Annotated in this window: 42 protein-coding genes, 7 tRNA genes and 1 other RNA gene (1 of these 50 running past the window's edge); 40 read left to right on the top strand and 10 right to left on the bottom strand. The window is 40.4% G+C overall.

All coding sequences use genetic code 11. The annotated features are described in order from the left end of the window. From alaS to L2735_RS12515, 16 genes are all read left to right on the top strand, one after another. Positions 1-2,211, top strand: the 3' portion of a protein-coding gene (gene alaS, locus L2735_RS12590; RefSeq protein ID WP_248985039.1) for an alanine--tRNA ligase. It extends 414 nt beyond the left edge of the window; 2,211 of the gene's 2,625 nt are visible here — the last part of the coding sequence; its start codon lies off the left edge, out of view; it ends in the stop codon at positions 2,209-2,211. A gap of 553 nt (positions 2,212-2,764) precedes the next feature. Beyond that, complete coding sequence (gene csrA / locus L2735_RS12585) at positions 2,765-2,965, top strand: carbon storage regulator CsrA (protein WP_055023781.1); 201 nt, start codon at positions 2,765-2,767, stop codon at positions 2,963-2,965. A 626-nt stretch (positions 2,966-3,591) separates the two neighbouring features. Beyond that, positions 3,592-3,683, top strand: a tRNA-Ser gene (locus tag L2735_RS12580). 22 nt (positions 3,684-3,705) lie between these two features. Continuing rightward, a tRNA-Arg gene (locus L2735_RS12575) sits at positions 3,706-3,782 on the top strand. Between the two features lie 29 nt (positions 3,783-3,811). Further along, positions 3,812-3,888: transfer RNA gene (locus tag L2735_RS12570), tRNA-Arg, on the top strand. A gap of 34 nt (positions 3,889-3,922) precedes the next feature. Next, a tRNA-Arg gene (locus tag L2735_RS12565) sits at positions 3,923-3,999 on the top strand. 22 nt (positions 4,000-4,021) lie between these two features. Further along, a tRNA-Arg gene (locus L2735_RS12560) sits at positions 4,022-4,098 on the top strand. A 6-nt stretch (positions 4,099-4,104) separates the two neighbouring features. Further along, positions 4,105-4,196 (top strand) — tRNA-Ser (locus L2735_RS12555). Positions 4,197-4,259: 63 nt separating this feature from the next. Continuing rightward, positions 4,260-4,336, top strand: a tRNA-Arg gene (locus tag L2735_RS12550). Positions 4,337-5,129: 793 nt separating this feature from the next. Beyond that, the gene (locus L2735_RS12545; RefSeq protein WP_248985038.1) at positions 5,130-5,375 is read left to right on the top strand and encodes an OadG family transporter subunit; all 246 of its coding nucleotides are present in this window, start codon (positions 5,130-5,132) and stop codon (positions 5,373-5,375) included. A 15-nt stretch (positions 5,376-5,390) separates the two neighbouring features. After that, positions 5,391-7,184 (top strand): sodium-extruding oxaloacetate decarboxylase subunit alpha, encoded by a 1,794-nt coding sequence (gene oadA, locus L2735_RS12540; RefSeq protein ID WP_248985037.1) that lies wholly within the window; start codon positions 5,391-5,393, stop codon positions 7,182-7,184. Positions 7,185-7,192: 8 nt separating this feature from the next. Further along, on the top strand, positions 7,193-8,323 hold the full coding sequence (locus L2735_RS12535; protein ID WP_248985036.1) for a sodium ion-translocating decarboxylase subunit beta: 1,131 nt from the start codon (positions 7,193-7,195) through the stop codon (positions 8,321-8,323). Positions 8,324-8,985: 662 nt separating this feature from the next. Then, entirely contained in the window at positions 8,986-10,284 is a 1,299-nt protein-coding gene (locus L2735_RS12530; protein ID WP_248985087.1) for a CmpA/NrtA family ABC transporter substrate-binding protein, read from the top strand. A 153-nt stretch (positions 10,285-10,437) separates the two neighbouring features. Then, the gene (locus L2735_RS12525; RefSeq protein ID WP_248985086.1) at positions 10,438-11,355 is read left to right on the top strand and encodes an ABC transporter permease; all 918 of its coding nucleotides are present in this window, start codon (positions 10,438-10,440) and stop codon (positions 11,353-11,355) included. 70 nt (positions 11,356-11,425) lie between these two features. Further along, positions 11,426-12,268, top strand: coding sequence for an ABC transporter ATP-binding protein (locus tag L2735_RS12520; protein WP_248985035.1), 843 nt, complete (start codon positions 11,426-11,428; stop codon positions 12,266-12,268). A gap of 42 nt (positions 12,269-12,310) precedes the next feature. Further along, the gene (locus tag L2735_RS12515; protein WP_248985034.1) at positions 12,311-13,564 is read left to right on the top strand and encodes an alginate export family protein; all 1,254 of its coding nucleotides are present in this window, start codon (positions 12,311-12,313) and stop codon (positions 13,562-13,564) included. Between the two features lie 77 nt (positions 13,565-13,641). Here L2735_RS12515 and L2735_RS12510 read toward each other — a convergent pair whose 3' ends face one another. Next, complete coding sequence (locus L2735_RS12510; RefSeq protein ID WP_248985033.1) at positions 13,642-14,889, bottom strand: dicarboxylate/amino acid:cation symporter; 1,248 nt, start codon at positions 14,887-14,889, stop codon at positions 13,642-13,644. 365 nt (positions 14,890-15,254) lie between these two features. Between L2735_RS12510 and L2735_RS12505 the strand changes: the two genes are divergently transcribed. The 6 genes from L2735_RS12505 to L2735_RS12480 all read left to right on the top strand — a co-directional run bounded on the left by L2735_RS12505 (position 15,255) and on the right by L2735_RS12480 (position 23,316). Continuing rightward, positions 15,255-15,677 (top strand): YqaA family protein, encoded by a 423-nt coding sequence (locus L2735_RS12505; RefSeq protein WP_248985032.1) that lies wholly within the window; start codon positions 15,255-15,257, stop codon positions 15,675-15,677. Positions 15,678-15,851: 174 nt separating this feature from the next. After that, positions 15,852-18,683, top strand: coding sequence for a M16 family metallopeptidase (locus tag L2735_RS12500; protein WP_248985031.1), 2,832 nt, complete (start codon positions 15,852-15,854; stop codon positions 18,681-18,683). A gap of 296 nt (positions 18,684-18,979) precedes the next feature. After that, positions 18,980-20,569 (top strand): glutamate--cysteine ligase, encoded by a 1,590-nt coding sequence (gshA, locus tag L2735_RS12495; RefSeq protein ID WP_248985030.1) that lies wholly within the window; start codon positions 18,980-18,982, stop codon positions 20,567-20,569. After that, on the top strand, positions 20,569-20,997 hold the full coding sequence (locus L2735_RS12490) for a hypothetical protein (protein ID WP_248985029.1): 429 nt from the start codon (positions 20,569-20,571) through the stop codon (positions 20,995-20,997). Before gshA ends, L2735_RS12490 begins: the two co-directional genes overlap by 1 nt. Positions 20,998-21,274: 277 nt before the next feature. Beyond that, entirely contained in the window at positions 21,275-21,892 is a 618-nt protein-coding gene (locus L2735_RS12485; RefSeq protein ID WP_248985028.1) for a transglycosylase SLT domain-containing protein, read from the top strand. Between the two features lie 245 nt (positions 21,893-22,137). After that, entirely contained in the window at positions 22,138-23,316 is a 1,179-nt protein-coding gene (locus tag L2735_RS12480; RefSeq protein ID WP_248985027.1) for a methyl-accepting chemotaxis protein, read from the top strand. Positions 23,317-23,467: 151 nt separating this feature from the next. Here the strand turns inward: L2735_RS12480 and purK are convergent, their stop codons facing one another. Together purK and purE are read right to left on the bottom strand one after the other, a co-directional pair. Continuing rightward, the gene (purK, locus tag L2735_RS12475; protein WP_248985026.1) at positions 23,468-24,565 is read right to left on the bottom strand and encodes a 5-(carboxyamino)imidazole ribonucleotide synthase; all 1,098 of its coding nucleotides are present in this window, start codon (positions 24,563-24,565) and stop codon (positions 23,468-23,470) included. After that, positions 24,565-25,056 carry a 5-(carboxyamino)imidazole ribonucleotide mutase gene (gene purE / locus L2735_RS12470; RefSeq protein WP_102526501.1) on the bottom strand — a complete coding sequence of 164 codons (492 nt, stop codon included), beginning with the start codon at positions 25,054-25,056 and terminating at the stop codon, positions 24,565-24,567. Before purE ends, purK begins: the two co-directional genes overlap by 1 nt. Positions 25,057-25,290: 234 nt before the next feature. Here purE and L2735_RS12465 point away from each other — a divergent pair, with 234 nt between their 5' ends. The 6 genes from L2735_RS12465 to L2735_RS12440 all read left to right on the top strand — a co-directional run bounded on the left by L2735_RS12465 (position 25,291) and on the right by L2735_RS12440 (position 33,156). After that, a complete protein-coding gene (locus tag L2735_RS12465) occupies positions 25,291-26,139 on the top strand; it encodes a hypothetical protein (RefSeq protein WP_248985025.1) in 849 nt (282 codons plus the stop codon). Between the two features lie 217 nt (positions 26,140-26,356). Further along, the gene (locus L2735_RS12460; protein ID WP_248985024.1) at positions 26,357-27,613 is read left to right on the top strand and encodes a YfbK domain-containing protein; all 1,257 of its coding nucleotides are present in this window, start codon (positions 26,357-26,359) and stop codon (positions 27,611-27,613) included. A gap of 129 nt (positions 27,614-27,742) precedes the next feature. Further along, complete coding sequence (locus tag L2735_RS12455; RefSeq protein ID WP_248985085.1) at positions 27,743-28,321, top strand: sigma-70 family RNA polymerase sigma factor; 579 nt, start codon at positions 27,743-27,745, stop codon at positions 28,319-28,321. Next, the gene (locus L2735_RS12450; RefSeq protein ID WP_248985023.1) at positions 28,318-29,250 is read left to right on the top strand and encodes a hypothetical protein; all 933 of its coding nucleotides are present in this window, start codon (positions 28,318-28,320) and stop codon (positions 29,248-29,250) included. The genes L2735_RS12455 and L2735_RS12450 overlap by 4 nt, the downstream gene beginning before the upstream one ends. Before the next feature lie 158 nt (positions 29,251-29,408). Beyond that, positions 29,409-32,681 (top strand): S41 family peptidase, encoded by a 3,273-nt coding sequence (locus tag L2735_RS12445; RefSeq protein WP_248985022.1) that lies wholly within the window; start codon positions 29,409-29,411, stop codon positions 32,679-32,681. A gap of 199 nt (positions 32,682-32,880) precedes the next feature. After that, positions 32,881-33,156, top strand: coding sequence for a hypothetical protein (locus L2735_RS12440; protein ID WP_248985021.1), 276 nt, complete (start codon positions 32,881-32,883; stop codon positions 33,154-33,156). A gap of 127 nt (positions 33,157-33,283) precedes the next feature. Here L2735_RS12440 and L2735_RS12435 read toward each other — a convergent pair whose 3' ends face one another. Continuing rightward, positions 33,284-33,727 (bottom strand): OsmC family protein, encoded by a 444-nt coding sequence (locus tag L2735_RS12435; protein WP_248985020.1) that lies wholly within the window; start codon positions 33,725-33,727, stop codon positions 33,284-33,286. A gap of 400 nt (positions 33,728-34,127) precedes the next feature. On the opposite strand from L2735_RS12435, the gene L2735_RS12430 reads away from it, so the two are divergent. From L2735_RS12430 to hpf, 3 genes are all read left to right on the top strand, one after another. After that, on the top strand, positions 34,128-37,106 hold the full coding sequence (locus L2735_RS12430) for a TonB-dependent receptor (protein WP_248985019.1): 2,979 nt from the start codon (positions 34,128-34,130) through the stop codon (positions 37,104-37,106). A gap of 108 nt (positions 37,107-37,214) precedes the next feature. Beyond that, positions 37,215-41,552, top strand: coding sequence for a pullulanase-type alpha-1,6-glucosidase (pulA, locus tag L2735_RS12425; protein ID WP_248985018.1), 4,338 nt, complete (start codon positions 37,215-37,217; stop codon positions 41,550-41,552). A 512-nt stretch (positions 41,553-42,064) separates the two neighbouring features. Further along, positions 42,065-42,421 (top strand): ribosome hibernation-promoting factor, HPF/YfiA family, encoded by a 357-nt coding sequence (gene hpf, locus L2735_RS12420; RefSeq protein ID WP_248985017.1) that lies wholly within the window; start codon positions 42,065-42,067, stop codon positions 42,419-42,421. Between the two features lie 74 nt (positions 42,422-42,495). On the opposite strand, the gene L2735_RS12415 is transcribed toward hpf, so the two are convergent. Next, positions 42,496-43,218 carry a YebC/PmpR family DNA-binding transcriptional regulator gene (locus L2735_RS12415; protein WP_248985016.1) on the bottom strand — a complete coding sequence of 241 codons (723 nt, stop codon included), beginning with the start codon at positions 43,216-43,218 and terminating at the stop codon, positions 42,496-42,498. A gap of 262 nt (positions 43,219-43,480) precedes the next feature. On the opposite strand from L2735_RS12415, the gene L2735_RS12410 reads away from it, so the two are divergent. Together L2735_RS12410 and L2735_RS12405 are read left to right on the top strand one after the other, a co-directional pair. After that, positions 43,481-43,738, top strand: a complete 258-nt coding sequence (locus tag L2735_RS12410) for a TIGR02922 family protein (protein ID WP_248985015.1) — start codon at positions 43,481-43,483, stop codon at positions 43,736-43,738. A 221-nt stretch (positions 43,739-43,959) separates the two neighbouring features. Continuing rightward, the gene (locus L2735_RS12405; protein ID WP_248985014.1) at positions 43,960-45,009 is read left to right on the top strand and encodes an alkene reductase; all 1,050 of its coding nucleotides are present in this window, start codon (positions 43,960-43,962) and stop codon (positions 45,007-45,009) included. Positions 45,010-45,125: 116 nt separating this feature from the next. On the opposite strand, the gene L2735_RS12400 is transcribed toward L2735_RS12405, so the two are convergent. Continuing rightward, positions 45,126-47,822, bottom strand: a complete 2,697-nt coding sequence (locus tag L2735_RS12400) for an EAL domain-containing protein (protein ID WP_248985013.1) — start codon at positions 47,820-47,822, stop codon at positions 45,126-45,128. A 442-nt stretch (positions 47,823-48,264) separates the two neighbouring features. Here L2735_RS12400 and L2735_RS12395 point away from each other — a divergent pair, with 442 nt between their 5' ends. Both L2735_RS12395 and L2735_RS12390 read left to right on the top strand, forming a co-directional pair. Next, positions 48,265-48,606 carry a zinc ribbon domain-containing protein YjdM gene (locus L2735_RS12395; protein WP_248985012.1) on the top strand — a complete coding sequence of 114 codons (342 nt, stop codon included), beginning with the start codon at positions 48,265-48,267 and terminating at the stop codon, positions 48,604-48,606. Between the two features lie 199 nt (positions 48,607-48,805). Further along, the gene (locus L2735_RS12390; protein WP_248985011.1) at positions 48,806-49,555 is read left to right on the top strand and encodes a metalloregulator ArsR/SmtB family transcription factor; all 750 of its coding nucleotides are present in this window, start codon (positions 48,806-48,808) and stop codon (positions 49,553-49,555) included. Between the two features lie 318 nt (positions 49,556-49,873). Here L2735_RS12390 and L2735_RS12385 read toward each other — a convergent pair whose 3' ends face one another. The 3 genes from L2735_RS12385 to smpB form a co-directional block, all read right to left on the bottom strand. Continuing rightward, a complete protein-coding gene (locus L2735_RS12385) occupies positions 49,874-51,334 on the bottom strand; it encodes a KAP family P-loop NTPase fold protein (protein WP_248985010.1) in 1,461 nt (486 codons plus the stop codon). Between the two features lie 292 nt (positions 51,335-51,626). Continuing rightward, positions 51,627-51,981, bottom strand: a transfer-messenger RNA (tmRNA) gene (ssrA, locus tag L2735_RS12380). Positions 51,982-52,053: 72 nt separating this feature from the next. Beyond that, entirely contained in the window at positions 52,054-52,551 is a 498-nt protein-coding gene (gene smpB, locus L2735_RS12375) for an SsrA-binding protein SmpB (protein ID WP_248985009.1), read from the bottom strand. A gap of 201 nt (positions 52,552-52,752) precedes the next feature. Between smpB and L2735_RS12370 the strand changes: the two genes are divergently transcribed. Together L2735_RS12370 and L2735_RS12365 are read left to right on the top strand one after the other, a co-directional pair. Then, positions 52,753-53,190: an SRPBCC family protein gene (locus L2735_RS12370; RefSeq protein ID WP_248985008.1), complete on the top strand. Its 438-nt coding sequence runs from the start codon at positions 52,753-52,755 to the stop codon at positions 53,188-53,190. Further along, on the top strand, positions 53,180-53,515 hold the full coding sequence (locus L2735_RS12365) for an RnfH family protein (protein ID WP_153913338.1): 336 nt from the start codon (positions 53,180-53,182) through the stop codon (positions 53,513-53,515). Before L2735_RS12370 ends, L2735_RS12365 begins: the two co-directional genes overlap by 11 nt. Before the next feature lie 168 nt (positions 53,516-53,683). Here L2735_RS12365 and L2735_RS12360 read toward each other — a convergent pair whose 3' ends face one another. Beyond that, on the bottom strand, positions 53,684-54,217 hold the full coding sequence (locus L2735_RS12360; RefSeq protein WP_248985007.1) for an outer membrane protein assembly factor BamE: 534 nt from the start codon (positions 54,215-54,217) through the stop codon (positions 53,684-53,686). Between the two features lie 345 nt (positions 54,218-54,562). Between L2735_RS12360 and L2735_RS12355 the strand changes: the two genes are divergently transcribed. The 3 genes from L2735_RS12355 to L2735_RS12345 are packed head-to-tail and all read left to right on the top strand — an operon-like array spanning position 54,563 to position 57,383. Beyond that, entirely contained in the window at positions 54,563-55,408 is an 846-nt protein-coding gene (locus tag L2735_RS12355) for an SAM-dependent methyltransferase (protein WP_248985006.1), read from the top strand. A gap of 31 nt (positions 55,409-55,439) precedes the next feature. Next, positions 55,440-55,652: a hypothetical protein gene (locus L2735_RS12350; protein ID WP_248985005.1), complete on the top strand. Its 213-nt coding sequence runs from the start codon at positions 55,440-55,442 to the stop codon at positions 55,650-55,652. Positions 55,653-55,655: 3 nt separating this feature from the next. Next, positions 55,656-57,383, top strand: coding sequence for a GGDEF domain-containing protein (locus L2735_RS12345; RefSeq protein ID WP_248985004.1), 1,728 nt, complete (start codon positions 55,656-55,658; stop codon positions 57,381-57,383). The last annotated feature ends 288 nt before the right edge of the window (positions 57,384-57,671 follow it).

Genomic DNA, 57,671 nt, shown 5'->3' with positions numbered 1-57,671 from the left:
GAAATCTGGAATAAAAAGATTGGTGTTGCTGCTGAAAATATTATCCGTATTGGCGACAATAAAGGTGCACCATATGCATCAGATAATTTCTGGCAGATGGGTGATACAGGCCCTTGTGGTCCATGTTCTGAAATCTTCTACGATCACGGCGAACACATTTGGGGCGGCCGTCCAGGCACACCTGAAGAAGATGGCGATCGCTTCATTGAAATTTGGAACATCGTATTCATGCAGTATAACCGTCAAGCTGACGGTGAAATGAAGCCGCTACCAAAACCGTCTGTTGATACAGGTATGGGTATCGAGCGTATTGCTGCAATTATGCAAGGCGTTCATTCAAACTACGAAATTGATATTTTCCAAGCGTTAATTAAAAAAGCGGCTGAGATCATTGGCGTTGAAGATTTAGAAAATAAATCACTACGTGTTATCGCCGATCATATTCGCTCTTGTTCGTTCCTTATTGCTGATGGTGTTATGCCATCAAATGAAGGCCGTGGTTACGTTTTACGTCGTATTATTCGCCGCGCAGTGCGTCATGGCAATAAGCTTGGCGCAACTGAGACTTTCTTCTACAAGTTACTGCCGACACTTATCGAAGTAATGGGCGATGCAGGTAAAGGCCTTGTTGAAGCAAAAGCCATTATTGAAAAGTCATTAAAAGCTGAAGAAGAGCAATTTGCTAGAACCCTTGAACGTGGTTTAGGGATTTTAGATGCGGCATTAAACGAGTTAAGTACTAATGTGCTTGATGGTGAAACAGCATTTAAACTATATGACACATACGGATTCCCTGTGGATCTTACTGCTGATGTTTGTCGTGAACGTGATATCACTGTTGATGAAGCGGGCTTTGAGTCAGCAATGGCTGAGCAGCGTAGCCGTGCACAAGCTGCAGGTAACTTCGGCACTGACTATAACAGCGGCCTTAAAATTGAAGGCGAAACTGAATTTTGTGGTTACACAGAATTGAATGGCGAAGGCAAAGTCAGTGCTATATATGTTGAAGGCTCTGCAGTTGATTCTTTATCAGCAGGACAAGAAGCTGTCATCGTTCTAGATAACACGCCATTTTACGCTGAATCAGGTGGTCAAGTCGGTGACAAAGGTCAGTTATCTATTGGCGAAAATGTATTTGCTGTTTCAGACACCCAAATCTTTGGTCAAGCTTTTGGTCATGAAGGTAAGTTAACTGCAGGTACTTTAACTGTCGGTCAAACGGTTACTGCTGAAGTGGATAAAAAATTACGCCACCGTACTCAGCTTAATCACTCAGTTACCCATTTATTACACTCAGCGTTACGTAATGTACTAGGTACCCATGTTAACCAAAAAGGTTCATTGGTTAATCCTGAGCGCTTACGTTTTGACTTTGCACACTTTGAAGCGGTAACTGCTGCAGAGCTTAAGCAAGTTGAAGAAATGGTCAACACTCAAATTCGTCGTAACCATCAATTAAAAACTGCCGTAATGGGCATTGATGAGGCCAAAGAGCAGGGCGCTATGGCGTTATTCGGTGAAAAGTACGATAGCGAAGTACGTGTTGTCACTATGGGTGACTTCTCGATTGAGCTTTGTGGTGGTACTCATGTTGGCCGCACTGGTGATATTGGTTTATTCAAAATCACATCTGAAGGCGGTATTGCTGCAGGTATTCGTCGTATTGAAGCTGTTACAGGTTCAGTGGCAATGGCTTATGTTGCTGAGCAACAAGCACAGCTTGATAAAGCAGCTTCATTACTTAAATCAGATTCAGGATCTGTGGTAGCTAAACTTAAAGCGCATCTTGATAAAGTGAAGCAACTAGAAAAAGAAATGTCTCAGCTTAAAGACAAGCTCGCAGCTGCAGCAAGTGCTGATATTGCTGGCGAAGCGGTTGAGCTTAATGGCGTCAAAGTTTTAGTTAAGAAACTTGAAGGGGTTGATCCAAAGTCATTACGTGGCCTTCAAGATGAGCTCAAGCAAAAGCTTAACTCAGCTATTATCGTGTTAGGTATTGCCAATGAAGGCAAAGTGAACTTAATTGCAGGTGTAAGTAAAGATCTTGTCGGTAAAGTTAAGGCCGGTGAGTTAGTGGCTATGGTTGCACAGCAAGTTGGCGGCAAAGGCGGTGGACGTCCTGATATGGCGCAAGCGGGTGGCACTCAACCTGAAAATCTAGATGATGCTTTAGCACTTGTTCAACCTTGGTTAACTGAGCGCTTAAGCTAATTGCAAACGGATAAGATTGATAATCCTATAAGTCTGAGCGGTTCGAGTGAGTTGGTGATAATTTTATGAAGTCAGCTTTAACAAGTTAGCTTAATGAAATGACCTTAGTTAGGTCATTTGGTTTAAGTTATTTCATCATCCATTGAAGACGGTCGCTTTATGGCTTGAGTGATTGTATAAGGTTTGGCATAGTATAATTATCGATGTCGATTAATGAGTTATGAGACATCGTTTTTTATTAAAATCTGGTTCAAAGCACTGTAAATTAAAATAGTATAGATTTTTATGCTTTTTTGTTTATGAAAGCATCAACTTGTTTTGAAGGTTCTGTTTTAGCTTTGTCTAAAGAATGGTCTGTAAATGTTAACAGCTTGATACGAGCAGACCCTTAAATTACCAAATTTCATTGATTTTCGATTTTTTACGCTAAAAAGCTTAAAAATTTTATTGATTTAGTGTCGTAACTAATTATTTGTATTAAGCTAACACTATTAAAACGCGCATATTACGGATAGAAGCTGGTGTATGCTGATTGAACTAAAGGAGCAATCGAATGCTGATTTTGACTCGCCGTGTAGGCGAAACATTAATGATAGGTGATGAAGTTACTGTTACTGTACTAGGTGTTAAAGGTAACCAGGTACGTATCGGTGTGAATGCACCTAAAGAAGTATCAGTTCATCGTGAAGAAATTTATCAACGTATCCAGTCTGAAAAATCTGGAAACACTACCCCAGAGGGTGGCAATTTCTGATAAATCAGAATTGTTAAGCGTTATATTATTAAAGCCAGTCTATGCTGGCTTTTTTGTGTCTGCTCTTTAAGAGTGCCTCTTAGTCAAATAAGTATCAGGCCATCAATTTTCAATATTTAAATCGGCCACATCTATCTTCGAATTACCCCACAATTATTTAGGAGAGGTCAATCGAACTTTATTAGCAGATTATACTGAGTGAATGTTTCAGCAATATCTCAAACTAACTGCTTTGCTGTGTTTGGACTCAGATTCGATTACCTAACCCGACTTAATACACTTCCAGTTCCAGTTCCAGTTCCAGTTCCAGTTTGTTGCTCCTATATATTAATATCCAATAAAACTTACTTTTTAGATAAGCAAAGTAACTAAAACCTTGAGTTGAAGTTATTGGAGCAGAAAACCGCCATAAAGAAACATTTTACTGTCTAAACAGTTTGAACTAGCCACTAGAGTTAAAAATGGATTTAATTGTTTTTAACTTAAAAAACAAAAATCGGTAAGGTGAATTGAAAATTTTTGTGGCTTATGTCGGCAATATGATTAAAAACAGTTCAAATGAATATATGTTTCTGAAAAAGGGTTTGACTTATTTTCTTCAAACAGTAATATACCGCCCAAGAAACGGAGAGGTGGCCGAGTGGCCGAAGGCGCTCCCCTGCTAAGGGAGTATGGGCTTTAAATCCCATCGAGGGTTCGAATCCCTCCCTCTCCGCCATTTCTTAAAATAGTATATCGATGCGGATGTAGCTCAGCTGGATAGAGTACCTGGCTACGAACCAGGCGGTCGGAGGTTCGAATCCTCCCATCCGCACCATTGCTATTTGTGTTTGAATTATTTAATGAGCGGATGTAGCTCAGCTGGATAGAGTACCTGGCTACGAACCAGGCGGTCGGAGGTTCGAATCCTCCCATCCGCACCATTAGATTATTCAAAAGCTTTACCATTTTATATATGCGGATGTAGCTCAGCTGGATAGAGTACCTGGCTACGAACCAGGCGGTCGGAGGTTCGAATCCTCCCATCCGCACCATATAAAATTCATACCAAATTATGCGGATGTAGCTCAGCTGGATAGAGTACCTGGCTACGAACCAGGCGGTCGGAGGTTCGAATCCTCCCATCCGCACCATAATTCGGAGAGGTGGCCGAGTGGCCGAAGGCGCTCCCCTGCTAAGGGAGTATGGGCTTTAACTCCCATCGAGGGTTCGAATCCCTCCCTCTCCGCCATTATTTGCATATATTAAATATGCAACTAAGCTCAATTAGCCTTGAGCAAAAAGTAAAAGATTTGCGGATGTAGCTCAGCTGGATAGAGTACCTGGCTACGAACCAGGCGGTCGGAGGTTCGAATCCTCCCATCCGCACCATGATAGAGAATACCCTGTAGGCAACTACAGGGTATTTTTTTGTCTAAAATTTACCTTTTATTACGCTGAACACTATCGAGCGATCCACTTTCAAAGCCATTTTCTATTTAGATGATATGCTGTATGAATGAAAATACAGACTTCAGCTTTTCACTTCAGTTTTTTACTTCAACAATTCGTTAGCTAACCTCACTAAAAAATCCAACTTAAAAAGATATACATTTCGCTATTGACCCTATTACTAGAATAGTTGACCAGTTTTGCTAAAAGCGAGTTGGCTAACCTCATAATTAGTCATCTTAAAGCCGTAAAATCGACATATTTATGCTTTTTAGATGCTATGCACAGGTTTGGGGCGGTTGGTTGTTCTTATTATTGATATCACTTTTTATATAGAACTCGTCATAATCTTGTCATTTTTTGATTAGAACGCTCAGAATTGAACAATTCTCAATAATAACGTAAAAAAATTAGTGAATTATTACATAGAGAGGTCTAATTTTATTATTTTTGGTCTGACCAATTTACAAGCTGTTGGATTAATTGTTATAGATTGGTTATATTTTTCGTCGATGAAAAATTTGATATAACCAAATTGGATGATTGAGGTCTTTTTTATAATCTGAAATTGGTTAATATGGACTGAATAATTATTCTAAGTGACCCTGAAACATGACTTAATGCTTAAAAATGGTGCATGAGTCATTGATATGAGTCACTTCATCGGCTTTACGTAATCAAAAGTGGATCCTATGTGCAATCGCTGATTGAACATTAAGACAAGAGAGGATGTATGACTTCAATATCTGAGCAGTTATTTAACGCCCTAGGCGTGATGATAATGGGAATGGGCTTAGTATTCATATTTTTAAGTATTCTAATTGTCGGTATTAAAATCGTCGCTAGATTATGCGAGTCAGAGAATCAATCTGCCGTTGCTCACGCGCCAACACCGGCCGCAGCATCAGCAACAACACTTGATCCTAAGTTAGTAGCAGCTATTACTTCTGCTATTCATCAGTATCGTGCAAAAGATTAAAGTTTAGGAGTTTTTATGAGCAAGCCTTTAGCGTTAACAGATGTAGTATTAAGAGACGCCCATCAGTCTATCTTGGCAACCCGCCTACGTTTAGACGATATGTTACCTATCGCTCCTTTACTGGATAAAGTTGGTTTTTGGTCTTTAGAGTCATGGGGTGGTGCTACCTTTGATTCATGTATTCGTTATTTAGGCGAAGATCCTTGGGATCGTATTCGTGAATTAAAAAAGGTCATGCCAAACACACCACAACAAATGTTATTACGTGGTCAAAATTTATTAGGTTACCGCCATTATGCTGATGATGTGGTGACCCGTTTCGTTGAGCGAGCTCACACAAATGGTGTAGATGTTTTCCGTGTTTTTGATGCAATGAACGATGTACGTAACCTTGAAACTGCCGTTAAAGCCGTTAAACAAGTTGGCGGTCATGCACAAGGAACAATTTCATTTACAACCAGTCCTGTTCACACAGTTGATACTTGGGTTTCAATGGCTAAAAACCTTGAAGATTTAGGCTGTGATTCATTATGTATTAAAGATATGGCTGGTTTACTTAAACCAATGGAAGCCTATGACCTTATTAGCCGTTTAAAGTCTCAAACTGATTTAACTGTTTCTATGCATTGCCATGCAACGACGGGCTTGAGTACTGCAACTTATCAAAAAGCGATTGAAGCTGGAATTGACGTCCTTGATACCGCTATCTCGTCAATGAGCCAAACCTATGGTCACTCGGCTACTGAAACGCTTGTTGCTATGGCTGAAGATAATGGCCGCTCTACTGGTTATGACATGGCAACGTTAGAAGAGATTGCCGCTTACTTCAGAGACGTGCGCAAAAAATATGCTCGCTTCGAAGGGGCGCTTAAAGGGATTGATTCTCGTATTCTTCGTGCCCAAGTACCAGGTGGCATGTTAACTAACATGGAGAATCAGCTTAAAGAGCAAGGCGCGGCAGACAAGATGGATGCAGTGCTAGAAGAAATCCCGCGTGTACGTGAAGATTTAGGCTTTTTACCTTTAGTGACACCAACCTCTCAAATCGTCGGTACTCAGTCAGTGATTAACGTCTTAATGGGCGAACGCTATAAAACCCTTGCTAAGGAAACTGAGGGCGTATTGAAAGGCGAGTACGGCGCAACTCCTGCTCCAGTTAATGCTGAGCTGCAAGCTCGCGTGTTAAATGGCGCAGAAGCGATTACCTGTCGCCCTGCGGACCTTATTGAACCTGAGCTGGATAAACTTCGCTCAGAGCTCAGTGAGATAGCTAAGAAAGATAACTTTACCTTAGCAGCTGATACCGATGACGATGTTATGACCTACGCGTTATTCAACCAAATTGGCTTACAGTTCCTATCAAATCGTGGCAACCCTGATGCCTTTGAGCCTGTACCTAGTGCTGATGATATGGCTGTACCTGCAGCTAAGGCTGAGAAAGGGCCTGAAACTTATACCGTAAACGTTCAGGGTCAAAGCTTTGTTGTTGAAGTGAGTGAAGGTGGCGATATCAGCCAAATAGTGCCAGCTGCTGCATCTGGAGGCTCACAAGCTCCAGCTCCACTTGCACCGCACGCACCGGTGAGTAATGAAATCAAAATGACGATGAATGCGCCGCTATCTGGCAATATTTTCAAAGTCTTGGTTAATGATGGCGACCAAGTGAATGAAGGTGATGTAATCATCATTCTAGAAGCCATGAAAATGGAAACCGAAGTACGTGCTGCAACTGCGGGCGTTATCCGTAATGTATCAGTTAAACAAGGTGATGCAGTGACAGTGGGTTCACCTCTGTTGGCATTAGCGTAGGAGATAGCATGGAAGGATTAATGGCCTTTTGGTCTGAGACGGGTATTGCTAACTTCGCACCTGATCAATTATTCATGATGGCGATTGGTGGGTTACTACTTTATCTTGCTATTGCTAAAGGGTTTGAGCCGCTACTTTTAGTGCCTATTGGTTTTGGTGCAATTCTAGCTAACATCCCAAATGCTGGCTTTACCGATGAAGGTGGTCTGCTTTGGTATGCCTATTATGTGGGTATTGAAACTGGGATTTTCCCATTATTGATTTTCATGGGAGTAGGCGCACTAACAGACTTTGGTGCACTGATTGCTAACCCTAAAACCTTGTTATTAGGCGCCGCGGCGCAGTTTGGTATTTTCGCCACTTTGCTTGGTGCTATTGCACTGAACTTAGTTCCTGGTTTTGAATTTAGCATGCAAGATGCTGCCGCCATTGCAATTATTGGTGGCGCTGATGGACCCACGGCGATTTTCTTAGCCTCTAAGCTTGCCCCTGACTTATTGGGTGCGATTGCCGTTGCTGCTTATTCTTACATGGCGTTGGTTCCGTTAATTCAACCACCAATCATGCGTTTATTGACTAGTGAGTCAGAGCGTACGATTAAAATGGAACAGCTACGTGAAGTGAGTAAGAAAGAGAAAATTATCTTCCCGTTGATGGTTGTCGGCATGACTATTCTGTTTTTACCTGCTGCAACGCCATTAGTAGGCATGTTCTGTCTTGGTAATTTAATGCGTGAGTCAGGCGTGGTTGATAGATTATCTAGCACAGCTCAAAACGAATTGATCAATATAGTGACAATCTTCCTTGGTCTAGCTGTTGGTTCTAAACTGCAGGCTGAAGAGTTCTTACGTATTGAGACTTTGGGTATTTTGGTATTAGGTGCAGTTGCATTTAGTATAGGTACAGCTGCTGGTGTGATGATGGCTAAGCTAATGTCTAAGCTATCTGGTGGTAAGATTAATCCATTGATTGGCGCTGCAGGTGTATCAGCAGTGCCTATGGCTGCTCGAGTCGTGAATAAGGTGGGTCTAGAGGCTAACCAACAAAACTTCTTGTTAATGCATGCTATGGGGCCTAACGTTGCCGGTGTACTCGGTAGTGCTGTTGCTGCTGGTGTCTTGCTAGCGGTATTAGGCTAATCTGTTGTCGAAGTCTTACATTGCTTATCATTAATAAGTGATAAGACTTATAAAGCCACTGCATGTCAGTGGCTTTTTAATGCCTGTTATTTAACCTGATATCTAAACTGACCAGCACAAGAAACAACTTTCGTTGAAGCTTTCAATAATGTTCATTCATTCTGTATATGCTCTGATGTCGCAATCAGTAGAAGCTTTATCTCTATCAAAGCTACTTTCAGTGTTAACTATCAGCAGATTTATGCCTTGCACCTATTTAGGAACTGATAGGAAACTAAGTACCCATTTAGGTGCGGTTAAGTTGATATCGCACTGAATTGGAACACCTCTTTATGAGTACTACCTAATTTAAAATGTATATATCAATATAAAACAATAACTTAATGAGTTGGCACGGTTGCTGAATAGTAATGTTTAATAAATACATAATCGAACACTGTCAATACACACTATAAATCGATGATTAAACAAACGATTTAAGTTGTTTTTAGAGTTTAAAGCTAATTTTACATTTAAGCAAAGGCGCTTAATTATTCCTAAAGGAGTAATTGGCGCCTTTTTTGTTTTCTCTTTTTAAATTTTACAAGGATATAAAGATGAATTGGAAAAAAGCACTTAAACATACCTTACTGGCGGTATCGTTTACCGCAGTAGTGCCAGCAATGGCTGAAGTCGGTTTTCCTGAAAAAGAGGAGCTAACTTTCGGTTTTATTAAATTAACTGATATGGCGCCAATTGCGATTGCTTACGAAAATGGCTACTTCGAAGAAGAGGGCTTATACGTCACGATTGAAGCACAAGCAAACTGGAAAGTGCTGTTAGATGGTGTGATTGACGGCCGTTTAGATGGCGCGCATATGTTAGCGGGTCAACCAATCGCTGCAACCATTGGTTACGGAACTGAAGCTCATATTATCACGCCTTTTTCAATGGATTTGAACGGTAATGCGATTACGGTTTCAAATGATATTTGGAAAAAAATGAAGCCAAATATTGCTAAAGACAGCGAAGGTAAACCTGTTCACCCGATTAAAGCTGATGCACTAAAGCCTGTCGTTGAGCAATACACTGAAGAGGGTAAACCTTTCAAAATGGGCATGGTATTTCCGGTATCAACCCATAACTATGAATTACGTTATTGGCTAGCCGCTGGCGGTATTCATCCAGGGTTTTATGCGCCACATAAAGGTGATACTTCAGGTCAGTTAGATGCTGAAGCTTTCTTATCTGTTACGCCTCCACCGCAAATGCCATCAACACTTGAAGCAGGCACTATTTATGGTTACTGCGTTGGTGAGCCATGGAACCAACAAGCGGTATTTAAAGGTATTGGTGTGCCAGTGGTTACCGACTATGAGATTTGGAAAGATAACCCAGAGAAAGTATTCGGTATAACCGCTGAGTTTGCTGAAAAGTACCCTAACACCACAATTCGTTTAACTCGTGCGTTAATTAAAGCCGCGAAATGGTTAGATGATAATGACAATGCTAACCGCCCAGCGGCTGTGAAAATCCTATCTCAATCTAATTACGTTGGCGCTGATTACGACGTTATCGCAAACAGTATGACAGGTACGTTTGAATATGAGAAAGGTGATAAACGTGCAGTACCTGACTTTAATGTGTTCTTCCGCTACAACGCGACATATCCATATTACTCAGATGCGATTTGGTACCTGACTCAAATGCGTCGTTGGGGACAAATTTCTGATGACAAGCCTGATGCTTGGTACAAAGAAATTGCAGCAAAAGTTTATCGTCCTGATATTTACGCAAAAGCTGCGCAATCATTGATTGATGATAAAACCATTGCTGCAAAACACTTCCCTGACTTTGCGACAGAGACTGGTTTCAAAAAGCCACAGCAGCACTTTATTGACGACATTGTATATGACGGCAGTGCGCCAAATGATTATTTAAGTAAGTTCGCTATTGGTTTAAAGCAAGGCGACAAACTATAAGCGTTTATTCGTAAGCCATTGGTAAGCAGCATGATTAATCATGTTGCTTACGATTAATGTTAAGTAGTTAAGGAAAACATTATGACAACCATTACGCGGTTAACAGATCGATTAATGATAGATAAAAGCAAGGTCACTTCTTTTCTATCTTGGATGGGTCAAGCCAGTAAAGCGTTATTGCTACCTGTTATTGGTATCACTGTATTTTTAGTGATTTGGTCAATTGCAGCAAACAGCATTAATACTTCGCTAGGTAAATTCCCTGGACCTGTTGCCGTGGCAGGGCAGTTTGGCGCTTTATACCAAGAGCACAATGCTGAGCGAGTAAAAGCTGAGGCTTTTTACGAACGCCAAGACAAACGTAATGCTGCAAGACTCGAAGTTGATCCAAGCTATGTAGTAAAAATTCGTGCTTACACTGGTAAAGAAACCTTTGTTGATCAGATTTTTACCAGTCTTGTTACGGTTATGTCCGGCTTTTTACTTGCGGCTGTCATCGCCATCCCTATGGGGATTTGGATGGGCTTAAGTCCAACACTGAATGCGGCGTTAAACCCAATCGTTCAAGTGTTCAAACCTGTCTCTCCGCTTGCTTGGTTGCCTTTGGTGACAATGGTTGTAAGTGCGCTGTATGTGTCGCCAGATCCTATGGTGTCTAAGTCATTTATTAACTCACTACTAACGGTCACTTTATGTAGCTTATGGCCAATGATGATTAACACATCATTGGGTGTCGCCAACATAGATTCTGACTTAGTTAATGTGAGTCGAGTACTACGTTTATCGCCTTTAACTCATGTGCAAAAAATTGTATTACCTGCATCAATTCCATTGATTTTCACTGGTATGCGTTTATCGCTAGGGGTTGCTTGGATGGTGTTGATTGCCGCTGAAATGCTAGCGCAAAACCCTGGTTTAGGTAAATTCGTTTGGGATGAATTCCAAAATGGTAGCTCAGAATCGCTAGCCCGCATCATGGCTGCAGTTGTTGTGATTGGTTTGATTGGTTTTTTATTAGACCGAGGTGTCCTGGCGCTACAACGCTGGTTCTCTTGGGATAAAACTAAATAATCATTGTAAATAAGTAGCCAATGAAAGAAGTCATCATTAAAGAAGTAGTGATTGAAAGAGGAAAAGTCTGATGAGCACCTTTTTAGATATAAGTAACATTGATATGGATTTCCCCACTCCTAATGGGCCGTTTAAAGCCCTTAAGGAAGTGAATCTTAAAATCAATAAAGGCGAATTTGTCTCATTGATTGGTCACTCTGGTTGCGGCAAGTCTACGGTATTAAATATTGTGGCGGGTTTATATCAAGCGACCAAAGGTGGGGTAATTTTAAACAGCACCGAAGTGGCTGAACCAGGCCCTGAACGTGCGGTTGTGTTTCAAAATCATTCGCTTTTACCTTGGTTAACAGCCTATCAAAATGTGGAACTCGCGGTTAAGCAGGTGTTTCAGAAGAAAATGAATAAAGCTGAAATGAAGCAATGGATTGAGCATAACCTCAAGCTAGTGCATATGGATCATGCCATGCATAAACGTCCCAGTGAGATATCAGGTGGTATGAAGCAGCGTGTGGGCATTGCACGCGCATTGGCGATGCAACCAGATGTTTTATTGATGGACGAGCCTTTTGGTGCGCTTGATGCACTTACACGTGCTCATATGCAGGACTCGTTAATGGAAATCCAAAATGAGTTAAATAATACCGTCATTATGATCACCCATGATGTGGATGAAGCGGTGTTACTGTCTGACAAAATTGTGATGATGACCAATGGGCCCGCTGCAACCGTTGGTGAGATTTTAGAGGTTAATCTTCCGCGGCCAAGGGCACGCTTAGCACTGGCAGAAGACAAAGAATATAACCGTTTAAGAGCAGAGGTACTTAAGTTCTTATACGAAAAACAACGTAAAGTTGAGAATATTAACATTAGCAAGTCTTCAATTAGTGATAATGAAACTGCTGATGTTGGCTAGGATTTTTGATGGATAAGATTTATAAAAACTAAGGGAACTATGATGAAAAAGAATCAACTTGCAGGCTTAATTAAAGAAAAGTTGGCAAAACCTGCATTAACCTTACTGGCTCCAGCTTCGCTTGCCATCCTTTCTGTAGGTCAAGTGAATGCCGCTGAAGCAACCAGTATTGCAGAGGCTGTGACTGAAGGAAAAGTGAAAGTTGACTTAAACCTTCGCTATGAAATGGTGGAACAAGATAATGCATTGAAAGATGCTGATGCTTTTACACTTCGAACCAGACTGACTTATGCCACAGCTGATTACTATGGCTTTTCATCGTTAGTCGAATTTGAAGATTCACGTGTTGTAGCGGGGGTTGATGATTACAATAACACGCTAGGAAAAAATCCTGATTACTCTGTGATTGCAGATCCAGAAACCACAGAGCTGGATCAGTTATTCCTTAAATACAAATTTAAAGGCTTTAGTATTAAAGGTGGCCGTCAGGTGATCACCTTTGATAACCAACGTTTTGTGGGTCACGTAGGCTGGCGTCAAGACAGGCAGACATTTGATGGTGTGATGCTTGATTATCAATTCAATGATATTTTCAAAATTGACTATGGCTACATTACTCAACGTAACCGTATTTTTGCTCAAGAAAAAGATATTGATTCGAAAGATAACCTGATCAATGCATCTCTTAAAACAGGTTTTGGTACCTTAAGTGGTTATGGTTATCTGCTTGAAGTGGATAACGATACTGACAACGGCTTAGACACCTATGGTCTTCGTTTTGCTGGTAGCACAGACGTCGGCGATATTAAGGTTCTATACTCAGCAGAATATGCCACACAGGATTCTGATAGTGCAGGTCAGTCATACTCAGCTGATTACATGAGTGTGGAAGGCGGGGTTGGGTTTTCAGCTATTACATTCAAAGTGGGTTATGAACTATTAGGTTCTGATGGCGGCGATTATGGCTTCTCGACTCCACTTGCTACATTGCACGGATTTAATGGTTGGACAGACCAATTCTTAACAACACCTCAGCAAGGTTTAGCAGATTTATACGCATCGATTGGCGGTAAAGTGTTAGGCGGGAAATGGGCTGTGGTTTATCATGAATTTGAGGCCGATGAATCATCTGCACTTGTGGATGATTTAGGTTCGGAAATTGATGCAGTATTCAGTGTACCTGTTTACGATAATTACACCTTAGGGATTAAATACGCTGCATACTCTGCGGGTGATGTTGCCGCTGGTAAAGTCGATACCGATAAAGTCTGGTTATGGGCCAACGCTAAATTTTAGTTCTAGCTTTAGCTAATAAAAATGGCAGATGATTTCATCTGCCATTTTTTTGTTAAATCTTAAGTGCGTTATATCTGTCAGGCGGCTTGCTCAACCACCTTATCATTTGAGTTGAATTGCGCTTCGTCAAACTGACCTTCGCTCTTACCAATCACAACAGCTGTCATCATATCGCCAGTGACGTTAGTTGCGGTGCGGATCATGTCTATTACACGGTCAATGGCAGCGATAAAGGCAATCCCCTCAAGCGGTAAACCCACAACACCTAAAGTCACGGTTAACATCACCATCGCGCTTCCAGGAACACCTGCAGTACCAACTGAGGCTACAGTAGCAGTAACTGCAATTAACATGTAATCAGTCATATCTAACGGAATACCGTAGATTTGCGCAATAAAGATAGCGGCAATAGCAGGGTAAATACCGCCACAACCATCCATATTCATGGTGGCACCAAGCGGTAGTACAAACGCGCTATAACGTTTTGACACACCCATTGATTCAGTACATTTACTACTTGCTGGCAAGGTACCAAAGCTTGAAGCGGTACTGAAAGCTACTAACTGCGCCGGCATCGCTTTACGGAAAAACTGCACTGGGCTTAATTTCGCCACAAACTTAATCAGGCCGCCATAAACGAAAATAATATGGATTAAGGCTGCAACGTAAATGGCTAAAATGAACTTACCCAGTGGTAATAAGGTTGATAAACCATATTCGCCAACAACCCATGCCATTAAACCAAATACACCGATTGGAGTGAGCTTTAATACCATACGGGTTAGTTCAAACATCACTTCAGCGCCAGCGCCAATGGTGTTCTTTAATGGCGCTGCTTTCTCGCCAACCGCATTAATGGCGATACCGACTAAAGCGGCAAATACAATGATTTGCAGCACTTTTCCTTCCGCTAGCGAAGCAAAAGGATTAACAGGGATCATATTCAGCAGCACTTGAGCAAAACCAGGAATATCACGGTCACGAACTTCTGAAGTCGCCAGTTCAATGCTACCGCCCATGTCAAATGAGCTACCAACTGCAAGGCCAATGAATGAAGCCGCAGTACCCGTTAGCATAAACAAGCCTAAGGTTTTTAAGCTAAGTCGTTTTAGGTTCGCTTGGGTACCTAAAGAGGTAATACTGACTACAATGGCACAAAATACCAAAGGCGCGACCAACATTTTAATGGCGCTAATGAATAAGTCGCCTAATGGTTTTAGCATCACAGCGCTATCGCCCAAGGCGACGCCTGCCAAAATACCAAATGCAAAACCTGCTAGCACTTTCTGCCAAAAAGGAATACGCTTCAAGGTTTGAAAAATCATTTCAATTCCAACTAGTTATTATACTTGCTCTATACAGTGAGCAAGGGGATTATTATGTCAATAACCTAACACAATCACACTTAAAGGCCATTGATAGTCATTGTTGATTTGTTTTGTAAGAAAGTAGGTATACCGTGATAAGCGAGTTTAGGTTCAGCTTATTTTAATATTGCTTAACTACAGTCTTTAGCTGCACAATTTTTCGAATTGTATTGAGTGTTCCAAGATGGAACAAACCGTTTTTGATATAACTTATATCAATTACATAATATGTTAAATGCACTTTAAAATTCAACAACTTGCTAACTTGAGGTTAAGTCGTTTAAAAGTGTTTAAAACTCTATAGATATCATTAGGTAAAGTGAATGACTGCGTTATGGTTAATGTTTAGTGGGGCTTTCTTGGCGGCAACTTTGTTACCAGGGGGCTCAGAAGTTTTACTTGTGGCCTTATTAACAGATGCCCCAGAAATGTGGTTATCTTTGCTAATCGTAGCCAGTGTGGGCAATTCATTAGGCGCAATCACCAGCTATTATTTAGGCTATTTAGGTCGGTTTGCTAAGACTCCTGACGACTTTGCCTCAAAAAAGTATCAACATGGATTAAAATTAATTGAAAAATATGGCTACTGGGCACTGTTACTTTCTTGGCTCCCTTTGATTGGTGATATTTTGTGTTTAATAGCTGGCTGGTTAAAACTGCCAATTGTGCCGTCAACTATCATGATTTTAATTGGCAAAACAATTCGATACTCTTTAATTGTGGCGGCATTTATGTGGGCATGGTAAAAATATTTAAATGCGTAAATGTTATATAACACAATTGTTATATAGCACAATGTCCAATGAAGATTTTTTAGGCTATTGAATTAATAGGGAAGTTTAATTTGAAACCCTATGCCTTTCGTGTTGTCAGACATGAATATAGCAAACCTCATTGACCTTTTATTCAAGGAGAATAAAGTGAAAAAATGGATCTTGGCAGCAGCAATATCGATCGCCATTAGTGGTTGCGCCCATGAAGCAACAACGCCTTCAGCATTACCAGAAGGTGTGACCTTACTTGAAACCGTTCAAGTATCAGATGCGATTGGCATCCCTTATAAAAAATACCAACTTGAGAATGGCTTAACCGTCATTTTACATCAAGATAGCTCAGATCCATTAGTCCATGTCGATGTGACTTATCATGTGGGATCAGCACGTGAAGTGGCTGGTCGCAGTGGTTTTGCTCACTTATTTGAACACATGATGTTCCAAGGTTCACAAAATGTCGGTGACGAGCAGCACTTTAAAGTGATCACCGAAGCGGGTGGAACACTCAACGGCACAACCAATACTGATCGCACCAACTATTTCGAAACAGTGCCAAGCAATCAGTTAGAAAAAATGTTGTGGTTAGAGTCAGACCGCATGGGATTCTTACTTCCTGCATTGACCAGTGAAAAATTCGAAGTACAGCGTGAGACTGTTAAAAATGAACGTGCTCAGCGTATTGATAATCAACCTTATGGCCGCTTGAATGAACGCTTTAACCAAGCAATGTTCCCAGCGGGGCATCCGTATTCTTGGCCTGTTATTGGTTGGCCTGAAGACTTAGAACGCGCCACTGTTGATGATGTTAGAAACTTCTTTAAACGTTGGTATGGCCCTAATAATGCCACATTAACGATTGGTGGTGATTTTGATGAAGTCACCACTCTTGCCATGGTGAACAAGTACTTTGGCGAGCTAGAGCGTGGCCCTGAAGTGAATGCTGCTCCTAAAACGCCAGTGAGTTTAGATAAGTCGCGTTATATCTCAATGGAAGACAAGGTACATTTACCGCTCATCTATATGGGTTTTCCAACCGTATATGCTCGTCATCAAGATGAAGCCGCATTAGATTTACTGGCCAATATTTTAGGTGGCGGTAAAACCTCATTACTTTATAAAAACTTAGTGAAAGATGGCTTTGCTGTGCAAGCTTCTGTGGGACATCCGTGCCAAGAGCTATCTTGTCGGTTAACCTTATATGCATTAGCTAACCCTGCCAGTGGCGCTAACCTTGCTGACCTTGAGCAAAAGATCAATGACTCGATTGCTGAATTTGAACAGCGTGGCGTAACAGATGACGATTTACAGAAAGTAAAAGTACAATTTGAATCTGACACCATTTACGGTATGCAAAGTGTAAAAGGTAAAGTTTCCACATTAGCTTATAACCAGACCTTCTTTGACGACCCGAATATGATAGCCCGCGATCTTGAGCGATATGCCAGTGTCACTAAAGAAGATGTGATGCGCGTTTTCAACACTTACATCAAAGATAAACCTATGGTGGTAATGAGTGTGGTACCAGAAGGGGCAAAACAGTTAATCGCCAAGGCTGATAACTTCACTCCAACGATGTTACCTATTGCTGAAAGTGCAGTAACAGGTACTGAAAATGTTCGTCAAATCACCTCAAGCTTTGATCGCTCAGTGATGCCAAAAGTGGGTGAAGCACCGGTATTAAAAGTGCCTCAACTGTGGACTGCTGAATTAAAAAACGATATTGAAATCATGGGCACAGAAAGCCATGAAACCCCAACTGTTGAGTTACTGATTTATCTTGAAGGTGGTAATCGACTACCTGATATGGACAAAGCTGGCCTAGCATCAATTACGGCATCGATGCTGAATGAATCAAGTGAAAAACGCACAACGGAAGAGTTAGCGGGTGCGCTTGAAATGTTAGGCAGCAGTATTTCATTTGGCGCCTCAGCGACCCAAAGCTACATTCAAGTCTCGAGCTTAACGGAAAACTTAACGCCGACATTAGCGATTTTGCAAGAAAAGCTATTTACCCCGGGTTTTGTTGAAGCTGACTTTGAACGTTTGAAGCAACAAGAAATTCAAGGCCTACAGCATCAAGAGTCTGATCCTAATTACTTAGCGAGTCGTAGTTTTTCAAGCTTACTGTTTGGTGACGACAGCCATTTAAGTGCTAATGCTGGTGGGACACTTGAAACGGTATCGGCGTTGACACTCGATGATGTTAAGCAGTTCTATAAGCTTCAATACAAAGCGGGTAACGCTCAAATGGTCGTGGTGTCAGATTTGAGTCAGAAAGAAATCATGCCGTCATTAGCCGTGTTTGAAAACTGGCAGGGTGAAGCGAATGATTCTATGACGTTACCGCCATTGCCAGATCTTGAAGGTGGTACTATATATGTTATCGATAAAGCAGATGCTGCTCAGTCAGTGATTAAAATTGGTAAGCGTGCTTTGCCTTATGATGCCACGGGTGATTACTTCAAATCATTCTTAATGAATTACCCTTTAGGTGGGGCATTTAATAGCCGCATTAATTTAAATCTACGTGAGGACAAAGGTTATACCTATGGCGCTCGTACAGGGTTTAGCGGTAATGACTTAGTTGGTCGTTTTGAAGCTTCAGCAAGCGTGAGAAGCGATGTCACAGCAGAGTCAGTAACCGAGTTTATTAATGAAATAAACCGTTTCCAAAAAGATGGCATGACTGAAAAAGAACTCGCCTTTATGCGCAGCTCAATTTCTCAGGGTAAAGCGTTAGATTATGAAACGCCTTATCAAAAAGCAGGCTTTATGCGGATTATTCAGCGATATCAACTTGCTGATGACTTTACTGAGCAACAAGCGGAAATTGTCGAAAACATCACCGCTGCAGAGCTGAATAAATTAGCCGCAGAGCAACTCAAATTATCTGAAATGATCATGGTGATTGTTGGAGATAAGAAAGCGATTTATCCTAAACTTGAAGCATTAGGCTATCCTATTAAAGAGATTAAATAAGCCTAGCCATTGCTTTTGAAGTTATCGACCCTATAAAGCCTATATAGGGTCTGATACAATTACTATAACGGTGACAATAAAAATGTTACCGTTTTTTATTTATTTGGCCTGTAATAAATGACCCTTAATTAACTGCTCTTTATAAAGTGCGCTTGTTAAGTGATGAAATGTAAATTTGCTCATCAATTGTATTTATTTATGCAATTGGGGAAATAATGTCGTTTAATATCAGGTCTAGCAGTTTGAATGTCGCCTATGCAAGCGACTAATACGAGCAACAATAAGAGAACAGCAAATTGAATTCATTCAATGAAATAATCGAGCTCCTTTCTAACGGTGAAGGCCGTGAATCTTTACTCGGCATGTTACGCGGTATTGAACGTGAAGCATTACGAATCGATGACTCTGGTCAATTAGCAAAAGATGGCCACCCAGAGAAGCTAGGTTCTGCGTTAACCCATTCTCGTATTACCACAGACTACAGTGAATCACTGCTCGAGTTTATTACTCCAGTAAATACCAATATTGATACGCTATTAGAAGGCCTGACTCAAACTCACGCCTATAGTGTAAAGAACATGAATGGTCAGTCGCTATGGCCGGTCAGCATGCCTTGTTATGTTGGTGATGAAAAAGATATTCCAATTGCACGTTATGGCAGCTCAAATAACGGCAAAATGAAAACCTTGTACCGTCAAGGGTTAACCCACAGATATGGCCCATTAATGCAAATTATTGCAGGGGTGCATTTCAATTTTTCAGTTTCAGAAAAACTGTGGGATAGCTTGTACGAAAACAGCGATAAAAGTCTATCTCGACAGGATTTTATCTCTGAATCTTACTTTGGCATGATCCGAAATTATCGACGCCTTGTTTGGGTTCTGCCATATTTCTTTGGTTCGTCCCCTGCATTGTGTAGCTCGTTCGTTAAAGGTCAGTCTGTTGGTTTCGACTTTAAGAAAACCGGTAAAGGCACCTTGTACTTGCCTTATGCTACTTCATTGCGCATGAGCGATTTGGGTTACACCAATAAAGAACAAGAGCAGCTTAATATCAGCTATAACTCTCTCCCTGAGTACTTAGCGGGTGTTGGCGAGGCAATTAGAATGCCTTCGGCAAGCTTTGCTAAAATCGGCGTTAAAGTGGATGGTGAATACCGTCAACTAAATAGCAATGTACTGCAAATTGAGAATGAATTTTACTCGCCTATTCGTGCTAAGCGTGTCGCTAAATCAGGTGAGAAACCGTCAGAAGCATTGGCAAGAGCTGGGGTTGAATATATCGAAGTGCGTGCACTTGATGTTAATCCATATAGCCCTATCGGCATTGATGCTAGTCAGGTGAAATTCCTCGACTTATTCTTGCTGTATTGTCTACTGCTTTCGTCAGAGAAAACAGATGCAGCAGCTGAAGTTGAAATTGCGGCAAACCTTAAAGCTGTTGTACTTGAAGGGCGTAAGCCTGGACTTGAGTTAAGTCGCAATGGTCAACAAATTGCTATGAGCGAATGGCTGAATGATATTTTTGAGCCGATGAGCAGAATTGCAAAATTACTTGATGGTGAAAGCAGCCAATATCAAGATGCATTAACTGAGTGGCATGCTGCGATTAACGACTCAAATAAGACCTTGTCAGGTCGAGTGCTTGAAGATGTGGTTAATCAAGGTATTGATCACGGCGCGTGGGTTAAACAGTTATCACAGCAATATCATCAATATTTAACTCATTACCCATTGTCTGATGCTGCCATCAAAGAGTATGAAACAGAAGCAGAGCAATCTATCCAGCAACAACACGATGTTGAAGCGCAAGTAACCGTTGGGTTTGATGAGTTCTTAGCTGATTATTTTGCTGACTTAGCTGAACCTGTAGCAGCTGTTAATTAATGAAAAAAATAGCACTACTCGCGGTATCCGTAGCCTTGTTACAAGGCTGCGCAACTTCAAATGAAGATGAACTACTCTGCGGTTCTGTGGCGAGTTATATTACGCCACCGGCAGCAGAAAGCTTATATCGCGTTGTGGTCACTCATCTTGATGGTAAAGCGGTTATTTCCCGCCCTTATTATAAGTTATCCGCCGGTATTCATGAGTTTACTGTCGCAGAGTTAATTGAAGCGCCTGAGCTTAAAGTCAAACTAGCGGCTAGGCAGACCAAAACAATATCGGTTGAAGTCGAGCGTGAGCAACGTTATCACTTAGCAGCTGAGTTCAAGCTCGATAAAGTCTATAGTGGTCTCAATACTGATTATTGGCAGCCCATAGTGTGGCAGCAAGAGTCGTATGAATGTGCTTTTGCTAACCCAATGGAATAACCAAGGCTGTAAGCCTATTGTTTTGTTTTTTGCTCAATTCTTACCTCATTACCTTTTCATTTCTTTCCTCATTATTTATACATCTTTTGTTTTATTTTTATCATAAAACTATGTCAATAGAAGTCATTTATCGAATCGATGATGCCGCCTTATAAACGAATAAGCTCAATGGCTATTTTTCTGTTAATCTCGATTGCATCTGTACCTTAATGATGTGAAAATCTAGCCAAGTTTTGAGTGCGCATTCAGTTGATTTAATTTGTTTATAAGGGTTTTTATGAAGTGGTTTTTCCGTGTATTTAGCGCAGTTATTCTTCTGCAACTGACTGGTTGCGCTACACCACCTCCAAAAGAACCTGATAACCTTTGTTCGATTTTCCAAGAAAACCGTTCTTGGTATAAAGCGGCGGTAAATACGCGTGATAAATGGGGCGTACCCGTGCATGTTCCACTTGCAATGATGTATCAAGAAAGCTCGTTCAAACATAACGCAGCGCCACCAATGCAGTACTTTTTAGGGTTTATCCCAACGGGTCGTGCAAGTGACGCTTATGGCTATGCTCAAGCTAAAACCATGACATGGGATGACTATGTTCGTGAAACTGGTAATTCTTGGTCAAGTCGCAGTAATTTTGATGACGCGATGGACTTTATGGGCTGGTTTATTTACAAAACCCATAAGATTAACGGCATATCAAAATGGGATGCTAAGAATCAGTATTTAAATTACCACGAAGGGTGGGGCGGCTATAAGCGCGGCAGTTATAAAGCCAAAGCTTGGCTAGGACCGGTAGCCAATCGTGTTGATGCCCGCTCTAAAACATATGCAGCCCAATATCGAACCTGTAAAGAAGATTTAGATTCTTCATGGTTATGGCGCTTATTCTTTGGTTAGAGTAAGCCTCTGTTAAGAATGTATAAAATATCTAAAAATTAAGCTCCGGATAAACGGAGCTTTTTTATGTCAAAAATATAATCGCCTAACTAGAAAAGGCTAAACTTTCAGGCCGAACGTCCGATAACAAATGTAGCTATTGTGTTAACTACACCTCTGAGTGAATAATTAATCTGAAGGTATATCTGTATACCAAATAATAAGAACGATTAAGTTCATATAATAAATACGTTTCGGAACTCTATATGCAAAACCATAATGATAATAAATTGCGGACAAAACTTCTTTTTCCGTTACTTTCATTAGTGCTGCTGGCGATTGTTGTCACGCTAGCTCTTCCACAACAAATATCAAAATTTCAAGTCATCAGTGTACTCGTGTGCTTAGGTATCGGCCAATTTGTCCTAGGTGTTTATATATATCAGCAGCAAATACAACAAAGATTGAGCAAGTTAAGCCATTATTTAAGTTTGGTGATCAGTACCGATACAGCGCCAGATAAGCCCCTTAAGGATAAGGGAGATGACCAAATTGCGCTTATCACTAATAACCTGAGTGACTTTATCGAAGACTTAAAGTCCGTTATTGATAACATTCGAAAGGATGCAAATGATGTCAGAACCGGATCTTACGAACTGGCATCTCAAATGGGCGCAGCTGAAGCATCAGTGAATAAAAGTACTGATGAAAATGAACAAATAACCGCATCGCTTACTGAAATTTTACGAACGGCCGATGAGCTGTCAAATAATGCCGATGAGCTTAAGTCGACTTCAGTGGATGTTAAAGAGTTACTAGCGTTAGGCACTAATGACGCGCAAAATAATCAAACCTCGATGACGACATTCGCAAATGGTATTGAAAGCATGGTGTCGGATTTAGACCTGCTGAACAGCGATAGTCAGAAAATTGGAAATGTACTTGAAGTGATTAAAAGCATTGCAGAGCAAACCAACTTACTTGCTCTAAATGCCGCGATTGAAGCCGCAAGAGCGGGTGAACAAGGCCGTGGCTTTGCCGTAGTCGCTGATGAAGTGCGAGCGCTTGCTCATCGAACTCAAGAATCAACGATTGAGATTCAATCAATTGTATTAGAGCTTCAAGCTAAAGCGGGTAATGCGGTGAATGCGATTGGAGAGAGCCAGCGCGTAACGCAAGAAAGCTTAATGCAATGTCAGCGCGTCACTCAGGCATTTTCTGATATTGGTATCGCGTTCCAACAGCTTGATAGTGTTGCGGGTAACATGACATACAGTATTCAAGGGCAACAGACTTCAACTGGCAGTATCAATACTCGTGCAATCGAAATCTCTCGTTTAAGCCATGAAGTGCAGATAAACCTTAAGGCGATTTCAGATAGAGCACAGCAGCAAAAAGCCAGCTCTGAAAACCTTGAGCAAGAACTTACCAGAGTGTGTATTTAACGGTCGCTAAACTTTCAAAATATGAAAGATGTTCAAGCTTATAAAGCTAAATTTGATGTGGGTATCGTTCAATATTTAGAGGCATAGAATAATCATAGATAAATAAAAAAGGCGCCAATGGCGCCTTTAAAATTTGAATTGTCTAAAGGAATTACGCTTTAAACTCTTCTAAAATCCACGCTAATGGTGCTTGGTATTGCTCTGGCATCCATTGTTGCAGTTGGCTGATACTGTCATCAACCATTGTTTTGCTGTGAGCTGAAAGGTTTAAATGACCGACTTTTCGGCCAACACGAACTTCTTTGTTGTACCAGAATAACTCAGCGTTAGGCAGACTTAACCAGCGGTCATCTTTATCCACGCCGATTAAATTAACCATTACACATTGAAAGTTAACCTGCGGCTTGTGAATAGGTAATCCACACAGAGCGCGTAGGTGTAATTCAAACTGGTTAATATGACACCCAGACTGAGTCCAATGGCCAGAGTTATGTACTCGCGGTGCAAGTTCATTAACGAGTAAATCATTACCCACTCTGAAGCATTCCATTGCCATCACACCCACATATTCAAGCTCATCCATAATGATAGTTAGCATAGCTTCAGCTTGAGGCTGGAGGTGATCTAAACGGCTTAATGGCGCAATTGAAGCCATTAAAATACCGTCTTGATGCAAATTAAGCGTAAGAGGGTAGAAAACACATTCGCCTGATTGCGTTCTCACGCCAACAATCGACACTTCTTCATCGAAGTTGATTGCTTGCTCTGCAATCGCTTCATTGCGCCAATCAGCAGGAATTTCAGTCGCTTCTGCTTGCTTAAGCCAATGCTGACCTTTGCCATCATAGCCGCCAGTGCGACGTTTTAATAATACTCGATCACCGTATTGTTGGTGTAAAGCATCAGTTTGAGTCTTGTCATCAACTAACTCCCAAGGAGACGTTGGCACTGATAACTCATCTAATAAGCTCTTTTGAGTATAACGATCCGCTAAACGGCCAAACACTGGACCATTAATAAAATGCGGATGTTCGCTTAATTGTAAGCTCAGGTTTGATTCAGGCCATTGTTCACGTTCTGCAGTAATGACATCAGTGTCTTCAAGCGGTAGGCGCTCATCAGACGGGGTCATGATATCAACTGGGCGAACATTAATCGCTAAGGGGTGGCCTGCATGAGAAAGCATTGCGCCTAATTGGCCATTACCTAATACCCAGACATTATGCTGTTTAGGAGCTTGCTGAGCCATTAAGCTTCCCTCGGATCTGGGTTATCAAGGATAGTGTTAGTTTGATCTTCACGGAATGCATCTAAACGAGCTGCAAGTTCGGCATCAGTCACTGCCAAAATTTGGCTCGCCAATAAGCCTGCGTTGAATGCACCAGCAGTGCCGATAGCTAAAGTACCGACAGCAATACCTTTAGGCATTTGCACGATTGAAAGTAGGCTGTCCATTCCAGATAGCGCTTTGCTTTGAACTGGGACACCTAGCACTGGTAAACGTGTTTTTGAGGCGATCATACCAGGGAGATGCGCTGCACCACCGGCACCACCAATAATGACTTTATAGCCTTTATCTGCAGCAGTGCTAGCAAAATCCATTAGTTTGTCAGGAGTGCGATGAGCTGAGACAACTTCAACATGATATGGCACCTGAAGCTTATCCATAATTTCTGCGGCGGCTTCCATGGTCGGCCAATCACTCTTAGATCCCATTACTACGGCAACAAGGGCTTGCATGATAACTCCTTAACACACTTATATTATTAGGTTATTTTTACTTTTCCCCTGTGTAGGGCACAGGGTTTATAACTGACTGAAAGCCCGCTATAAAAAAGGGGCTAGATAATATCATGTTGGCTTTATTTTGGCTGCTTTTCAGTGTTTTCTGCGGCTGAAACTTAGTTTCTGATTGCGAATGCTAAAACTCTCCTCTAATGTTAGTCACATAGGCTTTAAACTCGGAGGCAATCTATGTCATTCCAAAGGTTAAAGACTAAGGGACTAGTTTTTTACGTTTTATGTATTTTTATTGTTATAAATCAGCCTGCTATTGCAAGTGTTCATGGAGTGATGCTGGCTGAAGTTGATGAGAGCATCGTGTCTATTTCTGGGACTGAGGAAATGGAGGTAATTTCACTGCTCACTGAATTTAGCGATAACCAACTGACATTTGAACAGCAACAAGTGAGTATGACCCGAGGCTGGTTAGAATTAAGTAAACAGCAAAATAGCTGTATGTTTAATAAAATTAAGACCCCGGAACGATTAGAGGTGGCTAGCTTTTCTCGTTATCCCATCACTATATATCCACCCCTGCGCTTAATAGCACTGGCTAAAAACCAACAGGTTTTTGCCAATCAACTCGATTTTGCAAAATTACCCCCAAATACCCAAGGCCAAATTGGCGTGGTTAAAGATCGTTCTTATGGCGATTACATTGACCAGAAAATTAATAGAAACCCCCATGAGTTTTATGTTCGCGGTGGCATGAGTTCATCGAACAGATTAGTGGACATGTTGAAAGCTGAAAGAGTGCTTGGAATAATCGAATATAGTGAGGTTGTAGACGCTTACTTAAGAGATAACGATAAGTCCCTTGATTATGTATCCATTCCCATTCGTCATGTTGATCAAGCTATTTATGGTTACATTGCCTGCTCGAAAGGAGAAAAGGGTGATGAAATCATTGCTGAGATCGACAGGGTGATGAGCCAGCAAAGTTTTCAAGAGGCATTTATCAGGATGCATGATGATTTTTTTGGTGAAGCTGAAAAGGCCATTTTAATTCCTCAACTGGAAATATTGTTTAACCTTAGGTGAGGCTTAACAATAGATGAGGCTTAACAATAGGTGAGGTTTAAAAATCGATGAGCTTGAATAATAAATGAGGTTTAAACATAGATGAAATAGAAGCTTTCATTTTAATGGTTAGATTTCTGCGACAAAAATAATTGATAAAAAATAACCCTTTTTGATTTTGTTTACGTTATTACTAATAAGGTTGATATCAATCAACGATTTGGTAATGAGGCTGAACATGACAAAGCAAACTAAATATGGAATTCAACATCAATTTTATCTAGGGTTATTTACTTTAGCTATTGGGACTTGCACATCTGTTAACGCTGCAGACATGGACTCCTTTGAACAAAGCCAACGTGTACCTCAAACCGCTGCTGCTACTGAGGGTGCTGAACGTGTGCAAGCAATAAGTCCCGATCCGATAGCATTACCGAAGAAACCTCCTTATCCTCCAGTTAAACCGGGTTATTATCAAGGTCAGATTGCCATTAATGGACATGGCGGCAATATGGTGACGGGTGAAACCCCTTTGTCACAGTTTAACTTAGCAACAAGCTCTGCTGATTATCAGTTATTGCAACAGACCGTAGCCCAAAATACTTTGCCCTCGCGAAATAGTATTAGTAGCCACCAATTATTAAATACCTTTGATTATAAGTTTGAAAATATTGATGAAGTATCAAACAATTATGCTGTTGCGACAGAGCTTGCTCCATCTCCTTATAACCAAGGTACTCACCTGCTACTAGTCAATATCGCCTTAACTCAGGATGCTAGTGATAAGGCGGTACTTGGATTTAATTGGCTACAGGCTACGATGAAATTTAATCCAAGATTAGTGTCTGAATATCGTTTAGTTGGTTTTGAGAAACCGCATAAAACTTCAGTACATGATAGACAAGTGACAGTAAGTAACGCCCGTCAGTATTTAGCTTTGTATGAGCTTAGATTAAATGAAATTGATGCGCATAGTCAGGCAGAAAACCCATCAATCACCCAGCGCTTTAGTGCCACAGAACATGCTGAGTTATCAATATCTGATGCGCGCTCTACTTCTGGTCAGCGCTTTATTAATCAAATTCCGATTGATATTAATCAGCTGCAAAAGTTTTTTGAGCAAACGACTGATGACTTTAGATTTGCCGCAGCGGTGGCGGGCTTAGGACAGTTAATTAATCGAAGTAATTATGTACATGATTTTGATTATCAAAAATTGATTCAAATTGCCAAAGAGGCGACTAAAGGTGAGCTTAATGACAAACGCGCTCAGTTTATTGAGTTGGCAGAATCTGTTGCCGTCATAGCCTTAAGTTCTGAATATCAACAGTCAATTAAAAAGCCGCAACCTCCTCATCAACGGGAGCCTTATCCAATGCCGCAGCCAATCAAATCAAAGCGTATTGGAGAACTTCTTGAGGGAAAACAACAACTCATTTTGCCAGTCGAGCCTATTTCATTGCCTAAGCCTCCGCCTGTTAGTAAACATATTTAGTAGACAATAACTTCTGCTCTGGGCAAACTGGTTTAATGTAATGAAAGTGGTACATAAACGAGTACGTAACCCAAGGTAGACTGAGTGGCAGACTTAGATCCAATTAATGATGTGGCGACTGCGAATAGCATGTCAGATGAGCAACTAATGTTGAATTATCAGCAAGGTGATACGGCGGCTTTTGAGCAATTATACAGCAAGCATAAAGGCCCGCTGTATCGCTACTTTGTGCGTCAACTTAGTAATAATTCACTCGCTGAAGATTTGTATCAAGACACCTGGGGGAAAGTGATAAATGCGGCTGGCAATTATCAAGTGACCGCCAAATTTACCACTTGGTTATATCGAATTGCCCATAATCTTCTAATAGACCATGTTAGGTCGGTTAAACCTCTCGATAAAGTCGAAGAGTTGGGGGATGACGGTATGGATAATTTTGACGCCAATACCAATAATGAACAAGCTCATAGTCGCCCAGACGAACAACTTGAAGACGTGCAAAAAGCCAAATTACTAAAATCATGCATAGCCAATTTACCTGCGGTGCAAAAAGAAGCTTTTTTACTCAATATAGAATTAGGCTTAACCGCAGCAGCAATTAGCGATATTGCTGATGTGACACTAGAGGCCACTAAAAGTCGTATTCGTTATGCCTACCAAAGCATTAAACAATGTGTTGCATTAAAATGGCAAGAGGGGAACTCATGAGTAATAAAGATAAACCTCAAGCAGATACAACCAATAATGCCATTTCTGATGAAGCGTTTGCGGCATTACAAGAAGACATCTGTGCTTTGTATAAACAGCAAGACCTTGAAAGACCTTCTGCTGCAATTGATGCGGCAATATTATTGCAGGCAAAAGCGGTTCAATCTGCAACTCGTTCAGCCTCAACTCAATCAAACGCCACTGAGGCAGCAAGGAATAATGTTGTAAAAGTGAGCTTTTGGAAAAAGCATCGCTTACCCTTATCAAGTGCAGCTTCGGTAATACTGATAGCGTCAGTCATGCTGCTAAACCCTGAATTCAAACAACATGCAGTGACAGATCTTGATGACAGCATCCCAGTAATATCAGATACCCCAGCACCTGCAATGATGCGCAGCGCAGCGCCACAACCCCAACAGGCGGAAATTAGTCAAAGTCATGCCAGTGTAAATAGCGGCGATGCAGTTAGTAGTGACAATGCAGTTAATGGCGTACAAAAAACCGAAGTCAGTAACAGCCCATCTATAAAGCAAGTTGCACCTAGAGGAAATGTACAATCTTTTGATATGCAAATTCCACAGCAACAGATAAGCACCGAAGGTAACACTGCTACTATTCAAAGTGGGACTCTTCAAAGTGACACTCTTCAAAATGGCGCTGTTGAAAATGGTTCTCGTCAAAACGCAGAAATGCAGGTGATAGAAGAGTTTTCAGGAAAAGGATTGCAGTCGATGACAGCCCCGACCATGCAACATGATTCCCTAGACAAGGCGATGATAAAACTAACTGAGTTAGTGAATACTCAGAATTTCGCTCAAGCCGAGCGCTACATGCTAACCATTGAACAGCGGTTCCCAGACATTGTGAACCCTGAGCACCCACAACATAAACAGTTTACTGAATTAAAACAGCAATTAACCTCTCAGTGATATAACTTAGGCGCGGTAACTGAGAGAGGCGGCTTAACTTCGTTACAATTTCTTATAATTTAAATGGGTGATATGGCCTATTTGATGCTGCTAAGTTAGCATTTATTTGCTAGTTTGAGTCCTTGAAAATAATAATATTTACAAGGACTTTTCTGGTTATGAAACTTCGTCACTCCGTTACCGCTTGTCTATTGGCATTAGGCTTGTGCAGCACTTCAGCTCTCGCGAACATCGAAAACCAAGGTTATTACCGCGCTCCAGCACTACATGATCAAACTGTGGTGTTTACAGCTGAAGGTGACTTATGGACAAGCCAGTTAAATCAAACAAATGCTAAACGTATTACCACCCAAGCAGCTGAAGAGATGGATGCGGCGATTTCCAAAGATGGCAAATGGGTAGCCTATAGCGCTAACTATGACGGCGCGACAGAAGTTTATGTAATGCCTATAGCTGGTGGCGTTGCAAAGCGAGTCAGTTTTGAAAATAGTCGAGTTCGCTTACAAGGATGGACTGCATCTGGTGAAGTGCTCTATGCCACTGACAATGCTCATGGACCTGCAAATTACTGGGTACTTAAAACGGTTAACCCGACTTCATTAACACTGACAGACTTACCCTTAGCGGATACAATTGAAGGGACGATTGACGAGCAAGGTAAATATGTATACTTCACTCAATTTGGTTTACAAGCCAGTGGCGATAACGCCAAGGTTTATCGCGGCGGCGCATTAGGTGAGATTTGGCGTTTTGAACTGGGTAGTGACAATGAAGCGCAAAAGCTCACCACAGAACATCAAGGCTCGGTAAGACAACCTATGCTTTGGCAAGATAGAGTCTACTTTGTCAGTGACCAATCGGGTAATGACAATATTTGGTCAATGGCCCTTAATGGCAGTGATATTAAGCAACACACTCAATTTAAAGAGTGGCAAGTTCGCGATGCGACACTGAACCAAGGCCGCGTTATATTCCAGCATGGAGCTGACTTAAAAATGTTTGATATTGATGACGCAAATTCATCAATACTGAATATCAGTCTCACCTCTGACTTTCCTCATCGACGCGACCACTGGATTAACGATCCGATGGAATATGCCACATCAGTTGAGTTTGCAGCATCTGGCGATAAAGCTGTCATTACCGCAAGAAGCCATGTTGTTGTAGCAAGCCATGATGGCAGGCGCTTAGTACAAATCCAAAGTCCTGCAGAGTCTCGCATTAGAGATGGCATTTTAAGCGTGGATGGTAAGTGGGTTTATGGTATTAGTGATGCTTCAGGCCAGCAGGAAATATGGCAATACCCTGCTGATGGTACTAAAGGGGCGAAGCAATTAACTAAGAATGGTAGTAGCTTACGCACCAGTTTACATCTGTCACCTGATGGGCGATACATCGCCCATGACGATTATGACGGTAACGTTTGGTTGCTAGATTTAAAAAAAGGCAAAAACAACAAAATTATCACCAATGGTGAAGGCCTAGGTGAATACCCTAATATTGTTTGGTCCGCTAACAGCCAACTGATTGCAGTAACGAAAGCTGAAATAGGCAAGCAACGCCCACAAATCGTGTTGTATTCTTTGTCAGAAGAAAAATCTAAAGCTTTGACTAGTGACAAGTACGAGTCTTATTCTCCAAGCTTTAGCCCTGATGGCCAATGGTTATACTTCCTATCAAACCGCCACTTTGATGCCACACCAGGCTCACCTTGGGGGGATAGAAATATGGGGCCGATATTTGATAAACGTACCCAAGTTTTTGCCATCGCATTAAATGAAAAAGCGCTATTCCCATTTGTAAAACCTACAGAGCTTAATGCTGCAAAATTGGCAGAAGTTGCTGATGATGCGGATATGAGTACTAAAAAGATCAGAGTCGATTGGCAAGGGATAAACCAGCGCTTATGGCAAGTGCCAATAGCGCCAGGTAATTATGATCAATTAACTGTGCTAAAAGATAAGTTTTACCTGCTAGATACCCACGGGGATAAAACCAGTTTGAAATTGGTTAAATTCGATCATCTATCACCTGAACTGAGCGAGTTTGGCGCTGATATTGCTAATTATAAAGTGTCTGCTGATGGTGAAAAACTGTTAGTGACAAAGCAATCAAATCCAAGTGAATTACACATTGTTGCAGCAGGGGACAAAATGCCTGCAGAGCTTAAAAATACCAAAGTTGATACAGAGCAGTGGCAGTTATCTATTTCACCCATGCAAGAGTGGCAGCAAATTTTTGAAGATGCTTGGTTAATGCATAGAGACTCGTTTTATGACAAAAATATGCGTGGTAAAGACTGGGCTGAAATTAAGAAAAAGTATCAACCTTTACTCGAAAGATTGACTGATAGAAATGAGTTAAATGATATTTTCAAACAAATGATGGGTGAATTGGACTCATTGCACTCTCAGGTTCGAGGCGGTGATATTGATAAGAATGATACCGTTGTTGGAGCGAGTCTAGGAGCTAAGTTAAGCCAAACATCGAAGGGTATTGAGATAAGTCATATTTATCAGAATGATCCTGAACTTCCAAGTCAAGCCTCGCCACTTGCGCGCATTGAAGTGGATGCTAAGCAAGGCGATATTATTTTAGCCATTAATGGTAAGCCAGTTAACAATATTGCTGAAGTGACCCAAAGCTTAAGAAACCAAGCCAAAAAACAGGTTTTGCTTGAGCTTAAACGAGGTAAAAACAGCCATAAAACGATTGTTGTACCTCACGAAAACGGCACAGATGCTAAGTTGCGATATTTAGATTGGGTAAACAATAACGCCAACAAAGTGGCTAAAGCCAGTGATGGCAAGATGGGGTACTTGCATTTATATGCCATGGGCTCAGGTGATATCGAAAGTTTTGCTCGTGAATTTTATACCAATTACGACAAAGACGGTTTAATCATTGATGTTCGCCGAAATCGAGGTGGTAACATTGATAGTTGGATTATCGAAAAATTACTCCGCCGCGCTTGGGCGTTCTGGCAACCTACTCATGGCTCAGCTAATACCAACATGCAACAAACCTTTAGAGGTCATTTAGTGGTATTAGCAGATCAAATGACTTACTCAGATGGCGAGACCTTTTCGGCCGGTATCAAAGCACTTGGTATCGCCCCTATTATTGGCAAGCAAACCGCTGGAGCAGGGGTTTGGTTATCTGGGCGTAACCGTTTAACAGATAACGGGATGGCAAGGGTTGCTGAATATCCGCAGTACGCAATGGATGGCCGCTGGATAGTTGAAGGGTTTGGGGTAACACCTGATATCGAAGTGGATAATTTACCTCATGCTACTTTTAATGGTGTTGATGCTCAGCTTAATGAGGCAATCAACTACCTTAAGAATGAAATGGTTCAGACACCCATTTTACCTCTGAAGGCTAAACCTATCCCAGCTAGTGGCGCTGCTGCAGATATATTACTTGAATAACACTGACTAAAATCTCATTACTGATATTGAGCTACTGATGTTTAGCTTAGTAATAAGCCACTGTCGAAAAAGCATTCGACAGTGACTTATTTATTATGTAGTTTAATCTCTATTAACGGCAGGTAAGCCAAATGACTGATACTTTTGATCAGATAATTTGATGTTAAGTCAGTGACTAATTCAGTTCCTAAGGATGGGTATGAGCGAGTTTAGCTATTCAAAACAAATAAAGTTAGAGAGCTTAATTGCTGGTGGTAAGTGGCGATTTATCCTACTTCACGGAGTGTTAGGCTGGGGGATTTCCACCGCATTTGTTATCTCCCTCATCGATCATTTCCTCCTCAATACTCAATTGATTAATTCATTCACCCAAGCACTATTGATTTACCCTGTAGCAGGTTTGCTATTTGGCTTGATTATGTGGGCTATGATCAAAAATGAATATCGTAAAATGTTCGCAGAATTGAGCGAGTAAAAGAACCTATCATGAGATTTTGCCAAGGCAAGTTTGAGCACAATTAACATGGTTGAGTCAGCGCAAAAAAATAAAAAGGCCACTCATTGAAAGTGGACTTTTAAATTTAAATCAATGACTTAATTCGTTATAGATTTATTTCTACTTCAGAATTAATACTATTGGCAATAAAGCAATTTGCATGGGCTTTATCGTGAATTTTTTGCAGTATTTCTGGGCTGACTTCAACACCACCTGCGAATGTCACTTGTGGGTTTAAACTCATTTTAGTGACAGAAATTTTACCTGAATCATTTTTACCTAATTCCGCTTTTGCGTTATCAGTATAGGTTTCCACAGTAAGACGCTTTAAATGCGCAATGGCTAAAAAAGTTAACATATGACAAGACGATAAAGCTGCTAACAAACTCTCTTCAGGATTTACCTTAACTTCGTTCCCTTTGTACTCTGGAGCTGAAGAAGCATTAATCACTTGGCCAGTACCAAACTCAATCTGGTGATCTCGGTTAAACTCTGGCGCAGCATGCTCGAAGTGATCGGCTTGCCATTTTACTGTTAATTTAAAACCCATCAAAAATCCTTTATTAACAATTTCAAATGTTTAGGTAAGCTTTATTTGAGTTTTACTCAATTACTTTGAAAGCTGATATCTATACATTTTTAGCTGAACAAGCATTTTACCTAAGTGACGGATGAAATCTACTAAAGCTTAGATATTTAACGACTAGCCTAGACGTAAAAAAACCTTTGCATTTTCAGTTGTCCGTTTTTTACACACTAATTCATTTGCTTAGCATAATTTGCTGATAGTGGATTGTTAACTAAATGTTATGAATACGTATGCAATAAATTGAGGCTAATACTTATCCATGACTAGTATAGAAAAATAATAATGCCTGATATTCCATTAGTCTGAGTCGTATAACTGAATGTTGGGTGACTATAAAGTCAGTAAGGTGAGGGGAAACTCAATGTTCAATTGTAAACCTAGTGTTTTATCGCTAGCGCTAGCGGCTGCTGGAGTTAGTTTTATACTAACTCCGAGTCAGGCATTTGCGGCCGAAGAGATAAAAGCTGAAACAGTCCAGTCATCATCCGCTGAGGTAGAAGTTAACGCAACTGAAGCTACAGCGCCTACGAATGTGTTAGCTGAAAACAATAGTGAAGAAGCGGAAGATGACACAGGTATTGAGCGGATCAATGTGACGGGTTATAGCCGTAGTTTAATTGATTCACTTAACTCTAAACGCTATGGGGATACCGTTTCAGAACAACTTTCTGCAGATGATTTAGGGGCGCTGCCTGATGTTTCGATGGCAGATGCATTAACACGTCTCCCTGGTATTTCAGCGGTGCGAACTGGTGGTCAAGCCGCTGAGATTAATATTCGTGGTATGTCTGGCGGCTTTGTTTTTTCCACCTTGAATGGTCGTGAGCAAGTATCAACTAGTGGCTCTCGTAGCATCGAATTTGACCAATATCCTTCAGAGCTAATTAGTTCAGCTGCAGTTTATAAATCACCAAAAGCTTCACTGATAGAAGGCGGTGTAGCCGGTACGGTTGAGCTCACAACCGTCAGCCCATTAAGCAAAGAAAAACAGCATAGCTTTACCGCCAACGTTCGAGGCATGTACAACGATCGCGCTGATGAGGTTTATGGCGCTGAAGATTTTGGCTCCCGTTTAAGCTTTTCATATCAAGGTAAGTTTTTAGAAGATACTTTGGGCGTTGCAGTGGGGTATGCCCGTCTTGAACAACCGAGTGTGGCGACTCAGTTCATTGGTCTTGCTTACAATGACTCGAAAGATGTTGATGGCATTGAAGGCGATACCAATGGTCCAGAAGATAACCCTGCCAATGAGTACATCAGTGAAGGTTTTGAGCTACAACATTTAGGTGGTGTTGAAATTCGTAACGGTTATATGGCCGCGATTGAATGGGCCCCAGTTGATAACTTTGTTTTAAAGGCTGATGCCTTTATGTCGCGCTTTGATAGTGAGTCATTTGCCCGTGGGTTTAGAACAAAATTTGGTGGACGTGACGCCAGTGTATCTAACCCTACTTATGACGGAAACTCCGTTATTGGTGGCACCTTTAACCGCACCTCGAAAAGCTATACTCGTGTAGAAATTGTTAATGATGATAACCAAGATTTTGATGAAGTTGATAGCTTTGGTATTAACGGTGACTGGCAAGTCACTGAACGCTTAAATGTTAATGTTGATGTTTCGTTATCGGCAGCTAAAAGTGACTTCCGCAATGGTTTACTGTGGTCAAACGTGGCAGTTGATGCCAATGCTGATACACCTATTTTTGACGAAAACGTTTCAGTGAGTTACTTACTTAATGGTTTAGATTTACCAGATGTTGGCTTTAATCAAGCTGATGCCTTTTCAGATATTGATCGAGTGATGGTCAGTAAATACGGGATCTACCCGTTTGAAAATGAAGATGAAGTTAAAGCATATCGAGTCGATTTTACTTATGAGTTAGATAATGACTTTATCTCGAGTGTTGAATTTGGCGCACGCTATTCAGACAGAACTTATTCTAATGATCGTTCAGTATTTGAATACGGTAATGATGGCGCCTTTTCTAACTCTGAGCCGCCTTTAAAACTCACAGACGACATGACGACAGTGGTTGATTGGGAAGGTGACTTTTCTTATTTCCCATCATACTTAGCCATTGATTTAGATAAAGCGCTTAATGCATGGTTTCCTGATGGTACGCCTGAGCCCGTTCAAACTTGGGGTAATGCAACAGGTTTAGTTGAAGGTACTGGCCAAGGCTATACGACTAATTATTCATGGTCAGTGCTGCAAAGTGGTGAAGTTTACGAAGAAGTCTTATCTGGTTACGTAATGGCCAACATTGACACTGAAATTGGCGGATTACCGATTACAGGTAACTTTGGTGTTCGAGTGGTGAATACCGATCAATCTGCCACTATGCTGCAAAATGTTGTAGGCGAACCTACATTAGGTGCACAAAATATTACCGATGAAATTGGCATTGTTAACAACTATTATGCGCCCACGGTGCAAGGTGTGGATTACACCGATTACCTGCCATCAATTAACTTAAATTTCAAAGTGACAGATGACTCACAAGTGCGTTTTGCAGCGGCTAAAGTGATGTCTCGTCCGCCAATTAACCGCCTTGCGGGTGATATCAGTGCATCAGTATCTGATGATGGCGAAATTAATGGATCAAGTACTAACAACCCTTTCTTAATGCCGTTTTATGCTAATCAATACGATTTATCTTATGAATATTACTTTGATGAAGGTGCGGTAGTTGCAGCCCTTTTCTACAAAGATATTGATTCATTCATCGACACTATCGCCATTGAAAATTTTGATTTTAAAGGCAATGGCTTCAACGTCCCTGATTTCATTGAAGATGAAGTTAGTGGGGAGTTAATTGAAACCACTAACGGTACCTATACCACTGCAGTAAACAATGCTGAAGGTGGCTATATTCGCGGTATTGAACTTGCTTATACCCAAGTATTTGCGTCATTACCTGCAGGTTGGTCTGGACTTGGCTTTAATGCAAGTTACTCCTACACAGAATCAGAAGTGCAATCAATTACCAACTTAGGTGGTGATACAGCGACTCAAGATTTACCTGGCTTATCCAACAATGTCGTGAGTGCAACCTTGTTTTATTCTTACGAAGGCTTTGAAACACGTTTAAGTGGTCGCTTCCGTGATGACTTTGTTTCTGAACAAGTCGCGATTAACGAACAAGTGGTGAACTTTGACGGTGAAACAGTACTGGATTACCAAGCGTCTTACCAAGTGACTGACGGTCTAGGCGTATTGTTCCAAGTGAATAATTTAACCGATGAACCAACAAAGAGTTATTTCGGCAGCGAAAATAAAACCGGCACCATTCAATACTTTGGCCGTGAATACTACTTGGGGTTCACTTATGCCATGTAATCAAAACAATAAAAACAACCTAACGTTAATTCGAGTGATGGGTCATCAAATTAAAAACAACAAACTGATGGCGCAATTTAATCAAAATTCTATGGGGAGAAGTCACTCATGAAGAGTATTTCTAAGGTCTTAAAGTTATCAGCAGTGGCGGCCAGTTTAGCTGTTCTTGCCGGTTGTGGTGGGGATTCATCTGAGCCAGGTGAAGTACTGCTAACCTGTAATGTGCCAAATATACCTAATGCAGCGGGTACAGAATGTGTACCGCCGCCGCCATTAAGTTGTCCTGCACCTAAATTTCCTGATGCTAAAAATGAAAGCTGTGAAAATGGCTTAAACCCTGAGTTGCCACTACCGACAGTTCTCGCTGGCGAAAATCAAGCTGTGTTGTATTACCACCGCATTAAAGACGACAATAATACTGACTCAAATACTAATTATCCGGGCTATAAATTACACACTTGGAATAATGACACCTGTGATAGCTATGCTGCGCCATTTGACTCAACTGATTGGGCAAACGGTCATTCGTTTGATGGCATTGATCCTAATTATGGTGCGTATTGGATTATTAATCTCAAAGAAGGTTACAGTGAATGTGCTAACTTCATTATCCACATTGGTACTGAAGGTTCAGGCAAAGCTTTAGGCGATGGCGACTTAGTCATGAACCTTAAACCCTTTGAAGATGACGCTGCTCCAGAGGCAAACTTTAATCGCACTAATTTCACCATTCATGCTGACAGTGATGTGTATGACTATCCTATTTTAGATGTTGGATTTTCGATTGCTGGTGCCAGTGCCCATTGGTTAGATCAAAACACCTTTGTATGGAATGAAGATCCTGACGGCATTGCCAAGTTTGTCATTCACCATTCTGACAGCGCAGGAATTGCTGGTGACAATGATGGCAATATCAGTGGCACGCAGGTTGAAGTGGTTTCCAGTGAACTCACCGATGTGCAAAAAGCGTTAGTGCCACATTTAGCTGACTGGCCAGCCTATGAAGCGAATTTCAGTGCTGAAGAAGCCAAAATGGTTGCTAAAAATCAGTTAGTGATGGCCGCATATGATGGTGACAACAAGCCGGTAGCAGCAACGCATGTGCAGGTGGCTAAAGTATTAGATGCTTTATACACCACAGGTGAAAATGATGCAGACGAAGCTGATTTAGGCATCATTTATGATGGTAGTAATATTATGGCTAAGGTGTGGGCGCCTACGGCTCACTCAGTTAACTTAAATATTTATGATGCAACCAAGAATATGACCAGCAGCGAAGCTATGAGCTTAGATGCTGAAACAGGTATTTGGTCATTCAGTGGTGACATGAGCTTAGACAGAATGTATTACCGCTATGAGCTTGTGGTATTTCATCCAGTCACTAAAGCGATTGAAACGTTAGAATCAACCGACCCATATTCGCTTAATGTGTCTACCAATGGCCGCTTCAGTCAGTTTATTAATTTAAACGATGATGACTTAAAGCCTGAAGGTTGGGATGATCACGAAGTGATGACGGTAGCTAACCCTGAAGACATTGTTATTTATGAAGGGCATGTGCGTGATTTTAGTGCGCGTGATGAAAGTACTTCAGAAGCTAACCGTGGTAAATATTTAGCCTTTACTGAACAGGGCAGTGTTCCTGTTGAGCATCTTCGTAAGCTTGCTGAAAGTGGTGTCACTCATTTCCATTTATTACCTGTTAATGATATCGCTACTGTTAATGAAGATCCTACTGAGCGAGTTGATATAACAGATACCTTAGGCACCTTGTGTGACAAGATTGAAGACAATGCTGATGCATGTAAGACACAAGAAAAGTCACTTACAATCAAGTATCTTCTTGAAGAGGCGTTACCAGGCTCAAAAGATGCGCAAGCGTTAGTTAATGCAATGCGTGGCTATGACAGCTTTAACTGGGGTTACGATCCGCAGCACTTTTTAGCGCCTGAAGGTAGCTATGCTAGCGATGCCGACGGTATTGCTCGCGTAAAAGAATTACGTGAAATGAACCAAGCGTTACATGGTTTAGGTCTACGTGTTGTTTTGGATGTGGTGTACAACCATACCAGTTCATCTGGGCTTTGGGATAACTCAGTACTTGATAAAGTTGTACCAGGTTATTACCACCGTTATAACGAAATTACTGGCAATATTGAGTCTTCAACCTGTTGTGACAATACCGCGACAGAACATCGAATGATGGATAAGTTTGTCTCAGATTCGATGGTGATTCTAGCTGAGCAATATGGTTTTGATGGCTTCCGATTTGATGTTATGGGTCATATGCCGAAAAGCAGTATCTTAGCTGCACGTGAAGCCGTTCAAGCGGTTGATCCTGATAACTACTTTTACGGCGAGGGCTGGAACTTTGGTGAAGTCGCCGATAATCGTTTATTTGAACAAGCGGTTCAGGCCAATATGGCTGGCAGTGAAGTCGGTACCTTTAATGACCGTATTCGTGAAGCGGTTCGGGGCGGCGCATTATTTGCCATGGAGCAAAAAGATGACTACCTGCGCGACCAAGATACCTTACGTTTATCAATGGCAGGTAACTTACAAAACTACGTGCTTAAAGATTTTAATGGTAATACTGCAACGGGTAGTAGCTTTAGCTGGAACTCTCAGCCAACAGCCTACACATTAGATCCTGCCGATAGTATCAACTATGTGTCGAAGCATGATAATGAGTCACTGTGGGATATATTGCAGTACTCAAACGATATTGGTATGTCTCTTGATACACGAGTTCGTGTGCAAAATATCGCTGCATCTATTCCATTAATGAGTCAAGGTATTCCATTTTTACAAATGGGTGGCGACATGTTGCGTTCTAAATCATTAGACCGTAACACTTATGATTCTGGCGATTGGTTTAACTGGGTCGACTTTACCAAATCAAGTAATAACTGGAATGTAGGCCTCCCGTTAGAGCAAGATAACGCTGAGAAAATGGATCAAATTATTGCCTTAGCAGGTAACCCAAATTCAGCGCCTTCAATGTCTGAAATTGAGTTTGCTTCAAATGTATTTAACGAATTCCTATCCATTCGTAAAGACAGTTCATTACTGCGTTTAACCACAGAACAAGACATTATTGATCGTGTTGGCTTCCATAACATTGGCAAAAACCAAACCCAAGGTGTGATTGTCATGAGTGTGGATGATGGCGCTGGTTTAGTGGATATCGACCCAACTGTTGATGCCATGGTGGTGATGATTAATGGCAGCGAGAATGAGCAGTCTCATACTGTTTCTACAGCAGCAGGTTTTAGTTTACATCCAACTCTAGCAATGTCAGTTGATTCAACTGTACAAAACGCTAACTTTAGTGAAGGCGAGGGTGAAGGTACCTTTACAGTGCCTGCATATACCACCGCTGTGTTTGTTAAAAACCAAGGTGATACACAAGGTACTGGTTTAAGTGCAGACGCGACGGCGGGTGCGCCTGATGTTGTTCCTTACGGTAGCACAGAAGTCTTTGTCCGTGGAGGTATGAACGGCTGGGGTGAAGTGGATAGCTTCACTTACGTTGGAAGCGGCGAATATCGCGTAGCGATTACGCTAGCTGCTGGTGGTTATGACTTTAAAGTTGCCTCTGCCGATTGGAGCACCGTTGACTTTGGTGGGGTATCTGACGCAGAAGCAGGTGTCGATGAAAATGTAGCAGAACAATTAGCCGCTGGTGGAGCAAACCTAAGCTTTACTGCAGCGATTGATGCGACATATGTATTCTCACTTAATGCATCAGATAAAGATAACCCAGTATTAACTGTTTATAACGAAGAACCATTTGTTGGCACCACCGTCTTTGTTCGTGGTGGTATGAATGGCTGGGGTGAAGTTGATGAACTAATGTATCTAGGCGGCAGTATTTATCAAGCTGAAATCTTAGTCTCAGCAGCAAACCACGAGTTTAAGGTCGCTTCTGCTGATTGGTCTACGGTTGACTATGGTAGCTTAAATACCGACGGCACGGTTACGCTGGGCACAGAAAAAGCATTAGCTGTTTCAGGTAGTAATATGAGCCTGAATTTTGAAACAGAAGCAATGTACACCTTTACTTTGGATATGAGTAATCGTGATGAGCCTATTCTCACTGTCAATAAAACAGACATGTTTGCTGGTAACACTGTGTATATTCGTGGAGGTATGAATGGCTGGGGTGAAGTTGATGCCCTGAGTTATCAAGGCTCGTCTGTGTACACTGTTGATATCGCATTAGAAGCTGGCACTGCCGAGTTTAAAATCGCAACAGGCGACTGGTCAACAGTCGATTTTGGTGCGATTGCTGGTGAAGAAGCGGTGATTGAAGGTGATATCAAAACCTTAGCCTCAAAGGGCGCTAACATGTTGTTTGATGTGGCAACAGCAGGCACTTATCGCTTTACCGTGACAGGGCCTAGTTTAAGCTCTCCAACATTGACCGTTGATGCGGTGAACTAAAATCATTAAATGAGACAAGTAAGGTTAATCATTTTTTAATCTTTAAGTTCTTATTAAAACGCTAAAAAAGCCTAGCTAATGCTAGGCTTTTTCATCGAGTTTTTTCAAATCACCATTATTTATTTTAAATAATGGTGATTTAAAAGAGTATTTACTTCAAGCCAATTTACGAGCTTAACAGGCAATATCGAAACTAAGTAAAACGTCAAGAGAATGAAATTCAAACAAAACTAAAGCTTAATTGTCTAAAAAATAACAACAAATACAATTTCGGTGTAAAGACGACAAAAGTTGCAGATTTTGTTTTGGTTTTGTGTCTATACTAAAGCTGTAAACTAAATAAATGACAGTAGTATGAAAAAATAGGCTGGTTGATTGTTAAGTTAACAATAATTTATACAACTACCCTTGTGATCTAGGACACACGCCCCCAAATCTAATTATGTAAGAATAAATATCTGCTAGAAAGTGAAGTATATAGCAAAGCTATATTATTAAAGGATAAGTTATCTATGAAAATAAATCTTTCAGGTCACCATGTTGATGTTACAGATACTGTAAAAGAAGACGTTAGCGCAAAGTTCACTAAAATTGCCAGCCATTTCCCAACGCTAATATCGATCGATATTATCATCTCAAAAGAACACGGCGAATTTGAAGTTGAAGTTACGACAAATTATGAAGGAAGTCGTATCGCCGCCAAAGCCTCAGACCCTGTTATGTATCCAGCACTTTCAAGTGCGGGCAAAAAACTTGATGCAGCACTAAAGCATCGTAAAGGACAACTTAAAGCTGATTTACACAGTAAGCCAGAAGTTACAGCACCAGAAATTGCTTACGAACGAGTTCAGGAAATGGACTTAAAATAAGCGGTTACTTTAGTTAAAGTATAAAAAACGCAGTCATTGGACTGCGTTTTTTATTGGAAGAAATAAATAACTAGTTAGTCATTAATTTCCGCATTGTGATAAACGTTTTGTACATCATCACAATCTTCTAGAGCATTGATGAATTTGTCGAACGTCTCAACATCTTCGCCAGTGACTTCAGTCATTGTTTGCGGAACAAAGGTGATGTGCTCAACTTCAAAGTTGATATCTGCATTGTCGTCAGTTAACGCAACACGCACCTTGTTGAATTCAGTGATAGGGGCAAAGACACTGATCATTCCGTCTTCTAGTTCAACATCAGTGACGTCGACATCGGCCATCATTAATAATTCTAGAATTGCTTCATCGTCGTCACCGGCAAAAACGAATACAGCTTGGTGATCGAACATGTGTGAAACGGTACCTGGACCACCTAATTTAGCGTCATTTTTAACAAACGCTTGGCGAACTTCAGTAAAGGTACGTTTAACGTTATCTGTTAAACAATCTACGATGACTGAACAGCCACCAGGACCGAAACCTTCATAACGAGCTGTATCGTAATCTTCACCACCGCCACCGCGGGCTTTTTCAATGGCACGCTCAATAACGTGAGTAGGAACTTGGTCTTTTTTGGCGCGAGTAATTAAGCTACGTAATGCTAAGTTACCATCAGGATCAACACCACCATTTTTGGCACAAACGTATATTTCTTTACCGTAGCGCGAGTAGATACGCGTTTTTTGGCCGGCAGTTTTTGCCATAGATTCTTTGCGGTTTTGGTATGCTCTTCCCATCTTGATCTCGTTTTTAATTTCGAAAATTGCCGCTGATTCTAACAAAAATAATCGCAGCTGTTTAGTCTATATAGGCAGTGCACTTGATGCAGATCAGCCGATAAAGGATTAGTAAGTTCAATTTACCATATATGGTGTTAAATTTGTGTAAGATATTGATTGCTAGAATGAGGTATTCGTTTCAAAAATCGACTAGACTGATACGAGTGTTATAAAAACCATATCGTAAGCATGTAGTTAGCATCGGTAAGAGAGTGAAAATATGACAAAAGAGAGCCAAGAGCCTAGCTGTACAGATGAAGATAATAAAGCGACGGTAACCGTGTTGTTTTATGAAGCTCCAGTAGGATTATTAATGAAAAATACAGTGCTAACAGGACTAGAGGTGAGCGAAACTGGCAGGGTGATGCTGCCAAATGATTTCAGAAATGGTAAATCTATCATCGCGGTGCTTGATGGTGAATGTAAAATTCTAAACTCGTTAGGTGAGCGTGTTTATTCACAGAAGAATTTAGTCTAATCCAGAACTAATCCTGCATTTACAACGTATCAGCAATTAACGTAAAACTAGACTTATGCAAAGCGACTAAGCTGTTAGTCGTTTTTTTGTGTCTCATCATTGGCTACAGTCACTAAGTAAGAAATCATTATTGAGGTTATTTAAGTTCAATAGTGCTTTTAATGTCCGCTGTATTTCTTGATAAGCACTCTATCAAACAATTCATTTTCAAAGGAAGTATTATGTCATCCAGCTTGTTTAATTCTTATAAACTCAATGACACGTTAACGCTTAAAAATAAAATTTTGATGGCACCGCTCACTCGGTGTATGGCTGATGATAATTTAGTGCCGACTCAATCCATGGCTGATTACTATGCACGCCGTGCAGATGCAGGATTGATTATCAGTGAAGCGACAATTATTCGACCTGACGGTCAAGGATATGTGAATACCCCAGGTTTATACAATCAATCCCAAATTGAAGGCTGGAAAGTCGTCACTCAAGCGGTACATGATAAAGGTGGGAAAATTTTTGCTCAGCTTTGGCATACTGGTCGAGTAGCCCATCCTTTCTTTTTTGGCGAAGAGAATGGTGAAGTCATATCTGCATCAAATGTTGGCATTGAAGGCACTATTCCCCGTAATCGAGAGTTAACTTATCAGCAGCCTAAAGCCGCTACCCAAGCTGATATTAATCAATTGGTTGCTGACTATGCGAACGCTGCTGAAAACGCAATTGAAGCAGGTTTTGATGGTGTTGAAATCCATGGAGCCAATGGCTACTTAATCGATCAGTTCCTGCATTATTCATGTAATAACCGCACTGATGAATACGGTGAAACCCCTGAAAATATGGCTCGCTTTGCTATTGAAGTTGTTGATGCTATTAGCGCTAAAATTGGCAGTGACAGAACTGCTATTCGGTTATCTCCTGGGGCATATTTCAATATGGAACCTGATAGCCGCGATCGTGAGGTGTTCGATTATCTATTGGCGCAGTTTGAGCAACGTAAATTAGCTTTCATTCATTTGGGTATTTTTGATGATTCAATGGAGTTTGATTACCTTGATGGTAAGGCGTCGACTTATTTAAGGAAACATTATAATCAAACTCTAGTTGGCGTCGGCAGTTATACCGCCGAAACTGGTAGTAAAGCCATTGACGCTAACGAGTTTGACTTACTTGCCATTGGCCGTGCTTTTATCGCTAATCCTGATTATGTAAGCAAGGTGCGTGATGGTAAGACGCTGACCTCTTATGAAGATTCCATGCTAGCTGAGCTAATTTAGCCTGTAATAAGTATTCTTTTATTGATTGAGTGCAGTTTTAAGAAAGCGCAGTACCGAAAGGCAGCTTAGTTAAGCTGCCTCTTTGTTAGCTGATTTAGAGTGACACATCATCGGATTTAATCAGTCGTTTCTTTAGTTAATGCAAGCGCTGCTTTAATTGTGGGGGCGGGTTTACCCAGTAAATAACCCTGAGCATAGTCAATGTTGTAATGCTTAACTTGCTCTAGCACTTGTTCTGAATCCACAAATTCGGCCACTGTCTCTATTGCCATTTTTTGAGCAAAACTGGTGACGGTAGACACTAAATGCTGAGCCTTAGTATCTTTATCTAAATGGCGGATAAGTGAGCCATCGATTTTAATAATATCGATATCTAAACGCATCAAATGGACAAAGTTTGAATATCCCGCACCGAAATCATCAATAGCAATTTTGCAGCCGTAAGGTTTCACTTTAACGATGAAGTCGTGAACTAAGTCGTAGTTAGTGATCTCTTCACTTTCTAGTAGTTCAAAGGTCAACCGAGTTGCTGTTTCTGGGTAGGTTTTTAATAACGAAAGTAATGTTTCGACGCGTTCTGCATCAGCGATATCTTCAAGCGAGATATTGACTGAAAACTCATAAGGTAAAGGCTCAAACATTAGAAATGACTTTTCTAACATCACCTTCATCATTCTAGGGTAAAGGCGAGAACGCACGGCTGTTTGCATAAATTGCCCAGGTGCCAATACTGTGCCGTCAGGCAGGCAAATCCGCATAAGACATTCAAACTTAGGTTTTGGGTTGACTGACATACTATCGTCTGACTCTATGTGCTCAGATAACGGTTTTATCAGTTGAACATATGGCGTCACTAAGTTGTTTTGCACCGCTGTAACTAATAAGCGGCTTTGATGCATGTTTGCCTCAAAAGCCTCGGGGTTAGACATTTCAGAGGTAAATAAGCGATATCGTTGGAACTGACGTCTGGCAATACGCCTAGCTAAGTCTGCTTGTTGGTGAAGTTGAGAATATTGATCATTAACGCGATGAGCGCCGCCAGCACTCAAGGTGACATATAATTCGTTATCATCAATGACAATAGCTTGGTGGCTCACATGGTCAATTAGTTGTTCAGCTAACTGCTGCAGCTGCTGGTCATTCAATTCTATGGCTACCAATACTACAAATTCATCAGCACCGGTTTTATATAAACGATGGGGTGCTGCGTTCATCTCAAAAGTGTTTGCTACTTTTTGGATGATGGCATCACCTGTTTTTACGCCATAGAAATCATTAATCTCAGCAAAGTCAGTTATATTAAAAACCAATAACGAACTTACTGTGTGTTGGTTTAAATCAGCGTACAGCTTTTTACGGTTAGGTAATCCGGTTAAGTTGTTAAAATAAGCTTCTTGATACAGTTTACTGTTTTGCTGCTCGATTTGATGAAAACTGCTAGCCAGAGACTCACGCATTAACTCGAAATTATCACCAAGCTGTTGGATTTCATCTTGGCTGTTAAGTTTGAGCTTTTGAGTAAGGTCGCCTTTAACGATTCTTTGCGTCCAATTGGTCAAAGTAAGAATATCTGCAGTAACAATTTTACCAACACTCATCAATAACCAACTGGCTAAACTCAGCACGCCTGTTAATAGTAATAATTGAAACAATAAAGTGTTAAGTAGCTCTGCACCATAGAGTTTGACTTGTATTGAACCGCCATAAAAACCTTGTAGTTGCCCACGGGAGACAATGGGTTGCATCACCTGGCTAAAACCTAATACCCATTCACTTTGACGAGTTTTATTGGTTTCAACATGCCTGATAGCGCTAGGTCGCTTTGCTGTTATCAATTGACCATTTAATGCACTTTGTTTTGCTTGGGGAATTAATGATGCCCACATACCTTTAATAAAGTAATCATCAGTATTATTAAAACCGAGCTTTTGAGCCCGATTGAGTTGCAGTGATTGGTTTTGTTGGCGATGGTGCAAAGAAATTAATTCACCATTTTTATCTAAGACAGCAAAGTCAGACAAGGTAATTTGAAAAAGGCTGGTTTGTTTTTTATCTATTCGCGTTGTCGCAGGAGAGAAAAACTGATCAATGGCAATGTCGATATTATCTTTTTGGCTATTTAAGTCATCAAAGTTAATCTGATTACTGGCTAAGACTAAATGCATGTTATGCAAGGTGTCACTGATGCTTAGCTTAATCAATTGCCTGTTTTGATGTAGCTGATAACTAAAAAATATGATTTGAACACAAATTAAAATCAGCACATTTGATAGTACTAACTTTCGATACAACGGCATTTTTAAATGCAGCAGCCAATACAGCAGTGGCTCCAACAAGCAGTACAATAAAAATGCACCAATAACCGCTAAAGTGAGTAATTGACTGATTACCGCAATTTTTGGCCAGTCAGCAACTTCAATTAAAGAGTTTTTATCCCCCCAAGGATTAACCGCAGTGTTTGGATTCTTGGGGTCTAAAATCCAGATAACTTGATCTTGCCCTTCAACATCTAAAGCAAGTTTGTATTCAATGTCCCCCGGGTAAATAGGTAAAAGATATTGCCATTGTTTTTCATCAGATTGATTATCAGGAGAACTGTGCATCTGATAGAAGGGGTCATCACTACGCCAATCAGAAAAGCTACCACTGACAAATACGTTTAAAATTTTACTTTTAGCAGATAAGCCATAATGTTGATTAAGTTCGTCAGATAACGGTAAGGAGAGGTTAATTTCATAAGGTGTTAGTGCATCATCAGCAAGGTAGGATACAAGCCAAGTTTGTAACGGCCACAGACAAAGTAAAGCTAGCAATACCCCCAGCCTTATCTTCCATTTATATAAATAGTGAGCAACTAAACTCAATTAAGGCCCTTATATTTAACTGTAATTGTTTAAATATTGAATCAATATTTCAGAACCAATTACAATGAAGTGAATGTAATCATTAACAATTATGTATCAATATGAGCTGAATTGTAGACAAGGTCAACAGTCTTATTCAGAAATATTTCATACACTTAAATATTATTTTAACCTGCCTAGTGACTCTGAATAGATCGTTGACTGAGACAAGAATGCCATTGTCAGTCAAACTTAATTCCTGAACTGTGATATGTGCGATATTCAGCTGCTAGCTGATAATTTGCTTATTAAGTATAATGTCATTTATCTATTTCTGTTAATTAGTAAACGTTACCCATGTTTGTAGCTGAAAAGCTTATTACAGAAACCTATAAATTAAAGAGAAAATATCATGAGCACTATCCCACCATGTCCTAAATGCGAATCCGTCTATGTATATGAAGATGGCTCACAACTTATTTGTCCTGAATGTGCTCATGAATGGAACCCGAACGAAGAAATCGTTGATCCAGATGCCATCATTTTAAAAGATGCTGTTGGTAATTTGCTTGCTGAAGAAGACAAAGTCACTTTGATTAAAGACCTAAAAGTAAAAGGTTCTTCACTAGTGCTTAAAGTCGGTACCAAAGCTGTGATCAAACGTTTTGTTGATGCTGACCACGACATCGATTGTAAAGTTGATGGTCATGGCCAAATGATGCTTAAATCTAAGTTTGTTAGAAAGCAAAACTAATCTAGCTTAATCCTTGTTTAATATTCTTAAACACCTGCTTTTATGCAGGTGTTTTTTTATCCCTGAATAAACGAGAAAAAATCATTCGTTATTGAACCTTTAGTTAGGTATTTTTAAAGTATTTCTTTCATTTTTACACGCTACATTTGAAACAAACATATTCATTTTGTACTATTTCCAGAATGCCTTGGAGGGCCAAATGAAAAAACGAATTCTTTTTGTGTGTACGGGCAACTCATCTCGTTCGCAAATGGCCGAGGCAATCATCAATCGTGATTATAGAGATAAATATGAAGCGTTCAGTGTGGGGAGCAAGCCTAAAGATATTGATGCTAGAACTTTCACAACGCTCAAGTTGGCTGGTTATTCAACAAGTGACTTAACTTCAAAACCATTAAACCATTTCGATACTGAAGAGTTTGACTATTTAATCTCGCTTTGTAGTTCAGCAAGAGGGGAGTGTAGCAATATATCTGGCGTGTCAGAAACTATCTCTTGGGATATTACCCCGCCTAAAAATGTGGCATCGGATGAGCGGTTTGATAAAACATTAGAAGAGTTACAAGAACGCATTCGACTTTTTGCACTGATCCATTCAGACTCAGATGAAGAACAATTCAATGTAGAAACATTTTTAAAGTGCATATCAGATAAAACCCGCTTACTCATCACCTTACTATTGCATGTTGAAAAGGAATTGAGCGTCAGTGAAATATCTGCAGCTTTGCAAACCCATCAAACCAAAGCTTCACGGTGTTTAGCGCATTTAAAAAGCCACGGCGTGTTAAAAGACAGAAGGCAAGGCTTACGTATTTTTTACTCTGTATCGCCAACACTGCCTCAATGGGCGAAGGTCATACTAGACCAAGCCGTAATTGCAAAGCGCACCCAATTACAAGCGACGTTAAAGGTGTTGAACTCGACCGAAAGGCCTGTGATAGAACACTAATGTTAAAAACACCTGCTAAATGCAGGTGTCTTTTTGAAGGATTATTTGCGATTAAGTTCCCGTCGCCACATCTGAACCAAATAATGATAAGAGTGCTAGCTATAATTCGAGGCAAACAAAAAGGGCTTAGCATTGCTGCTAAGCCCTTTTATATATTTGGTGGAGCGGCGGAATTTGCCCCCGCGTCCAGAAAGCCTACATCCCAAATAATACTGTGTGATCATTTTTATATCGTTTAAAAAAAACATATGCTTATACAGCTTACGCTGCAGTGTTCGATTGTATGTTATCAAGTGATACTGCCACTTTGTCGCCACATTAGCTGATGTAACCGGCTAACTCAATACATTGTTTATATTGTTCCCAATTCCAAATTGTCCCTTCTGGATTCATCAGCATGTTTCTTATTTCAGAATGAATATATCTTTCTTTATTACTTGATTGTGATGAATATTGGTGTTTTAAAAAGTCAAACTCTTGAGGACCAATATAAGTAGTATTTCTATCATTGAAATAAGCTTCTTCAGAATGTTGTACAGTAAGAATTGACTGAAATGAATAATTTATAAGATGGTTACTAGAGAATTCATCTTCAATTTCAATTGTCTCACATTCCTTTGTATTGAGATCTTTAGAAATTTGATTTGTTCGTTCGTCGAATCTAGCAATATTTTTATGCTTTTCTATTATTGAAGCAAACAGCACTATCAAGTTTATTCTTATCAAGTTTGGCCGAGTTGATATTGCATTTATTTGACGTAAACACGCTTCCATTTGGGCAAGTATTTGATCTAAATCCCTGGCCTCTATTTTGTAAACTTCACAGATTATGGAAAGTATTTTTGTAACTGAAAAAGCTCTACTATCTGACGGAAAAATAGCTATTTCTTGATATTTACTTAAATTAATATCTTTTTGAGATAAATATGCTTCAAAATCGGCTGCAGGGAGCAGTGCTGTTCTATCAAAGAAACGCTTTAAATACATTTGGCCATCAAACTTTTGTCCATATATAGCTTGAATTGAACTCGAAAGTTGCTTTGTATCGGTTGCAATGATGAAGACCATTTTTTCTGTATCAAAAAAGTGCTTAACAACTTCGAGCATTTCAATTGCGTAGGTTGGGCGGCACCTATCTAATTCATCTACAAGTACGATGAATGGTACTTTCATGCCATAGATTATTTCTAACAAGTCAGCTATGACTGATAGCGTAGATTTTATTTCTGATAGTGCCTCAGTTTGTCGCTTATAGTTTGAAGAAAGCTCCTCAAGCCGCTCTTCAATCATTTCGGGGGGATTATCAGTGATTGCACCTACAAAATCTTTACCTGCACTGTAGCTAAGCCCTGTTAATGAAGTAACAACACCTGCGAAAATTCCGATAGATTGTTTATACTCAGAAATTGTAGTTTTAAGCTTTTCAAAATAATCGGATTTATCACCATTTACAGGAGACTCCATAAGCTTTTCAATTTGAGAAAGCAACTCAAAAGCGACAACTGACAAGGGGTCTTTTGAAAAATCACTTTCCCAAGCATCAATATAAACAGCGGGGTGGTCGAGTTGATAACTTTCAGTGTAAAGGCGTTTAAGAAACTCGGTTTTCCCTGAGCCCCAGCTAGAATCAATGTTTAGTACAAATCCATCTTTTTCTTCAATAATGAAGTTAAGTAGAAAACGCCCATAATCAGAGCGATTTAGTTTACAATTTTCAAAACTATGCGTTTCAAGCCAATCATTATGCTTTGCTAGTTTTTTAATTTCATTTGTACTCATGAATCATCCTTGATTAGGTGTGCTATTGGGTTCTTTGTTATCGCATCGCCTAGGTGGCTGGCTGCGAATGGGTATAGTGCATGGTGTCTTAGATATCTGAATGGCCTAGGGCTTGTTTTAGTACCAGAATATTACCGCCGTTCTACTATATATGGCTACTTACTATGAGTATTTAAGTTGGAATGTTAAAAGTTACCATAGAATAATTTTATATCATAAGTCACTCTAAAATATTGATTTTAGTATTTAATAAACAAAAAAAAACTCACCCGAAGGTGAGTTTTTTAGAATTTGGTGGAGGCGGCGGGATTTGAACCCGCGTCCAGAAAGCCTACATCCAAGGCGCTACATGTTTAGTCTCTCTTTTGGTTAACCAAGTACACTCCGAAAGACAGGATTGCAATTGGCGAGTCCGATACTATTTCGCGGTTCACCCTCGGACGGAGTTCCCTCGCTATCAAATGTAATATGACCATCTTGAATCCCTGCCCATTTGAGAGACGTGGGTAAGATGGCTAGCTAGCCTAAGCTGCTAGAGAGTAGTTAGAGTCGTTAGCAACTATAACAGTGCGGCTTTTTACGAGGCCAACCGCCCCTCGACATGCTCCCAGGGTTTCGTGAATCCTGTCGAATCCAGAATCGCCCCCAAAGTTTGTTGATTGTATCGGGTAAACACTAAAAAACCTAATGCATTTCACCAATTAACAACCGTTTGTTCATTATCCGTCCAGTCGACTCTTTTTCATGACTCGTGATTGTTCAACTTTCCATTCACGTTCTTTAGTGTCTTGGCGCTTATCGTGATCTTTCTTACCTTTACCTAAACCAATTTCTACTTTTACCCACGCGCGTTTGCGCCAGTATAGAGAAAGCGGTACTAAGGTGTAGCCTTGACGCTCAATTAAGCCTTCAAGTTTATCGATTTCGCTGCGCTTCATCAGTAGCTTTTTAGTACGAACAGGATCGCACACTACATGCGTTGTCGCGGTGTTAAGTGGCTGAACAGTACAGCCATGCATGAATGCTTCACCATTTTTGATGAAAACATAGCAATCCGCTAAGGTGACTTTACCCATACGCAGGGATTTAACTTCCCAGCCTTGTAGTTCAAGTCCAGCTTCTACTTTTTCTTCAATTTTAAATTCAAAGGTCGCGCGCTTATTACGTGTAATCGTAGCGGGAGGATTCTTTGAGTTTTTCGAATTCTTTTTTACCATAATCGCGTGTACTGCCCGCTGTTATCCCATTTAAAAACTCTGCTCATTGTTAACATGCGGCAGATATGGGGGAGAGAATAATCTAATCAAGCGATTATACCCAAACCACTTAAAGATGCGAGTTTATTCATTAACCGTAATGGTGCGTTTTAGCGCAGGCGTGTTAAAATTGGCAGATTGTTATCGATAGTGTTGTTATTCATGCCAAAAATTTCAAAAAATGTGCTTGTTCGTTTCAGTGCAATGCAAATGTATGATCTGGTTAATGACGTTGAGTCTTACCATGAGTTTTTACCTGGCTGCGTAGGCGGCAAAGTACTTGAGTTTGATGGTAAGACTATGGTGGCATCGGTCGATGTATCTAAAGCGGGTATTCGTAAAACCTTCACCACAAGAAATCAGGTTGTATCTGGCAAAAGCGTCTCATTAACACTGGAAAATGGGCCGTTTAAAAACCTTGATGGTATGTGGCGATTTACTGAGTTAACTGAAGATGCATGCAAAGTAGAGTTTGATTTAACCTTTGAGTTTTCTAATCCGCTTGCAGATATGGCATTTGGTCGAGTCTTTAAAGAATTAATGAACTCAATGGTGACGGCTTTTACTGATAGGGCTAAGGTGATTTACAATGACAAATGATGTTGAAACATTTGCAGTTGATGTGATTTATGCACTACCGACTCAGCAAAAAATTATCACAGTGAATGTGACACCTGGTACTAGTTTTATCGAGGCGGTTAAACAAAGCAATATTGTGAGCTTTTTCCCAGAGATTGATATTGAAACCGTGAAGCTGGGCGTATTTAGTCGCCAAGCAAAGCATGATGAAGTTTTGCAGCAAGGTCAACGAGTTGAAATTTACCGACCACTGATTGCTGACCCTAAAGATGTTCGCCGTAAGCGTGCAGAAAAAGCAAAAGAAGAAGGCCGCAGTAATAAAATCACCGGTGCTAAACTAAATTAGCTGGACTTGGTGATATGTGGCTTAGTTGAAGTAGCTTAGTTGAAGTAGCTTAGTTGAGCTAGCTTAGTCACTTTTGTGATTACGAAATAATAGACATTAAAAAAGCGGAAAGAATTATCTTTCCGCTTTTTTGTTTCTGCAGGTTAAGCCTTTTTAAGCTTAAGCTGGTTATTCGCTTTGATTATTACCTTGAGAACCGCCAATTGGCACATCGTTCTCGTTTTCAATGCGCTCTTCTTCAACCAGAGGTTTTGCATCTCCGCGAATAGCATCAGGCTCTTGCTCTGGTAATAAAGGAGCAACAACTGGTGCAGAAACCGTTGGTAGTGCACCTTCATTAAGTGGCGTATCAAAATCATCACTTAACTTGTAGTCACCTTCAACTCGCTCAAGTAAGTCACCGTCAAAGTATAAAATAAGTTCTTTATGAGTCACGCTGGCATCACGGCCACTTTTAAAGTGATAAACGTAGTACCAAATATTATCAGCGAAACTGTCCCGAAGTACTGGGCGGCCTAAAATATATTCAGCCTGCTCTTTAGTCATTTCAACACGTAGTTTTTCTACCTGTTGTAACTCCATGTAGTTACCTTGTGGTACATCAGGCTTATAAATTAAGTAGTCAAAAACGCTACATGCACTTAGTGATACTGAAAGCGCAACTGCGCCTAAAAGGGTAAGACTTTGTTTTTTGTTTATCATTGTCTGCGCTATTTCCTAAAAATCTGACGCCATCATACCCAAGGCTTCCCTATGCTGACAAGTGGCTTTAACTGTTGAATGCTATAACTGTGTGAATAGTAGAGTGGATAGTGATGAGTTAGTTCCGCAATGACGCGGTTAAAGTGGACTAATTACTCAATAAAATGATTTTGAATGTTACAAAAATGTAGAAAGTCGTGGTAAATCTAAGAGTAATTATATAAGTTTAAATGATGGAGTTTAGATTAGGCTGAAATTTGATTAATTAAGTTAATTCATAAGCCTGCATAGCCCGCTACGTACTTAGTACTACGATATATTTGACAAAAAGAATAATGATTAACGATGTCATCAAAAGAAGCTAAAACAAATCAACAATCACTGGTACCTCCAAAATCAGCAGGTAAGGTGACATTTGTGGGGACCGGTCTGCAACTTGCGGGGCAGATCAGTATATTAAGTAAAAGCTATATAGAAAATGCAGATTTAGTTTTTTCACTTGTCCCTGACGGATTTACTGAGCGCTGGCTTGTGAGTTTAAACCCTAATCATCGTTCTCTTCAGCCTTATTATGCTAGAAAAGATGAAGTCAAAAATCGCCGAGATACATACTCTCAAATGGTAGAGGCAATTCTCGAACAAGTGCGTTTAGGGCTAAATGTGGTTGTTGCACTTTATGGTCATCCTGGTGTGTTTGCTTGTATTTCCCATTTATCAATTAAACAAGCAAAGAAGGAAGGATATTTTGCAGAAATGCTTCCTGGAATATCAGCAGAGGCATGTTTGTGGGCTGATTTAGGCATAGACCCTGGTGCTTCAGGTCATCAAAGTTATGAAGCGACTCAGTTTATGCTGTACCACCACGAACCTAATACCAATACTCATTTGTTATTGTGGCAAATATCGTTAGCTGGTGAACATACCTTAACTCAGTTCTCTACGACTTCAGAACGTCTAGCGATCCTAGTGGATCATCTTTCACAGTGGTATCCGCTTGAACATGAAGTCGTGATTTATGAGGCTGCAAACCTTCCCATTCAGTCGCCTCGTATCGAAAAGCTTTTATTAAAAGAGCTACCTTATGCCCGTTTAGAGATGATATCTACATTAATGATTCCGCCTGTTCAGAAATTAAAGTTGAACTTGGCAATGCTTGAAAAACTTGGGATTAGCGCCAGTGATATTGGATAGCTGATATTGTAAATATAAAGAAGGAACTATGATGGCAAACTTAACAGAATTTTTTACTCAACTGAACACAGATGCAAAGTTACTAGACGCATATAAAAAAGATCCTGAAGCAACAATGAAAGCACATGGTTTATCCGATAAAGAAATTAAAGCCGTTTTATCAGGTGATGCCAAAGTGGTGAGCTCATTAGTGGGAGATGCCGAAATGAAAGCATTTTTGTTAATCGTAAATCCATCGGAATAGCTGATGGTAAATTTGATCAACGTTAGTTTTGTTATTTTGGCACTGCTGTTTAGCAGTGCTTTAATGGCTGAAACCAATTTTGACTTAACTCTTGATTCTCTTGAACAGTCTTTTCATAAAGACATCTCTGCTTCTGAGGAAATAATCAAAGATTTATTGTCTGAACAAGATCAGTTAAGCCAATCACAAACCGCTCGATTATACATGTTAATTAGTGTGAAAAGTTTATATTTAGGAGAGTTCGAACATGCTCTCGACTCCTTAAATAAAGCACTATATTTCAAGACTGATGATCAAATTAAGACTCAGATAACGCTTTATAAGATAACGGCTTCAATTGGATTGAAAGATTACCAATCAGCATTTGAGCTACTTGAAGAAAATTTAGCTCGTATAAAACGCTATGATGATGACAATATTAAAGTGGACTCATATATACGTTTGATGAACGTGTATATGGAGCTAGAAGCATTTGATGAAATGTTATCGACAGCTACAGAAATATTGAGGCTTAATAAGGCAGAAAACACAAAAAATGAATGTTATGCAAAACTGTATTTATCTGTTGCTAACTTAAAGCTAGGTAAGCTTGAACTTGCTGGCCACCAATTTAAAGAGAGTGAAACTTATTGTAAAACTCACAATTATCCACTCATCGAGGCTATGTCTATCAAAGGCCAATCTCATGTGATGTTCGAAAAAGGTGAATATGAAGCTTCATTACCTGGCTATATTGATTCTTTAGAGCGTTACCAAGCGTTCAAGTTTCAGGTGGAAATTAATGATAATCACTCCTATATCAGTGAGGTTTATTTTCATCTTGGTGATTATCAACAGGCAACGTTTTATGCTGAGTTAGTTAATGCTTTACCCAATGTACCTATGAACTATAAACCTAAAGAACGGGCTTATAATGTGCTTTCGATGGTGGCAAGTAAAAGGGGGCAGTTTAAAGAAGCTTATCAATATCAAGTGCAGGCTAACGCTATTGGTATGCAGCTTATTGATGCTAAAAAAGTAAAAGAAAATGCCTACCAAATGGTTAAGTTCGATTCGGCAGAGAAAACGCGTGAACTAAACCAATTAGTGCAAGATCATGAAATGATAGCTAAACAGCGAAGTATATTAAATAACGAGAAGAGCGCTTCTTTTATGTTTTCTACTGTTCTTGTGGGCACGGTCGTATTTCTGAGTTTAATGTTATATGCGGCGTGGATGCAGCGAAACCAATTTCGTAAACAGGCCCAGGTTGATGCCTTAACAGGTTTATATAATCGTGGTGCAGGGCTTGAAAAAGCCGAGAATGAGTTCGTGCAAGTTCAAGCGCGTGAAGCGACCATTAGTATTATCCTAATCGACTTGGATTGGTTTAAAAAAATCAATGATAGTTTTGGTCACGCTACCGGTGATTGGGCACTGAAAAAAATCTCAGGGACTATTCAGGAACACGTTAAATCCAGTGATATTGTTTGCCGTTTAGGTGGTGAAGAGTTTGCGATTTTTATGCCGCAAACTAATATAGAAACCGCGTATCAGCTCGCTAAAACACTATGCGCTGCCTTTGCAAATATCAATACACGATATTCAGGTCATCAATTTACCATCACTGGAAGCTTTGGTGTCAGCGAATTAACCCAAGATGATTTGAGCTTAGACCCTATATTAAATCGTGCTGACGATGCGCTTTATCAGGCTAAATCAGCAGGCAGAAATCGAGTGGTTAAGTCCTAGCTGTTGCTTATTTTTACCTGACGACTTTGTTTTCAAGTCCATCAAAACTACCTTTTCTCATTAATAACATTGTATTTTACATACGCTAAAACGTTCTCACCTCAGTAACCTAGTGATACCTTCAACCGAAATTAGCATCAAAATATTGGTGCCAAAGTTAATTCAAAGATAAAGCTGATTCAAAGATAAAGCTGATTCAAAGATAAAGCTGATTCAAAGATAAAGCTGATTCAAAGATAAAGCTGATTCAAAGATAAAGCTGATTCAAAGATAAAGCTGATTCAAAGA

This window comes from Shewanella olleyana (assembly GCF_023283825.1).
In the GTDB taxonomy this organism is placed as follows: Bacteria; Pseudomonadota; Gammaproteobacteria; order Enterobacterales; family Shewanellaceae; genus Shewanella; species Shewanella olleyana.
Note: the sequence above shows the minus strand (reverse complement) of the source record. Positions and strands in the feature narration are given on the sequence as shown.

Coding starts and splice junctions, on each gene's coding strand:
- L2735_RS12360 (WP_248985007.1), bottom strand. CDS start 54,217: ATGATAAACAAAAAACAAAGTCTTACCCTTTTAGGCGCAGTTGCGCTT.
- L2735_RS12545 (WP_248985038.1), top strand. CDS start 5,130: ATGACTTCAATATCTGAGCAGTTATTTAACGCCCTAGGCGTGATGATA.
- L2735_RS12535 (WP_248985036.1), top strand. CDS start 7,193: ATGGAAGGATTAATGGCCTTTTGGTCTGAGACGGGTATTGCTAACTTC.
- L2735_RS12385 (WP_248985010.1), bottom strand. CDS start 51,334: ATGAGTACAAATGAAATTAAAAAACTAGCAAAGCATAATGATTGGCTT.
- L2735_RS12415 (WP_248985016.1), bottom strand. CDS start 43,218: ATGGGAAGAGCATACCAAAACCGCAAAGAATCTATGGCAAAAACTGCC.
- L2735_RS12405 (WP_248985014.1), top strand. CDS start 43,960: ATGTCATCCAGCTTGTTTAATTCTTATAAACTCAATGACACGTTAACG.
- L2735_RS12490 (WP_248985029.1), top strand. CDS start 20,569: ATGAAAAAAATAGCACTACTCGCGGTATCCGTAGCCTTGTTACAAGGC.
- L2735_RS12445 (WP_248985022.1), top strand. CDS start 29,409: ATGAAACTTCGTCACTCCGTTACCGCTTGTCTATTGGCATTAGGCTTG.
- oadA (WP_248985037.1), top strand. CDS start 5,391: ATGAGCAAGCCTTTAGCGTTAACAGATGTAGTATTAAGAGACGCCCAT.
- L2735_RS12460 (WP_248985024.1), top strand. CDS start 26,357: ATGACAAAGCAAACTAAATATGGAATTCAACATCAATTTTATCTAGGG.
- L2735_RS12350 (WP_248985005.1), top strand. CDS start 55,440: ATGGCAAACTTAACAGAATTTTTTACTCAACTGAACACAGATGCAAAG.
- L2735_RS12505 (WP_248985032.1), top strand. CDS start 15,255: ATGACTGCGTTATGGTTAATGTTTAGTGGGGCTTTCTTGGCGGCAACT.
- pulA (WP_248985018.1), top strand. CDS start 37,215: ATGAAGAGTATTTCTAAGGTCTTAAAGTTATCAGCAGTGGCGGCCAGT.
- L2735_RS12430 (WP_248985019.1), top strand. CDS start 34,128: ATGTTCAATTGTAAACCTAGTGTTTTATCGCTAGCGCTAGCGGCTGCT.
- L2735_RS12520 (WP_248985035.1), top strand. CDS start 11,426: ATGAGCACCTTTTTAGATATAAGTAACATTGATATGGATTTCCCCACT.
- L2735_RS12485 (WP_248985028.1), top strand. CDS start 21,275: ATGAAGTGGTTTTTCCGTGTATTTAGCGCAGTTATTCTTCTGCAACTG.
- L2735_RS12395 (WP_248985012.1), top strand. CDS start 48,265: ATGAGCACTATCCCACCATGTCCTAAATGCGAATCCGTCTATGTATAT.
- L2735_RS12440 (WP_248985021.1), top strand. CDS start 32,881: ATGAGCGAGTTTAGCTATTCAAAACAAATAAAGTTAGAGAGCTTAATT.
- L2735_RS12480 (WP_248985027.1), top strand. CDS start 22,138: ATGCAAAACCATAATGATAATAAATTGCGGACAAAACTTCTTTTTCCG.
- L2735_RS12525 (WP_248985086.1), top strand. CDS start 10,438: ATGGGTCAAGCCAGTAAAGCGTTATTGCTACCTGTTATTGGTATCACT.
- L2735_RS12515 (WP_248985034.1), top strand. CDS start 12,311: ATGAAAAAGAATCAACTTGCAGGCTTAATTAAAGAAAAGTTGGCAAAA.
- smpB (WP_248985009.1), bottom strand. CDS start 52,551: ATGGTAAAAAAGAATTCGAAAAACTCAAAGAATCCTCCCGCTACGATT.
- L2735_RS12450 (WP_248985023.1), top strand. CDS start 28,318: ATGAGTAATAAAGATAAACCTCAAGCAGATACAACCAATAATGCCATT.
- purE (WP_102526501.1), bottom strand. CDS start 25,056: ATGCAAGCCCTTGTTGCCGTAGTAATGGGATCTAAGAGTGATTGGCCG.
- L2735_RS12465 (WP_248985025.1), top strand. CDS start 25,291: ATGTCATTCCAAAGGTTAAAGACTAAGGGACTAGTTTTTTACGTTTTA.
- L2735_RS12390 (WP_248985011.1), top strand. CDS start 48,806: ATGAAAAAACGAATTCTTTTTGTGTGTACGGGCAACTCATCTCGTTCG.
- L2735_RS12410 (WP_248985015.1), top strand. CDS start 43,481: ATGACAAAAGAGAGCCAAGAGCCTAGCTGTACAGATGAAGATAATAAA.
- L2735_RS12355 (WP_248985006.1), top strand. CDS start 54,563: ATGTCATCAAAAGAAGCTAAAACAAATCAACAATCACTGGTACCTCCA.
- L2735_RS12370 (WP_248985008.1), top strand. CDS start 52,753: ATGCCAAAAATTTCAAAAAATGTGCTTGTTCGTTTCAGTGCAATGCAA.
- L2735_RS12345 (WP_248985004.1), top strand. CDS start 55,656: ATGGTAAATTTGATCAACGTTAGTTTTGTTATTTTGGCACTGCTGTTT.
- L2735_RS12510 (WP_248985033.1), bottom strand. CDS start 14,889: ATGATTTTTCAAACCTTGAAGCGTATTCCTTTTTGGCAGAAAGTGCTA.
- csrA (WP_055023781.1), top strand. CDS start 2,765: ATGCTGATTTTGACTCGCCGTGTAGGCGAAACATTAATGATAGGTGAT.
- L2735_RS12455 (WP_248985085.1), top strand. CDS start 27,743: ATGTCAGATGAGCAACTAATGTTGAATTATCAGCAAGGTGATACGGCG.
- purK (WP_248985026.1), bottom strand. CDS start 24,565: ATGGCTCAGCAAGCTCCTAAACAGCATAATGTCTGGGTATTAGGTAAT.
- L2735_RS12435 (WP_248985020.1), bottom strand. CDS start 33,727: ATGGGTTTTAAATTAACAGTAAAATGGCAAGCCGATCACTTCGAGCAT.
- L2735_RS12365 (WP_153913338.1), top strand. CDS start 53,180: ATGACAAATGATGTTGAAACATTTGCAGTTGATGTGATTTATGCACTA.
- L2735_RS12530 (WP_248985087.1), top strand. CDS start 8,986: ATGGCTGAAGTCGGTTTTCCTGAAAAAGAGGAGCTAACTTTCGGTTTT.
- hpf (WP_248985017.1), top strand. CDS start 42,065: ATGAAAATAAATCTTTCAGGTCACCATGTTGATGTTACAGATACTGTA.